This window comes from Rhodococcus sp. NPDC077669 (genome assembly GCF_040686915.1).
Classification (GTDB): Bacteria; Actinomycetota; Actinomycetes; order Mycobacteriales; family Mycobacteriaceae; genus Rhodococcoides; species Rhodococcoides fascians.
The window spans coordinates 1-57,671 of sequence record NZ_JBFBMD010000011.1 but is presented as its reverse complement, the minus strand read 5'-3'; the positions used below and the strand labels follow the sequence as shown (position 1 = coordinate 57,671).

At 65.5% G+C, this 57,671-nt stretch carries 55 protein-coding genes (1 of these 55 running past the window's edge); 17 read left to right on the top strand and 38 right to left on the bottom strand.

Annotated elements, in window-relative coordinates; genetic code table 11:
• Nucleotides 1-131 carry the start of a ferritin-like fold-containing protein gene (locus tag AB0P23_RS14890; RefSeq protein WP_241257832.1) on the bottom strand. 604 nt of this gene lie to the left of the window's left edge, so only the first 131 of its 735 coding nucleotides appear in the window; the start codon lies at nt 129-131; its stop codon lies off the left edge, out of view.
• Between the two features lie 413 nt (nt 132-544).
• Here AB0P23_RS14890 and AB0P23_RS14885 point away from each other — a divergent pair, with 413 nt between their 5' ends.
• Nucleotides 545-2,101, top strand: a complete 1,557-nt coding sequence (locus AB0P23_RS14885) for a DEAD/DEAH box helicase (RefSeq protein WP_363798006.1) — start codon at nt 545-547, stop codon at nt 2,099-2,101.
• Nucleotides 2,102-2,110: 9 nt separating this feature from the next.
• The gene (locus AB0P23_RS14880; RefSeq protein ID WP_094622384.1) at nt 2,111-3,364 is read left to right on the top strand and encodes a hypothetical protein; all 1,254 of its coding nucleotides are present in this window, start codon (nt 2,111-2,113) and stop codon (nt 3,362-3,364) included.
• A 23-nt stretch (nt 3,365-3,387) separates the two neighbouring features.
• Here AB0P23_RS14880 and AB0P23_RS14875 read toward each other — a convergent pair whose 3' ends face one another.
• Nucleotides 3,388-4,182 carry a ParA family protein gene (locus AB0P23_RS14875; protein WP_363798004.1) on the bottom strand — a complete coding sequence of 265 codons (795 nt, stop codon included), beginning with the start codon at nt 4,180-4,182 and terminating at the stop codon, nt 3,388-3,390.
• Nucleotides 4,183-4,238: 56 nt separating this feature from the next.
• Nucleotides 4,239-5,705 carry a DHA2 family efflux MFS transporter permease subunit gene (locus tag AB0P23_RS14870; RefSeq protein WP_027496528.1) on the bottom strand — a complete coding sequence of 489 codons (1,467 nt, stop codon included), beginning with the start codon at nt 5,703-5,705 and terminating at the stop codon, nt 4,239-4,241.
• Nucleotides 5,706-5,900: 195 nt separating this feature from the next.
• Between AB0P23_RS14870 and AB0P23_RS14865 the strand changes: the two genes are divergently transcribed.
• On the top strand, nt 5,901-6,560 hold the full coding sequence (locus tag AB0P23_RS14865; protein WP_283541555.1) for an acid phosphatase: 660 nt from the start codon (nt 5,901-5,903) through the stop codon (nt 6,558-6,560).
• Nucleotides 6,557-7,033, top strand: a complete 477-nt coding sequence (locus AB0P23_RS14860; protein WP_032387174.1) for a GNAT family N-acetyltransferase — start codon at nt 6,557-6,559, stop codon at nt 7,031-7,033. Before AB0P23_RS14865 ends, AB0P23_RS14860 begins: the two co-directional genes overlap by 4 nt.
• Here the strand turns inward: AB0P23_RS14860 and AB0P23_RS14855 are convergent.
• On the bottom strand, nt 7,030-7,461 hold the full coding sequence (locus AB0P23_RS14855; RefSeq protein ID WP_027496526.1) for a hypothetical protein: 432 nt from the start codon (nt 7,459-7,461) through the stop codon (nt 7,030-7,032). The genes AB0P23_RS14860 and AB0P23_RS14855 overlap by 4 nt on opposite strands.
• A gap of 156 nt (nt 7,462-7,617) precedes the next feature.
• On the opposite strand from AB0P23_RS14855, the gene AB0P23_RS14850 reads away from it, so the two are divergent.
• Nucleotides 7,618-8,571, top strand: a complete 954-nt coding sequence (locus AB0P23_RS14850) for a diacylglycerol kinase family protein (RefSeq protein WP_363798002.1) — start codon at nt 7,618-7,620, stop codon at nt 8,569-8,571.
• A gap of 266 nt (nt 8,572-8,837) precedes the next feature.
• The gene (locus AB0P23_RS14845) at nt 8,838-9,092 is read left to right on the top strand and encodes a WhiB family transcriptional regulator (RefSeq protein ID WP_032366305.1); all 255 of its coding nucleotides are present in this window, start codon (nt 8,838-8,840) and stop codon (nt 9,090-9,092) included.
• 151 nt (nt 9,093-9,243) lie between these two features.
• Here AB0P23_RS14845 and AB0P23_RS14840 read toward each other — a convergent pair whose 3' ends face one another.
• The 4 genes from AB0P23_RS14840 to AB0P23_RS14825 form a co-directional block, all read right to left on the bottom strand.
• Entirely contained in the window at nt 9,244-10,722 is a 1,479-nt protein-coding gene (locus AB0P23_RS14840) for a PAS domain-containing sensor histidine kinase (protein WP_027496524.1), read from the bottom strand.
• Nucleotides 10,723-10,743: 21 nt separating this feature from the next.
• Complete coding sequence (locus tag AB0P23_RS14835; protein WP_027496523.1) at nt 10,744-10,959, bottom strand: biotin/lipoyl-binding carrier protein; 216 nt, start codon at nt 10,957-10,959, stop codon at nt 10,744-10,746.
• A gap of 263 nt (nt 10,960-11,222) precedes the next feature.
• On the bottom strand, nt 11,223-11,510 hold the full coding sequence (rsrA, locus tag AB0P23_RS14830) for a mycothiol system anti-sigma-R factor (RefSeq protein ID WP_363798044.1): 288 nt from the start codon (nt 11,508-11,510) through the stop codon (nt 11,223-11,225).
• Between the two features lie 44 nt (nt 11,511-11,554).
• Nucleotides 11,555-12,331, bottom strand: a complete 777-nt coding sequence (locus AB0P23_RS14825) for a sigma-70 family RNA polymerase sigma factor (RefSeq protein ID WP_027496521.1) — start codon at nt 12,329-12,331, stop codon at nt 11,555-11,557.
• Between the two features lie 91 nt (nt 12,332-12,422).
• On the opposite strand from AB0P23_RS14825, the gene ybaK reads away from it, so the two are divergent.
• The 3 genes from ybaK to rsgA are packed head-to-tail and all read left to right on the top strand — an operon-like array spanning nt 12,423 to nt 15,223.
• Complete coding sequence (ybaK, locus tag AB0P23_RS14820) at nt 12,423-12,914, top strand: Cys-tRNA(Pro) deacylase (protein WP_363798000.1); 492 nt, start codon at nt 12,423-12,425, stop codon at nt 12,912-12,914.
• 6 nt (nt 12,915-12,920) lie between these two features.
• The gene (aroA, locus tag AB0P23_RS14815) at nt 12,921-14,237 is read left to right on the top strand and encodes a 3-phosphoshikimate 1-carboxyvinyltransferase (protein WP_032366303.1); all 1,317 of its coding nucleotides are present in this window, start codon (nt 12,921-12,923) and stop codon (nt 14,235-14,237) included.
• On the top strand, nt 14,189-15,223 hold the full coding sequence (gene rsgA, locus AB0P23_RS14810) for a ribosome small subunit-dependent GTPase A (protein WP_176457065.1): 1,035 nt from the start codon (nt 14,189-14,191) through the stop codon (nt 15,221-15,223). The genes aroA and rsgA overlap by 49 nt, the downstream gene beginning before the upstream one ends.
• Before the next feature lie 48 nt (nt 15,224-15,271).
• Here the strand turns inward: rsgA and AB0P23_RS14805 are convergent, their stop codons facing one another.
• The 5 genes from AB0P23_RS14805 to AB0P23_RS14785 all read right to left on the bottom strand — a co-directional run bounded on the left by AB0P23_RS14805 (nt 15,272) and on the right by AB0P23_RS14785 (nt 21,291).
• Nucleotides 15,272-16,522: a fatty acid desaturase gene (locus AB0P23_RS14805; RefSeq protein ID WP_032370715.1), complete on the bottom strand. Its 1,251-nt coding sequence runs from the start codon at nt 16,520-16,522 to the stop codon at nt 15,272-15,274.
• 129 nt (nt 16,523-16,651) lie between these two features.
• The gene (locus tag AB0P23_RS14800; RefSeq protein WP_032370714.1) at nt 16,652-17,947 is read right to left on the bottom strand and encodes a fatty acid desaturase; all 1,296 of its coding nucleotides are present in this window, start codon (nt 17,945-17,947) and stop codon (nt 16,652-16,654) included.
• Between the two features lie 108 nt (nt 17,948-18,055).
• Nucleotides 18,056-19,171 (bottom strand): ferredoxin reductase, encoded by a 1,116-nt coding sequence (locus tag AB0P23_RS14795; protein WP_027496515.1) that lies wholly within the window; start codon nt 19,169-19,171, stop codon nt 18,056-18,058.
• 138 nt (nt 19,172-19,309) lie between these two features.
• Nucleotides 19,310-19,834, bottom strand: a complete 525-nt coding sequence (locus AB0P23_RS14790; RefSeq protein WP_032366300.1) for a hypothetical protein — start codon at nt 19,832-19,834, stop codon at nt 19,310-19,312.
• An 11-nt stretch (nt 19,835-19,845) separates the two neighbouring features.
• Nucleotides 19,846-21,291, bottom strand: coding sequence for a wax ester/triacylglycerol synthase family O-acyltransferase (locus AB0P23_RS14785; protein WP_032401426.1), 1,446 nt, complete (start codon nt 21,289-21,291; stop codon nt 19,846-19,848).
• Nucleotides 21,292-21,465: 174 nt separating this feature from the next.
• Here AB0P23_RS14785 and AB0P23_RS14780 point away from each other — a divergent pair, with 174 nt between their 5' ends.
• Entirely contained in the window at nt 21,466-22,062 is a 597-nt protein-coding gene (locus AB0P23_RS14780) for an Rv3235 family protein (protein ID WP_363797997.1), read from the top strand.
• 45 nt (nt 22,063-22,107) lie between these two features.
• Here AB0P23_RS14780 and secA read toward each other — a convergent pair whose 3' ends face one another.
• From secA to AB0P23_RS14710, 14 genes are all read right to left on the bottom strand, one after another.
• Nucleotides 22,108-25,011, bottom strand: a complete 2,904-nt coding sequence (gene secA / locus AB0P23_RS14775; protein ID WP_032372695.1) for a preprotein translocase subunit SecA — start codon at nt 25,009-25,011, stop codon at nt 22,108-22,110.
• Between the two features lie 320 nt (nt 25,012-25,331).
• Nucleotides 25,332-26,000 carry a ribosome-associated translation inhibitor RaiA gene (gene raiA / locus AB0P23_RS14770; protein WP_027496511.1) on the bottom strand — a complete coding sequence of 223 codons (669 nt, stop codon included), beginning with the start codon at nt 25,998-26,000 and terminating at the stop codon, nt 25,332-25,334.
• 233 nt (nt 26,001-26,233) lie between these two features.
• Nucleotides 26,234-26,917, bottom strand: coding sequence for a ComF family protein (locus tag AB0P23_RS14765; protein WP_027496510.1), 684 nt, complete (start codon nt 26,915-26,917; stop codon nt 26,234-26,236).
• Between the two features lie 41 nt (nt 26,918-26,958).
• Nucleotides 26,959-28,719, bottom strand: a complete 1,761-nt coding sequence (gene lpqB / locus AB0P23_RS14760) for an MtrAB system accessory lipoprotein LpqB (protein ID WP_155289465.1) — start codon at nt 28,717-28,719, stop codon at nt 26,959-26,961.
• Nucleotides 28,720-28,736: 17 nt separating this feature from the next.
• Nucleotides 28,737-30,419, bottom strand: coding sequence for an MtrAB system histidine kinase MtrB (gene mtrB / locus AB0P23_RS14755; protein WP_032366296.1), 1,683 nt, complete (start codon nt 30,417-30,419; stop codon nt 28,737-28,739).
• Nucleotides 30,416-31,093 carry an MtrAB system response regulator MtrA gene (mtrA, locus tag AB0P23_RS14750; RefSeq protein ID WP_027496508.1) on the bottom strand — a complete coding sequence of 226 codons (678 nt, stop codon included), beginning with the start codon at nt 31,091-31,093 and terminating at the stop codon, nt 30,416-30,418. Before mtrA ends, mtrB begins: the two co-directional genes overlap by 4 nt.
• A gap of 4 nt (nt 31,094-31,097) precedes the next feature.
• Nucleotides 31,098-31,763 (bottom strand): dTMP kinase, encoded by a 666-nt coding sequence (locus AB0P23_RS14745; RefSeq protein WP_283541562.1) that lies wholly within the window; start codon nt 31,761-31,763, stop codon nt 31,098-31,100.
• Nucleotides 31,764-31,780: 17 nt separating this feature from the next.
• Entirely contained in the window at nt 31,781-33,265 is a 1,485-nt protein-coding gene (gene ahcY / locus AB0P23_RS14740; RefSeq protein WP_363797994.1) for an adenosylhomocysteinase, read from the bottom strand.
• Nucleotides 33,266-33,385: 120 nt separating this feature from the next.
• Nucleotides 33,386-34,489, bottom strand: coding sequence for an alkane 1-monooxygenase (locus tag AB0P23_RS14735; protein ID WP_283541586.1), 1,104 nt, complete (start codon nt 34,487-34,489; stop codon nt 33,386-33,388).
• Nucleotides 34,490-34,788: 299 nt separating this feature from the next.
• Nucleotides 34,789-36,300, bottom strand: coding sequence for an amino acid permease (locus AB0P23_RS14730; protein ID WP_032401410.1), 1,512 nt, complete (start codon nt 36,298-36,300; stop codon nt 34,789-34,791).
• A 137-nt stretch (nt 36,301-36,437) separates the two neighbouring features.
• Nucleotides 36,438-37,673 (bottom strand): mannose-6-phosphate isomerase, class I, encoded by a 1,236-nt coding sequence (manA, locus tag AB0P23_RS14725; RefSeq protein WP_080736612.1) that lies wholly within the window; start codon nt 37,671-37,673, stop codon nt 36,438-36,440.
• A complete protein-coding gene (locus AB0P23_RS14720) occupies nt 37,673-38,815 on the bottom strand; it encodes a hypothetical protein (RefSeq protein ID WP_032401411.1) in 1,143 nt (380 codons plus the stop codon). Before AB0P23_RS14720 ends, manA begins: the two co-directional genes overlap by 1 nt.
• 71 nt (nt 38,816-38,886) lie before the next feature.
• A complete protein-coding gene (locus AB0P23_RS14715) occupies nt 38,887-40,269 on the bottom strand; it encodes a phosphomannomutase/phosphoglucomutase (protein WP_052053378.1) in 1,383 nt (460 codons plus the stop codon).
• A gap of 205 nt (nt 40,270-40,474) precedes the next feature.
• Complete coding sequence (locus AB0P23_RS14710) at nt 40,475-40,885, bottom strand: DUF3499 domain-containing protein (protein WP_027496500.1); 411 nt, start codon at nt 40,883-40,885, stop codon at nt 40,475-40,477.
• 72 nt (nt 40,886-40,957) lie between these two features.
• Here AB0P23_RS14710 and AB0P23_RS14705 point away from each other — a divergent pair, with 72 nt between their 5' ends.
• On the top strand, nt 40,958-41,443 hold the full coding sequence (locus AB0P23_RS14705) for a metallopeptidase family protein (protein ID WP_027496499.1): 486 nt from the start codon (nt 40,958-40,960) through the stop codon (nt 41,441-41,443).
• A 43-nt stretch (nt 41,444-41,486) separates the two neighbouring features.
• On the opposite strand, the gene AB0P23_RS14700 is transcribed toward AB0P23_RS14705, so the two are convergent.
• A complete protein-coding gene (locus AB0P23_RS14700) occupies nt 41,487-41,720 on the bottom strand; it encodes a WhiB family transcriptional regulator (RefSeq protein WP_027496498.1) in 234 nt (77 codons plus the stop codon).
• Between the two features lie 777 nt (nt 41,721-42,497).
• On the opposite strand from AB0P23_RS14700, the gene cofD reads away from it, so the two are divergent.
• The 3 genes from cofD to AB0P23_RS14685 are packed head-to-tail and all read left to right on the top strand — an operon-like array spanning nt 42,498 to nt 45,418.
• Complete coding sequence (gene cofD / locus AB0P23_RS14695; RefSeq protein WP_032366289.1) at nt 42,498-43,487, top strand: 2-phospho-L-lactate transferase; 990 nt, start codon at nt 42,498-42,500, stop codon at nt 43,485-43,487.
• A gap of 23 nt (nt 43,488-43,510) precedes the next feature.
• Nucleotides 43,511-44,863: a coenzyme F420-0:L-glutamate ligase gene (locus AB0P23_RS14690; protein ID WP_283541587.1), complete on the top strand. Its 1,353-nt coding sequence runs from the start codon at nt 43,511-43,513 to the stop codon at nt 44,861-44,863.
• 6 nt (nt 44,864-44,869) lie between these two features.
• Nucleotides 44,870-45,418, top strand: coding sequence for an NUDIX domain-containing protein (locus AB0P23_RS14685; protein WP_283541564.1), 549 nt, complete (start codon nt 44,870-44,872; stop codon nt 45,416-45,418).
• A 39-nt stretch (nt 45,419-45,457) separates the two neighbouring features.
• Here the strand turns inward: AB0P23_RS14685 and AB0P23_RS14680 are convergent, their stop codons facing one another.
• From AB0P23_RS14680 to rfbD, 3 genes are read right to left on the bottom strand one after another with little or no spacing between them, the layout of a single operon-like run.
• A complete protein-coding gene (locus tag AB0P23_RS14680; RefSeq protein WP_027496494.1) occupies nt 45,458-46,552 on the bottom strand; it encodes an NDP-sugar synthase in 1,095 nt (364 codons plus the stop codon).
• Nucleotides 46,542-47,453 (bottom strand): glycosyltransferase family 2 protein, encoded by a 912-nt coding sequence (locus tag AB0P23_RS14675; RefSeq protein ID WP_283541565.1) that lies wholly within the window; start codon nt 47,451-47,453, stop codon nt 46,542-46,544. The genes AB0P23_RS14680 and AB0P23_RS14675 overlap by 11 nt, the downstream gene beginning before the upstream one ends.
• Nucleotides 47,454-47,491: 38 nt before the next feature.
• Nucleotides 47,492-48,343 carry a dTDP-4-dehydrorhamnose reductase gene (rfbD, locus tag AB0P23_RS14670; protein ID WP_283541566.1) on the bottom strand — a complete coding sequence of 284 codons (852 nt, stop codon included), beginning with the start codon at nt 48,341-48,343 and terminating at the stop codon, nt 47,492-47,494.
• 479 nt (nt 48,344-48,822) lie between these two features.
• On the opposite strand from rfbD, the gene AB0P23_RS14665 reads away from it, so the two are divergent.
• Both AB0P23_RS14665 and AB0P23_RS14660 read left to right on the top strand, forming a co-directional pair.
• Nucleotides 48,823-50,253 carry an LCP family protein gene (locus AB0P23_RS14665; RefSeq protein WP_283541588.1) on the top strand — a complete coding sequence of 477 codons (1,431 nt, stop codon included), beginning with the start codon at nt 48,823-48,825 and terminating at the stop codon, nt 50,251-50,253.
• Between the two features lie 55 nt (nt 50,254-50,308).
• Nucleotides 50,309-51,019, top strand: coding sequence for a TIGR03089 family protein (locus AB0P23_RS14660; protein ID WP_283541567.1), 711 nt, complete (start codon nt 50,309-50,311; stop codon nt 51,017-51,019).
• Nucleotides 51,020-51,028: 9 nt separating this feature from the next.
• Here AB0P23_RS14660 and AB0P23_RS14655 read toward each other — a convergent pair whose 3' ends face one another.
• From AB0P23_RS14655 to AB0P23_RS14645, 3 genes are read right to left on the bottom strand one after another with little or no spacing between them, the layout of a single operon-like run.
• On the bottom strand, nt 51,029-51,418 hold the full coding sequence (locus AB0P23_RS14655; protein ID WP_032372702.1) for a hypothetical protein: 390 nt from the start codon (nt 51,416-51,418) through the stop codon (nt 51,029-51,031).
• Complete coding sequence (gene purE, locus AB0P23_RS14650) at nt 51,415-51,927, bottom strand: 5-(carboxyamino)imidazole ribonucleotide mutase (RefSeq protein WP_094717664.1); 513 nt, start codon at nt 51,925-51,927, stop codon at nt 51,415-51,417. Before purE ends, AB0P23_RS14655 begins: the two co-directional genes overlap by 4 nt.
• A complete protein-coding gene (locus tag AB0P23_RS14645) occupies nt 51,920-53,173 on the bottom strand; it encodes a 5-(carboxyamino)imidazole ribonucleotide synthase (protein ID WP_027496486.1) in 1,254 nt (417 codons plus the stop codon). Before AB0P23_RS14645 ends, purE begins: the two co-directional genes overlap by 8 nt.
• Nucleotides 53,174-53,340: 167 nt before the next feature.
• Between AB0P23_RS14645 and AB0P23_RS14640 the strand changes: the two genes are divergently transcribed.
• Complete coding sequence (locus tag AB0P23_RS14640) at nt 53,341-53,895, top strand: GtrA family protein (RefSeq protein WP_032366285.1); 555 nt, start codon at nt 53,341-53,343, stop codon at nt 53,893-53,895.
• A gap of 12 nt (nt 53,896-53,907) precedes the next feature.
• On the opposite strand, the gene AB0P23_RS14635 is transcribed toward AB0P23_RS14640, so the two are convergent.
• From AB0P23_RS14635 to AB0P23_RS14620, 4 genes are read right to left on the bottom strand one after another with little or no spacing between them, the layout of a single operon-like run.
• The gene (locus AB0P23_RS14635; RefSeq protein WP_027496485.1) at nt 53,908-55,227 is read right to left on the bottom strand and encodes a HAMP domain-containing sensor histidine kinase; all 1,320 of its coding nucleotides are present in this window, start codon (nt 55,225-55,227) and stop codon (nt 53,908-53,910) included.
• 6 nt (nt 55,228-55,233) lie between these two features.
• The gene (locus AB0P23_RS14630; protein ID WP_027496484.1) at nt 55,234-55,914 is read right to left on the bottom strand and encodes a response regulator transcription factor; all 681 of its coding nucleotides are present in this window, start codon (nt 55,912-55,914) and stop codon (nt 55,234-55,236) included.
• 39 nt (nt 55,915-55,953) lie between these two features.
• Nucleotides 55,954-56,553 (bottom strand): PH domain-containing protein, encoded by a 600-nt coding sequence (locus tag AB0P23_RS14625; RefSeq protein ID WP_287451605.1) that lies wholly within the window; start codon nt 56,551-56,553, stop codon nt 55,954-55,956.
• A gap of 47 nt (nt 56,554-56,600) precedes the next feature.
• Nucleotides 56,601-57,437: a biotin--[acetyl-CoA-carboxylase] ligase gene (locus tag AB0P23_RS14620; RefSeq protein WP_032372888.1), complete on the bottom strand. Its 837-nt coding sequence runs from the start codon at nt 57,435-57,437 to the stop codon at nt 56,601-56,603.
• Between the last annotated feature and the right edge of the window lie 234 nt (nt 57,438-57,671).

Below are 57,671 nucleotides of genomic sequence, written 5' to 3'. Positions count from 1 at the left end.
ACGGCGAACAAGTCGGGAACGCCCGGGTGATCGTGTGCGATCGCGGGCTCCCCTCTGTTCGGATCGCTCGACCCGACGAGGGCGGTGGATGCAACTGCGGGCGACGACGACTCCGACGAATGGGCTCCCATTCCACGAATCGTAGACCCGTGTCCGACGCCCCGTCGCGGGGCGCGTCACACCTGCCGCGACCCGTCGACCGTGGAGAATCGGGCCGGGCAAGCTACCATGGTGTCGATCGTTGCTCGCGGACCTGTCACACGGACCGAAAGCCGATGCGGCGATCATCGATAATGTGTGCGCACCTGATCCGGGTCGCCTCGAGAGCTTCGCCGCAGCGAACGTCACAGTTCGCGGCCGCGCTGAGGCTGACGGCGACATCACATCGGATTGAGGGCATCGACTTCGGCCGGCAATAGGCCTGTGCCCTTCCTTGTGCGTACGTTCGACCACGAGGAAGGCCAGTCCCCTGAGCAAGATAGTCGTAGACCAAGAATCCGAGACCGGCGACACGACCCTGTCGGCCCAACTGGACGACACGCATGTGCCGCCGACGTTCGCCGAGTTGAACGTCGACGCCGACATCGTTCGTGCACTCGCCGACATGGGTATCGAGCGCACCTTCGCCATCCAGGAGCTCACTCTTCCGCTGGCGATCGCGGGAGACGACCTCATCGGGCAGGCCAGGACCGGAATGGGCAAGACCTTCGGTTTCGGTGTGCCTCTGCTGCATCGTCTCGCCACGGAGAATTCCGGAACGACCCCGCTCGACGGCACGCCACGCGCGCTGATCATCGTGCCGACCCGTGAGCTGTGTGTTCAGGTCAGCTCCGACCTCGAGAATGCATCGAAGTACCTCAGCGGCGCGAACGGCCCGGTGAAGGTTCTTTCCATCTACGGCGGCCGCCCGTACGAATCTCAGATCAGCGCGCTCCAGAACGGCGTCGACGTCGTCGTCGGCACTCCCGGCCGTCTACTCGACCTCGCCAAGCAGAACCACCTGATCCTCGGCAAGGTCGGCGTCCTGGTTCTCGACGAGGCCGACGAGATGCTCGACCTCGGGTTCCTTCCCGACATCGAACGCATCCTGGGCATGGTCCCCGACAAGCGTCAGACGATGCTGTTCTCCGCGACGATGCCCGGCCCGATCATCACGCTGGCGCGCACGTTCCTGACGCAGCCGACGCACATCCGGGCCGAAGAGGCGGAGTCCTCCGCCGTGCACGATCGCACCGCCCAGCACGTCTACCGGGCGCACGCACTCGACAAGGTCGAGATGGTCGCCAAGGTGCTCAAGGCGGAAGGCCGCGGCGCGACGATGGTGTTCACCCGCACCAAGCGCACCGCGCAGAAGGTCTCCGACGAGCTCGCCGAGCGTGGCTACTCGGTCGGCGCGGTCCACGGAGATCTCGGGCAGGTCCAACGCGAGAAGGCTCTCAAGGCGTTCCGCACCGGCAAGATCGACGTGCTGATCGCCACCGACGTCGCGGCCCGAGGTATCGACATCGACGACGTCACCCACGTCATCAACTACCAGTGCCCCGAGGACGAGAAGACCTACGTCCACCGCATCGGCCGTACCGGCCGTGCAGGGCGCACCGGTATCGCCGTCACCCTCGTCGACTGGGACGATATCCCGCGCTGGCAGCTGATCGACAAGGCCCTGAATCTGGGTATGCCGGATCCGGTCGAGACCTACTCGAGCTCGCCGCATCTGTTCGCCGAGCTCGATATCCCCACCGATGCGACCGGCACCGTACGCAAGGCGGCACCCGCGCGAGCCGCAGAGCAGGCCGCTGACAAGGCCCCCGACACCGAGTCCGCAGCACCGTCGGCAGAGGCGTCCGCACCGAGCAAGCCGCGCCGCTCACGCAGCCGCCGTCGCACCCGCGCGGGACAGGACGGGGACCAGGCCTCGACCTCGACCGACTCGGCCAACGCCTCTGCATCGACCGCGAACCCTGTTGCGGCACAGTCGGATTCGACCGATTCGTCGACACCGGAAGCGTCGACCAAGACCGCTCCTCGTCGCCGACGCCGTCGCCGCACGAGCGGATCGTCCGCCGAGACCGGACCGTCGACGGCGAGCGCGTCGGAGTAGTCTCCAGCCGTGCTGGCTCCAGAACGTAGGTCGAGAACCGATCTCGTCGTCGCGGCAGTCATCGCGGTGACGGTGGTCGTGGCCGCGAGCGTCGCTTGGCTCACGGGTGACGCTCGGGGCACCACCTCTGTCACGGCCGACAATCCACTCGCGCCGTCCGAGGCGGCCGCCTCCGTGCCCGCCGCCCTGTCCGAGTTGTGGCGGGCACCGAGTTCGGCGACGGATTCGGCGCATACGCCGGTTCCGGTCGTGACCGGTTCGGCAGTCGTGACCGCCGATGGCGGTTCGGTCGTCGGCCACGACCCCCGTTCCGGCGACCCGGCGTGGTCGTACTCGCGAGACCTACCCCTGTGCTCGGTGATCGCCTCCTGGAACACTGCCGTCTCGGTCTACCGCGACGACCGCGGTTGCTCGCAGGTGACCACGCTCGACGGATCGACCGGCGTCCGCACAGCACAGCGCACGTCCGACGCAGACGACTCGGTGTACCTCTCGTCCGACGGCACCTACGTGACCTCGCGAGGTGACACTCGGATGGAACTGTGGCGCTCGGACATGGTGCGCACACTCGAATACGGGCGCGTCGATGCTCCGGTCAACCCGGGTACTCAGCCGAGAACCGGATGCACGCTCCTGTCCACCACGTCGTCCAATTCGCGGACGGCGGTACTCGAACAGTGCCCGGGTGAGCCGGCCGCACGACTGTCTCTGCTCAACCCTGCCCCCAAGGATGCGAGCGAACCCGAGGAGTACGGATCCTCGGTGGTCCCGGATCTCGTCACCTCGGAGCAGGAGCCGACATCCGGACGCGTCCTGGCTCTGACGGGAAGCCTTGTCGCGCTGTATGTTCCGTCCGCAAACGGTGCCCCTGCGCGCATCGCGCTCTACGACGACACCGCCACGGCCGTCTCCGAGTTCGCTCTCCCCGCGGGCCTCGGCCCAACATCCGCACCGCCCGCCTCGCCGGCAGCGAAACAGGGTTCGGTGTTCACCTGGTTCACCGGCTCCGGAGTGCAGGCACTGAACTCCACCGACCTGACTCCGGCGTGGTCCATGCCCGGGGCCCTCGGCAGCGGTGCCGTCATGGCCGGCAGGCTGCTGGTTCCCGTGCCCGACGCGATCGCGGTGGTCGAGCTCGCCACCGGCACGGTGATTGCCGAGATTCCGATCGATCGCGGCGACTACGACGGACCGGTGCAGACCTCCGTGATCGGCGATGTCGTCGTCGAGCAGCGCGGTTCCGACCTGGTCGCGCTGGGTTGATCGAGGACGGCCGATCGGAGGAGCTACTCCGCAGGGTCGTACGTCTTCAGTTCTGCTGTGCCCTCCCAGTGGGCCAACAAGTTCTCGGCCAGCTCGCGATACGCCTGCGCGCCCTTGTTCTTTCGCCCCGACAGCACCGTTGCGCCGGATGCACTCGCCTCCGCGAAACGCACCGTCCTGGGGATCGGCGGAGCGAGGACCGGCAGCGAGTACCGATCGGAAACATCGCCGAGCACGTCTCGGCTATGGGTGGTACGGGCATCGAACAGGGTGGGCAGTGCACCCAGCAGTGCGAGGTCGGGGTTGGTGATCTGCTGCACCTCGGACACCGTCCGCAGTAGTTGTCCGACGCCGCGGTGAGCGAGCGTCTCGCACTGGAGCGGGACCAGAACCGATTGCGCGGCCGTGAGACCGTTGAGCGTGAGAACACCGAGCGAGGGTGGGCAATCGATGACGACCACGTCGAAATCCTGCAGAATCGGTGCCAGACCACGCTTGAGCGCGAACTCGCGACCGGCGCGCATGAGCAGCAGCGCCTCCGCACCCGCGAGGTCGATCGTGGCGGGCAACAGCACGATCCCCTCTGCCGTCTCGATCAGTACGTCCTCGACCTGTGCGTCCCCGGTCAATACCTCGTGCACCGACGAGTCGAGCTTGTCCGGGTTGTGACCGAGCGAGAACGTCAGGCATCCCTGCGGGTCGAGATCGACCACCAGAACGCGTCGGTCGAGTGCGTGCAGCGCGGCTGCCAGCGAGGCGACCGTAGTGGTCTTGGCCACGCCGCCCTTCTGATTCGCTACCGCAAGAATTGTCGTCACGCCCTGATCCTTGCCTAGATTCGCCGCTCGAGCGAGGTTTGTCGGTTCCGGGCGCGTCAGTGCATCACGATCGGCGGCGCGGATTCCTGAGAAACGTGCTTGGTTCGGGGCAGGAAGAACGCGGGCACGAACGTGATGACGATGAGCACCAACGCGACCATGAAGGTGGTCCCGAACGCGCGCGCCGAGATGTCGAATGCTTCGAGCTGGCTCGAGGCCGTCAGCGCCGGCTTCTGCTGCGCGGTCAACACCACCGACATCAACGCGGTGCCGATCGATCCGGCGGCCTGCTGGACGATGTTCATCAATGTCGAACCGCGAGCGACTGTTTCGTTCGTCAACGTCTGCAGCGCAGCAGTCATGATGGGCATCATCGTCGAGCCGAGCCCCAGCCCCATGACGAACAAGGCTCCGATCAACAACGTGTACGACGTGCTGGTGCCGACCTGGGTGAACACCGCCATGCCTGCGGTGATCAGGACCATGCCCATCAGCACGATTCGTCCTGGACCGGTCTTGTCCGCAATCACTCCGGCGATCGGCATGGCTATCATCGCGCCGATACCCTGCGGTGCGAGAAGCAGCCCGGCCGTCAGTGTGGACTCGCCGCGGAGCAGAAAGTAGCTGGGAAACAGCAACCCTGCGCCCATGAACGCGACCATGAAGAAGGTGGTCGTGATGACTGCGACGGTGAGTGAACGGTTCCGGAAGAGCCTCAGGTCGATCAACGGATGCTCGACGCGCAGAGCGTGGAAGACGAACAACACGATCAGCACCAGGCCCACGATGACCGGAACCAGCACCTTGACGGCCAGTACGGTCTCGGTTTCGACGACCGACGACGCACCGTAGAGAAACAGGGCCAGACCGGGCGAGAGCATCAGCATGCCGCGGAAGTCGAACGATTCCGACGGGGTCGGATTGTCTCGCGGAAAGATCACGATTGCGGCGATCAGCGCGAGAATGCCGATCGGCAAGTTGATGAGGAAGATCCAGTGCCAGCTCGCGGCCTCGATCAGCCACCCGCCGAGGATGGGGCCCGCGATGGGCCCGATCAGCATCGGCACACCGAGCACGGCCATCACGCGGCCGATCCGTTCGGGGCCGGCGGCACGCGTCATGATCGTCATGCCCAGGGGCATCAACATGCCTCCGCCGAGGCCCTGCAGTACACGGAACACGATCAACGACGTGATGTCCCAGGCGAAACTGCACAGCACCGAACCGAGAACGAACAGCACCAGTGCCGTGATGTAGAGACGCTTGGTGCCGAAACGGTCCGCAGCCCAGCCCGTCAACGGGATGACGGTGGCCAAGGCGAGGGTGTAACCGGTCATCGTCCAGGCCGCGTTGGCATACGTGGTCTCGAACACGTCGGTGAACGTCCTCAAGGCCACGCTGACGACGGTGACGTCGAGAATCGACATGATCGCGCCGAGAACGACGACACCGGCGATCTTCAGCAACGCTCCGTCGAGCTTCTCCGGGGCACCGGAGGGCGCGGGCTTCTGCAAGTCGGTCATTGTTCTCCAGATCGATGAGAAGAGCTACGAGGTCAATGCAGTGAGCACACTGACGGGCAGGACTGCGTTGCCTGCGACGGTGAAGATCCAGAAGAGAATAACCGTCCGGTAGGTCTGGACTCAATCGCGTTTTCGGACACATCCACCGGTTCGGTATGACGAAGGCCACACCCGACGGCAGGCATGATCGTGTGCATGACCAACCACGGAGCCGTCGAGGCCGGCCGAGTCGTTCTACTCCGTCACGGGGAAACCGAATGGGCCCTCGCGGGTAAGCACACCGGAAACACCGATGTTCCACTCACCGCGCACGGTGAGCAGCAGGCAGTCGAGGCCGGCTCACTGCTGACTCTGCTGAATTTGCGCGACCCGGTGGTCATCAGCAGCCCGCGCGAACGGGCCCGTCGAACAGCCGATCTCGCGGGGCTCCAGGTCGATCGAACATGGGATGCGCTGTCGGAGTGGGACTACGGCGACTACGAGGGCATCACGTCGTCGGAGATCCACGAGACAGTGCCGCACTGGACCGTCTGGACGCACCCGTGCCCGGGCGGAGAGTCGATCGGTGACATCGCTGTTCGCGTCGAACTGGTGTTGTCCGTTGTTCTTCCACTGCTCGAAGGCCGGGACGTGGTGCTGGTGGGACACGGCCATTTCTCGCGAGCACTGATCGCCGGTTGGACGGAAGCGTCCATCACCGAAGGGAAGCGCTTCGCATTGTCCCCGGCCGCCTACTCACTGCTCGGTTTCGAGCACTCCTTTCGACAGCTCATCGCCCACAATGTTCACCCCTCGATTCTCTCTGCAGCCACCGATCGCTCGATCGGCACCGACCCGACCGGAGGTCCACGATGATCCGCCGCGCCACCGAAGACGATGTATCCGCCATCTGCGGGTTGGTCCACGAACTGGCGGAGTACGAGAAGGCGTCCTCGTTGTGCACGGTCCGAGACGACCAACTTCGGTCGGCTTTGTTCGGTGAGAATCCGTCGGTATTCGCGCACGTCGCCGAGCGCGACGGCGTGGTGGTGGGGTGCGCTCTGTGGTTCTTGAACTTCTCCACCTGGGACGGGGTCAACGGAATCTATCTGGAGGACCTCTACGTGCAGCCGGACGCACGCGGCCATGGGTTCGGAACCGCACTGCTGGCAGCGTTGGCGGCCGAGTGCGAAGCCAACGGCTACACGCGGCTGACCTGGTCGGTGTTGGACTGGAACACCCCGTCGATCGGGTTCTACCGAGCGTTGGGCGCGCAGGCTCAGGACGAGTGGACCACATTCCGATTGACCGACGGTGCCCTGAGGGACCTGGCAGCGACAGCGTCCTAGAGACGCGGTTCGTCGTCGACGTCGCTGTACTCGGCCGCCATCCACTGCGACGAGGGTGGACTGAACAGCAGCACCAGCACGGCAACCACAACGATTCCCAGAACGATGCCGTAGACGGTCTGATGTGAACCGGTGAGCAGCGACCACACGACGGGAAGCAGCAGTAGCTGGACGACGGTTGCCAGTGCTCTCCCCCACCGTTTGCCGAGAATCAGGGCGACGCCTGCAGCCCCGACGCCGAGGCCCAGCACGCCGAACCACCCGGCCGTGCCGTACCCGTTGGCGACAGCGTTGTCGCCCTCTCCGGAGACCGCGCGTACGACGAGAACGAAGGCCGCGACCAGCGAGACGGCACCTTGTGCTGCGACGAGGACCCCGGCGGATCGAAAAGTGGCCGGTGGGGTGAGGTTCTCGGGTTGGGTGGACACGCGACCAGCCTAGGCAACCGGGAGTGGAGCCTGCGGAACGACCCGGGGGCGGGAGTGGAGCCTGCGGAACGACCCGGGTGGTGCCGGTGGAGCCTGCGGAACGACCCGGGTGGTGCCGGTGGAGTCCGCCGAGCCACCCGGTTAGTGTTTGTTCCTGTGCGTGCGCTGCTGATCGTCAATCCCAATGCGACTTCTACGACGGCTGCAGCTCGGGATCTGTTGGCTCATGCATTGTCGAGTCGGTTGCGCGTGACGGTGGCGCAGACGACGCATCGTGATCATGCGTCGGAGTTGGCTCGGGGTGCCCGTGAGGACGGGGTCGGCCTGGTGATCGTTCACGGGGGTGACGGCACGGTGAACGAGGTCATCAACGGTCTGCTCGGGGTTCCGTTGCCGACGTCGATGCAGGCGGTGACGATCGGCGCGATTCCGCCTATTGCGGTCGTTCCCGGTGGTAGTGCGAATGTGTTCGCGCGCTCTCTCGGAATCGAGGCGGACCCGGTAGCGGCCACGAATCAGTTGATCGGTCTGCTGGACGCGCGGGCGCGGAGGACGGTCGGTCTGGGGCATTGCGACAACCGGTGGTTCACGTTCAATGCCGGGATGGGTTTGGACGCGGAAGTGTGTCGGGCCATCGATGCGAGCCGGAAGGACGGTACGCCCGTGTCGGCGACGCGTTATCTCCGGTTCTCGGTGCAGGAGTTCTTCAAGCACAAGCGTCGTCCGGCGCAGTTGACGATGGAGGTTCCCGGGCGGGATCCGTTCGAGAACGTGCACTATGCGTTCGTGTCGAACTCGAGTCCGTGGACCTTCTTGAACGATCGTCCGGTCCATACCAATCCCGGGACCGCTTTCGATTCGGGTCTCGGTGTGTTCGCGATGCGCTCGACGGCACTGTTCCCCACGCTTCGGGTGTCGCGTCAGCTGCTGGCCAAAGGTGCAGAACCGAAGTCTCGCAAGTTGATTCGAGTCGACGACGTCCCGAGTGTTCGAATTACGTCTACAGAACCGATGGGGCTGCAGATGGACGGGGACTACCTGGGTGAACGCACCGAGGCGGAGTTCTTCTCGACTCCCGACGCATTGGATGTTGTCGCGCCCGTCACGTGAGACCCACTGTGACCTGCGCGCGAAGATGCTCGATGGGCAATTTCCTGCGAAATCACGAGCAATATCTGCCGAGTCGGGGTACAAAGGAGCGCAGAAGGCTAAAGCGAGCCTAACAGAGTGAGCTTGACCACGGTCACGCGCGTATCCCTTGACTTCACCTGAGTTCGTGAAAGCATTCACAAGCAACAGTGCGGAAACATTGGTTACCCACTCGTGAAACAGAAGAGAAACGAAACGGCGCTTCGGCGCCCGGTAAGGAGCAGAGGATGGACTGGCGCCACAAGGCAATTTGTCGCGATGAAGATCCGGAACTATTTTTCCCGGTGGGAAACAGTGGTCCGGCGCTCGCGCAGATCGCCGATGCCAAAGTCGTCTGTACTCGGTGCCCCGTCACCGCAGAATGCCTGTCCTGGGCACTCGAATCCGGCCAGGACGCAGGAGTATGGGGCGCAATGAGCGAAGACGAGCGCCGTGCACTCAAGCGACGCAACGCACGTACGCGCGCACGTAGCTCCGTCTAGGACGCAGACACACAACACTCGGTAGGCCCGGTATCCGCTCAGCGGATACCGGGCCTTCTGCATGTCGAACTGCATAGCGGCGCTACCACAGATCGGGCGTTCTCACGTCACAGTGCGGCCGGTTCGTAACGCACTGTTCACGAGCGGCCCGTCAGGCTCGCGGCACCCGACGGCCCAGTGGCACTCGCAGCATGGCGTCGGTGCCACCTCCAGGAGCCGGATGCAGGCCCAGAGAACCGTTCAGTTCGACCGACACCAGAGTGCGCACGATCTGGAGCCCCAGTCCGTCCGAACGCTCCAACGAGAACCCTGCGGGCAATCCGCGGCCGTCGTCGTGGATGACGACGTCGAGCCATTTCGACGAACGGTCGGCACCGATGCGCACCACGCCGACCGATCCGGCGTCGAACCCGTGCTCCATCGCGTTCTGCACCAGCTCGGCCAACACCATCACCAGCGGCGTCGCCCGCTCGGCGGAGAAGACACCGAGTTGGCCGTCTCGGACCACCCGCACCCGAGGGTTGACGGTGGCGATGTCGAGCATGATCGGCACCAACCGGTCGACTATCTCGTCGAGATCCACTTCTTCGTCGACCGACATCGACAGCATCTCGTGCACCAGCGCGATGGACGTCACGCGGCGAACGGATTCGGACAACGCGGTGCGAGCTTCCTCGTTCTCGAGCCGACGCGACTGCAGTCTCAGCAGAGCCGCCACGGTCTGCAGGTTGTTCTTCACTCGATGGTGGATTTCGCGGATCGTCGCGTCCTTGCTGAGCAGCGCACGGTCGCGGCGCTTCACCTCGGTGACGTCTCGGACGAGTACGGCTGCGCCCGCGGATCGACCGTGCGGCTGCAGTGCCAACGTGCGCACCAGAACCGTCGCGCCGCGGGCGTCCACTTCCATTCGGTGCCCGACGTTGCCGGACAGTGACGACCGGATATGGTCGGCCACTTCTTGCGAATCGAACGGGTCGGTCACCAGAGACCGCGTCACCGACGCGAGGTCACGGCCCGACAGTTCCGTCGTCAAACCCATCCGGTGGTACGCCGACAGCGCATTGGGGCTCGCGTAATCCACCCGTCCCTCGGTATCGATGCGAATGAAGCCGTCGCCGGCCCGCGGCGACGAGTTGACGTCGGTTCGCTCCTCCGGCGTCGGAAACGTTCCCTCACTGATCATCAGGCACAGATCGTCCGCGCATTCCCGATACGCGACCTCGAGCGCACTCGGCGGACGAAGCTGGGCCGGATTGGTGTCGCGGGTCAGCACGGCGATGACGTGCTCTCCACACCGCACAGGAATGCTCTCGCTGCGGGTCAGAACACCACCCTGCACGATCTTTCGCTGTTGCAACGCGACGAGCACTTCGGGGTGCTCGGACTCGGAGATGGTCGTCCCCACGATGTCGTGGGTGAACACCGTCGGCGCGGTGGTGGGTCTGCACTGGGCGACACACAGCACGTCCGCCGACCCGTCCGAGACATCGTCGGTACCGACCCAGAGCAACACGTCCGCGAACGACAGGTCGGCCAGGAGCTGCCACTCCCCTACGACGCGCTGCAGATGGTCCACCGCGGCACCGGGCAGATCGGTGTGTTCGGCCAGCAGGTCACTGAGGGTCGACACGGGTTCTCACGCAGCCGTCGGTCAGGACACCACAGCGATGAGATCGCCCTGTTGAATGACATCCCCCACTGCGACGTCCACGGACGTGACGGTGCCTGCGGTCTCGGCGAGCACGGGAATCTCCATCTTCATCGACTCCAGCACGACCAACGTGTCACCGACCTCGACGGCATCACCGCGGGCCACGACCACCTGAAACACCGTCGACACCATCTCCGCACGAACATCCTCGGACACCGGCGAACCCCTCTCTCACGACACCTCGAACCGCGGCGGGCACACACCGGAGACCATGCCCGTCACAGTAAGCCAATCACACGTGGGAGACTGTAGTGAACAAACGAGAGGAGCCCATCATGGGAAAGCGTGGACGTAAGAAGCGTGCTCGTAAGGGCAACAAGGCCAACCACGGCAAACGTCCCAACAGCTGACGTTCTGCCACCAGCCACGAAGGGCCGAGAAGCACTGCTTCTCGGCCCTTCGTCGTCGGTACGATCAGGTTATTCGGAGTCGACGCTACGGGTCAGCACCGTACGTCGGATTTTCACGCTGAGTCGCTCGCGAAGCCCGGCGGGCGCTTGATCTCCGCCACATTTACGGGAGATCAGCCGCTTGACCTTCTCCTCGATGCCGTACGCCTCGAAGCACGATCCGCACTCGTCGATGTGCTTCTGCAACCGTCGCCTGCTGGCCTCGTCGCACTCGTTGTCCAACATGATCCATACGTCCGCGATCACGGCCGAGCAATCCAGTCGCTCGAATTCGGCGTCGGCTCCGCCGTCGCCCACAGAACCGCCGCCGATGATGTCATCGCCGGAATCACCGGTGCGCGTCACTGGACTACCTCCTGCTCGTGCCGGTCGACTGCGCCGTCCCGGTTGAATCCACGGTCGCGGGCCACACCCGCCAGCAAACCTCGAAGTTGCTTACGCCCACGATGCAAGCGCGACATCACCGTTCCGATGGGCGTTCCCATGATCTCCGCGATTTCCTTGTACGGGAAACCCTCGACGTCGGCGTAGTACACCGCCATCCGGAATTCCTCGGGCAACGACTGCAGAGCGGCCTTGATGTCGTCGTCCGGCAGTGCGTCCAGCGCCTCGACCTCGGCCGAGCGCAGTCCGGTGGACGTGTGTTCAGCGGTCGCGGCGAGCTGCCAGTCACTGATCTCGTCGGTCGGGTACTGCGCAGGCTGACGCTGCTTCTTGCGATAGGAGTTGATGTAGGTGTTGGTCAGGATTCGGTAGAGCCACGCCTTCAGGTTCGTGCCCTCACGGAACGACCGGAACGCCGAGTAGGCCTTCACGAACGTCTCCTGCACCAGGTCCTCGGCATCTGCGGGGTTGCGCGTCATCCGCAGCGCGGCACCGTACAGCTGGTCGAGCATCGGCAACGCGTCACGCTCGAAGCGTTCGGTCAGCTGGGCCTCGGTTTCGGCTGCCCGCTGCTCGGCGATCGCCTTCTCGTCCGCTTCGGTGGGAGTCCTGGCTTCTGTCACGCTGATCCCTTCGGTAGCTTCCACCACCCAGGCTACCGCGCCCGAAGTCGGCTTCTGCGACGAGATCACCCCCTTGATCGCCAAGGGACGTCCCGCGGTCAGCACTGCCATTCGTCATTCCTTCCGCCTGCATCCGTATCTGCCCTGTCACAACACTGCCGCGCGCCGCGGTGTTCCCGCCGCAGTCGATAGAGTCCGACGAATGGCTGCGTCGACTCCCGCTCTTGCGCTGCTCACCGCACGGAAGGTGGCGCATACCGTGCACACCTACGAGCACGATTCGCGCACGCAGTCGTTCGGCAGCGAGGCCGCCGAGATTCTGGGCGAGCGCCTCGGCGTGCGCCCGGAGCAGGTGTTCAAGACCCTGGTCGTCGAACGCGCAGATCGTTCGCTGGCCGTCGCGGTGGTCCCCGTCACCGGAATGCTCTCGTTGAAAGCGGCAGCAGCCGCTCTGGACACACGGAAGGTCGCGATGGCCGACAGAGCTGACGCCGAACGGTCGTCCGGCTACGTGTTCGGCGGAATTTCGCCGCTCGGCCAACGTAGATCCCTGCCCACCGTCATCGACGACTCGGCACTCGAGTTCGACCGTGTGCTGTGCAGCGGGGGTCGCCGTGGCCTGGAGATCGAACTCGCTCCGGCCGATCTCATTCGCCTCACGCGCGCCGTCACCGCGCCCATCGCCGCACACTGACCACCGATGAGCGAAGATGGACCAGTGAGCACTTGGACAGCCCCCGCCGCCGATGGACCCATCGACGCGACAGTCACTCTGCCCGGATCGAAGTCGATCACCAATCGCGCGCTGATCATCGCCTCGCTCGCATCCGGCCCGTCGACCGTCACCGGCGCGCTTCGCAGCCGCGACACCGACTTGATGATCCATGCTCTGGAGACACTGGGCGTGCAGGTGGCCGCCGACCGCAACGATCCGACGTCTCTCCGTGTGACGCCGGGAACGCTGCACGGTGGATCCGTCGAGTGCGGCCTGGCCGGAACGGTCATGCGTTTCGTCCCGCCCCTGGCCGCGCTCGCCGACGGCGTGGTGTCCTTCGACGGAGACGAGCAGGCTCGCATCCGGCCGCTCGACACCATCCTCGACGCACTGCGCGCTGTGGGCGCCGACGTCGACGGCAGCGCGCTGCCGTTCACGATGCGCGGTACCGGTTCGCTGCGTGGTGGATCCGTCGAGATCGACGCCTCGGGGTCGTCGCAGTTCGTCTCGGGTCTGATGCTCTCGGCCGCGGCGTTCGACGAGGGAATCGAGATCCATCACATCGGTAAGCCCGTCCCGTCCATGCCGCACATCGACATGACCGTGGAGATGCTGCGCCGTGCGGGTGTCCGAGTCGACACCCCGGAATCGAGCGGAGACGCGAACACCTGGCGCGTGCATCCCGGTTCGGTGACCCCCGTCGATTGGAGCATCGAGCCGGACCTCTCGAACGCCACCCCGTTCCTCGCTGCCGCCGCTGTCACCGAAGGTGTTGTGCGAGTGCCGAATTGGCCTGAGTCGACGACTCAACCCGGCGATGTGTTCCGCGAGATCCTCACGCAGATGGGCGCGGTGGTCGAACTACGCGCAGGGGTGCTGACCGTCGAAGGTCCGAACACGTTGCGTGGCATCGACTTCGATCTGCACGACGTCGGCGAGCTGACCCCCACCGTCGCAGCGCTCGCCACCCTGGCCGAGGGGCCGTCCATCCTGCGCGGCATCGCCCACCTACGCGGTCACGAGACCGACCGACTGGCCGCACTGACGACCGAGATAGTGCGCCTCGGCGGGCGAGCAGTCGAAACCGACGACGGCATTCGCATCGATCCCGCACCGCTGCACGGCGGCACCTGGCACTCCTACGCCGACCACCGCATGGCCACTGCCGGCGCGATCGTCGGGCTCCGCGTCCCGGGCGTCGAGGTCGACGACATCGGCACCACTGCCAAGACTCTCCCCGGCTTCGAGAACCTGTGGGACACGATGTTGTCCGCTTCCACACCCAGCGGGGTCGGATCCTGACCGCGCGCCGCTACGACGAGTCCGACGTCCGCATCCGGCCGGGCAAGAGTTCTCGTCCGCGCACCAAGACTCGACCCGAACACAACGACGCCGAAGCCGGCATGGTGGTGTCCGTGGACCGCGGCCGCTGGGGCTGCGTACTCGATGGTGACCCGTCTCGGCCGGTCGTGACGATGCGGGCCCGCGAGCTGGGTCGAACCCCGATCGTGGTGGGCGACGAGGTCGGCATCGTCGGAGATCTGTCGGGCAAGGTCGACACTCTGGCCCGAATCGTGCGCGTGGCCGAGCGGCGAACGGTGCTGCGCCGCACCGCGGACGACACCGACCCGTTCGAACGCGTCGTGGTGGCCAACGCCGACCGACTGCTCATCGTCGCAGCGCTCGCCGATCCACCTCCCCGCACCGGCTTCGTCGAGCGCGCTCTCGTCGCAGCGTATGTCGGCGGGCTCGAACCGGTGCTGTGCCTGACCAAGAGCGATCTCGCTGCACCCGACGAGTTCACCGCGTCGTTCGCCGATCTGGACGTCCCGGTGGTACTGGCGGGCCAGTCCGAGGACCTGACCGAACTGACCGCCATGCTGACGAACAAGGTCACCGCGCTCATCGGACACTCCGGTGTCGGCAAGTCGACGCTCGTCAACAGACTGGTGCCCGACGCCTATCGCGCGACCGGGGTGGTCTCGGGCGTCGGCAAGGGCCGCCATACGTCGACGCAGTCGGTGGCGCTGCCGCTACCGGGCGGCGGATGGGTGGTCGACACTCCCGGCATCCGATCGTTCGGATTGGCGCACATCTCGCCGGAGAACGTCGTGGCCGCATTCTCCGACCTCGCCGAGACCATCGAGGACTGCCCCCGCGGCTGCACTCACCTGGGTCCGCCGGCAGATCCCGAGTGCGCTCTCGACACGCTCACCGGGGATGCAGCACGACGGGTGGCTGCCGTACGGCTCCTGCTGGAAGCGGTCCGAACGAACGAAACCTGGTAGAGACCCACGGGGTCTGTACCAGGCTTCGCTGCTCGAAATCGGAGTCGGTCAGGCTGCTTTGCCGACCAGTCTGCGAATCCCCTTGCGCTTCTTGGTTTCTGCGATCGCGGTCCGAAGGCCACGCCGCTTTCCGGTGTCGGGGTCGACGGCGAACAGACCTGCAGGTGCCTGTTCCCATTTACGCTCGGACGCGGTTTCCGGCGCGTCGTCGCTGGTCGCCTTCAAGTACTTGTTCGGAAGCGACAGCTTGGCGATGGTTCGCCACGACAGGAAGTACTGGTGCACGATCGAACCGGTCGTGTACGGCAGGTCGTACTTCTCCGCGAGCTCGAGAACCCGAACCTTGATCTCTCGCAGACGATTGCTGGGTAGATCGGGGAACAGGTGATGCTCGATCTGGTAGCAGAGATTGCCGCTCATGAACTCCATGACCGGACCGGCGTTGAAGTTCGCGCTGCCCAGCATCTGACGCAGGTACCACTGCCCCTGCGTTTCGCCTTCCATGTCCGACTTGGTGAACTTCTCGGCACCGTCGGGGAAGTGCCCGCAGAAGATGACGGTGTTGGTCCACACGTTGCGCATCATGTTGGCGACGATGTTCGCCGTCAGCGTGCTCTTCCAGGCAGGTCCGGTGAGCAGTGGATGCAGGACGTAGTCCTTGCCCATCTGCTTGCCGACCTTTTCGAGGACCTCGCGACGCTTCTGCTCGAATTCCTCACGTGGGACGCGGCCCTTGGCCACCTTGCCCAGTTCCAGGTGCTGCAGCGCCACGCCGTACTCGAAGAACAGCTGCAGCAACAGGTTGTAGACCGGGTTGCCGATGTTGAACGGCTTCCAACGCTGGTCGCGGGTGACGCGCAGCAGGCCGTAACCCACGTCGTCGTCCATGCCCAACACGTTGGTGTACTTGTGGTGGATGTAGTTGTGCGTCTGCTTCCAGTGCGCCGAGGGCCCGGTGTTGTCCCACTCCCACGAGGTGGAGTGGATCTCCGGATCGTTCATCCAGTCCCACTGGCCGTGCATGACGTTGTGGCCGAGCTCCATGTTCTCGATGATCTTCGCGACCCCGAGCATGGCGGTGCCGACCAGCCATGCCGGGCGGCGGCGACTGGCGAACAGGACTGCACGTCCGCCGATGTCGAGCGAGCGTTGCAGCCGAATCGTGTTCTTCACGTACCGGGCGTCGCGTTCACCACGGGACGCCTCGATGTCTCGCCGAATCGCATCGAGCTCGTGGCCCAGTGCTTCGATGTCGGCGTCGGTCAGATGCGCGTATTCCTTGATGTCCGAAATCGCCATGGGAAACAGCCTCCTGGCAGTTGTGAACACACAGCGTGCGGTAGTGAGCCGTGTGCATTTCCGTCACCTACCGTATCGTAACTTACGGTCGCGTAGGTTACGGGCGCGAATCTGTGTGACGATTCACAATCAGGCGGTGACGTCCGATCGCCGGAGCGCCTTCGCCTGTCGTTTGGCTTCTTTCTTCGCGTTGCGCAGAGCTCCTCGCGCCTCCTGCATCGCCGAGCGCAGTCCACGGCGCTGGCCGGTGAGCGGGTCGATCCGAAGTGCGTGCACGGTCGGAGAATCGCCGACGCGCCAACGCCGCTCCGACGATGTCTCGGGCGCGTTGTCCGAGGTTGCGCGCAACCACTTGTCGGGCAGCGACAGCTTGTGGATGGTCCGCAGTGCCAACAGGTACTGCTTACCGAGCGACCCTGTCGTGTACGGCAGGTCGTACTTGTCGCACAGCGCGTGCACCTTCTCTGCGATCTCCGAGTACCGATTGCTCGGCAGGTCCGGGAACATGTGGTGCTCGATCTGGTAGCAGAGGTTTCCGCTCATGAACGCCATGACGGGGCCGGCCTCGAAGTTGGCACTACCGAGCATCTGCCGCAGGTACCACTCGGGACGGGTCTCGTTCTCGAACTGACCGATCGTGAACTTCTCGGCACCGTCGGGGAAGTGACCGCAGAAGATCACGGCGTAGGCCCAGAGGTTTCGAACCAGGTTGGCCGTGGCATTGGCGGTCAACGTGGACTTCCACGCCGGGCCGGACAGGGCGGGGAACAGGACGAAGTCCTTCCCGACCTGCTTGGCGATCTTGCGCGCGAAAGCGCGGGCCGCCGGTGACTTGAAGAGGCCCTTTTCGTGGTCCCCGTCGAGCTGCTTCTGAGCGTCGTAGTCGTGCAGCGCGATGCCCCACTCGAACGTCGTCGCCAGCACGATGTTGGCGAGCGGCTGAACGAGGTTGATCGGCTTCCACGGCTCGTCGCGGGTCATCCGTAGGATGCCGAACCCGATGTCGTCGTCCATTCCGACGATGTTGGTGTACGTGTGGTGCGAGTAGTTGTGCGCCCGCTTCCACTGCTCCGACGGTCCGGTCTGGTCCCACTCCCACGAGGTGGAGTGAATTTCCGGATCGTTCATCCAGTCCCACTGGCCGTGCATCACGTTGTGGCCGAGTTCCATGTTCTCGATGATCTTGGCGACGCTGAGCATCGCGGTCCCCACGAGCCATGCCGGCCGGTACTTGCTGCCGAGCAGCACGGCGCGTCCGCCGAGCTCGAGCATGCGCTGAGCTCGGATGGTCCGGCGGATGTATGCGGCATCGCGTTCACCGCGACTGTCCTCGACGTCGCGGCGAATGGCGTCCAGTTCGCGCCCGAACGCTTCCATGTCTTCTTCGGTCAGGTGAGCGAACTCTTTGATGTCGGTGATGGCCACCGGGTCCTCCAACAGTTGTGTGCGGCGCCCGAAATACCGGGGTTCAGCGTGGGCAACCTACGTGAGCGTAACCCAGCAGCCTGAGAATGCAGTGTGCGAAAAACAGACCTACAGTTCCAATGTGCAGTCGCCCGCGGCCGCGGAAATGCACGTCTGGACGCGGTCACCCTCGCTGTGTTCCTTACCGGAACGCAGGTCGATCACATGCCCTGCGGTCAACGGCACCACACACGTCTGGCAGATACCCATACGGCAGCCGAACGGCATCCGAACACCCACATTTTCGCCCGCTTCGAGCAGCGTGGTCGCCCCGTCCGCCGCCGCTTTCTTGTCGGACTTGGAGAACGTGACGGTTCCGCCGGAACCGGACGTATCGGCGCGCGAGATCTCGAACCGCTCGAGGTGCAGCTTGTGCTCGATGCCCTCGCGCTTCCACGTCTTCTCGATTTCCTCGAGCAGTGCCGCGGGACCGCAGGCCCAGGTGTCGCGGGTACGCCAGTCGGGGTAGAGCTCGTCGAGCGAGGACAGAGCGAACTTGCCGTCGGAACGCGTCAGCTGCACGTGAGAGGTGAACTCGGGATGCGACTTCTCGAGGGCTGCAAGTTCGGCCGCGAACATCACCTCGTCCTCGGTGGGGGCCGAGTGGATATGCACGGTATCGGGCATGTCGCCGTGGCGATCGAGTGCTCTGAGCATCGAGATGACCGGGGTGATGCCGCTACCTGCGGTGACGAAGAGAATCTTGGCGGGCGGCGGAACGGGCAGTGCGAAATTGCCCTTCGGTGCCGCCAGTCGCACGATGGTCCCCTGCGGCACGCCGCCCACCAGATGTGACGACAGGAACCCTTCGGGCATCGCCTTGACGGTGATGGAGATCAGCTTGTCTTCCCAGTTCGGCGGCGAGGTCAGTGAATACGAGCGCCAGTGCCACCGACCGCCGAGATGCAGTCCGATTCCGATGTACTGACCCGGCTGATAATCGAAATTGAAGCCCCACCCGGGCTGGATCACCAGTGTCACCGCGGTAGCGGTTTCCTTCTCGACGCGTACGACGCGGCCGCGCAGTTCACGGGCCGACCACAACGGGTTGGCGAGGTGCAAGTAGTCGTCTGGCAGCAAGGGAGTGGTGATGCGGGTGAAAGCACCACGCAGCATGTTCAGCCTCGGCCGCTTGGGTGCCGAGACACCGGCCACCGGGGCCTCCAACCACTTCTTCAGATCCATCGGGTGTTCCCCATCCCCTCGATCGTCGTACCGAACCGCGTGCGGGCATCGAGGTTACGCTACCGTAGGTTGAGTCCCCTGGTCACCTCTGCAGGCAGCCCAACCGTGGATATCGCCAGGTCGTGGCCGAGAGCAGGATCACAGCAGATCGAGCAGAAACGGTAGTTCCTGGGGGGCGTACCACGCCAGCGTGTGGTCTTCGGCATCACCGAGAACGAATTCTGCATCGGCGTCGCCCATGTCCGCTGCGTCCACGGCGGAGACAGCCTTGGCAACTGCTTCCTCGGCCCCTTCCAGATCGACGTGCACCGACGCGACCTGATCCATTCGCAGCGGTTCCTTCAGCCGAACCACAGCGTCGTCGAGATCGGGACGCAGGGTGGGATCGTCGACGTCTGCGGCAATCACCGCCCGTCGGTAGACCACGCCGTCGGCCACCGTCCCCGTGTCCGCCTCGTCGTCGACGGCCGCGGCGATCAGGCGCAGCGAGGCACGCGCGGCCTCCCCCATCGCGACCTCGGACAACTCCTCGTCGTCGCCCGACGAGTACGCCTCACGCAAGGTGGGCGTCACCGCGAATGCGGTGCGCGAGACCGGACTGAACTCGCCCTCGGCTGCGAGCACTTTCAAGAATTCCAGTGTCGCCGGAACGTAGACACGCATTGCAGAAGACCTCACACTCTCGATTCGTTGCTGGCGTCGACCAACTCTTCCAGCGCCTCGTGCAGTAGCGCTGTCACCACATCCACATCGGGCATCGCTCCGCGGTCGGCGTTGAGCCCGAAGAACACGAAACCGTCGTACGACGTCAGCCCGATACTCAACGCCTGATTCTCGAACAGCGGCGACACCGGGTACATCTCGAGCATCCGGGCACCACCGACGTACAGCGGAAACTGCGGGCCCGGCGCGTTCGTGACGATCAGGTTGAACACTCGTTGCGAGAGTCGGCTACCCGCCCGCGCACCCATGGCATGCAGGCTCGCCGGAGCGAACCCACTGATCCGCATCAGCGTTTGAGCCGTCACACCGCGGCTCTGATGAGAATGGGCCTCGGTCGCGTGCGCGATGTGAGACAGCCGAACGACGGCGTTCGACTCCCCCACCGGGAGGTCGACGAGGAACGAGGACACCTCGCTGCGATCGTCCTCGGCCGGCCCACCGGACATGTCACTGCCCTCACCGAAGCCGACGCGATCGGACGAGACGTACACCGACATCGGCACCATGGCCCGCACCGTGGACGATGCCGTGACGGGTTCGCCGCGCGAGAGCAACCAATTTCGCAGCGCGCCGGTGACGACTGCGAGCACGACGTCGTTGATCGAGCAGTCGAATCTGTCGTGGATCCTGCGGTAATCGGCCAGCTCGGTCTTGGCCACGGCGAACCGACGATTTCGTGAGATCGGCGCGTTCAGTGGGCTGGACGGGGCGCTCTGTGTCGCGGTACGCAGCACGGCCGCGACCTTGCCCGCGGCGCGCAATGCGTCGCCCGCGAGACCGGCAACCCCGTTGACCGCGCCGCGCAACGTCTCGATGCTCTCGCCCGGACGCACCACCAGTTCGGTGAGCGCGTCGAGCACCAACACCGAGTCCTTGGGCTCACGGGCAGGCATCCACAGCTCCTCGGCCATCGGCGCGGGGTTCTTGCTCGCGTCCAGAATGACCTGACCGATGTCGAGCGCATTTTCGCCGTCGACGAGGGCCGAATGAGACTTGGTGAAGATGGCGAAACGATTCTTCGCGAGGCCCTCGACCAGGTACATCTCCCACAACGGTCGGGTGCGATCGAGCGGCCGTGAGGTCAGTCGCGCGATCAGGTCGTGCAACTGATCGTCCGTCCCCGGCTTGGGTAGTGCCGAACGACGGATGTGATAGGTGATGTCGAAATCCGCGTCGTCCACCCAGACCGGCCGCGCCAAACCGAACGCGACTTCGCGGACCTTCTGCCGGTAGCGCGGAACCAGCATCAGTCGCTGTTCGACCAACGACAGCAGTCGGTCGTAACTGAAACCGCTCCGCGGGGTCCGAAAGACGGCGAGCGAGCCGAGGTGCATGGGACTGCTGCCGGCCTCGAGAAAGTAGAACGACGCATCCTGCGCCGTCAGTCTGGTCGCCATCGCGTGTCTCGGTCCCCGTCCTCGCACGTGGTGCGCCCCGATCGATACCGCCTGTTGCACGGTGTGCTCGAACTCAGAGTACGTGGGTTCGCGACGTGAGTCCCAGTGCCGGGTGGGCACCGACGTGTCGCCGATCTCGGGAACCGAAATTCGATCGCGACCGTCAATGTCGGTGTGAGCGTCATCGAATCCAACGATCCGCCGGACACCGGGGACGACAGCCCGATACCGTCGCCGGCGGACTCTCGGCTGCGCGCCGAGCACCATTGCTTTCTGTCGCGGCCGACCCAGTTCGAGCCGCTACTCTCGGCAGGCGCGGTGCACACCTGGGGACGGGGTGAGAGCCCGCAAAGGCCACCGGAACGCCATCCGGCATCGGTACGCAGCACTCGCCCCCGCCGCCGGGCCGAGGCACCCCATCGACCGATCGTGCAAGTGGTGCCCGCCGATGCGCGGGCGAGCGCCGAACGCGCCATGCGGTTGCTCATCGAGGTGATCGACCGCAGGCGCAGTGCCGAGCAACTGTCCTCGTTGTTCACTGCGCCCGTGATCGACCTGATTCGCACCATCGTCCGCACGCCCCCACCGGGACGGCGACTCGGATTCGCCGCGGTGCGTCGCGTGCACGTCGCCTATAGATCGGACACGTCGGCCGAGATATTCGGCTCGTACACCCGCGGCCCACGCACCTTCGCCTTCGCGGGCCGAATCGAGCAGGCGGTCGACCCACGGCGGCCAGGATGGACGGTCACCTCGTTGCGAGTGGGTTGAGGACACGGGTCGCCCGGCTAGGTCGCGCCGGATCGACCCGGCCGACTACTTCTTGCGCTTGGAGCGCGCCGACTTCTTCGGTGCTTTGCTCTGCGCTCGCGCTGCTTCGCGACGCTCGCGTCGGGTTCCCTCGGCCGCCGACTCCGCGCTCGCTGCAGCATCCGACCGCTGCACAGCCGTACCGCCCCCCTCGGCCGGGCCGGAGAACGTCAATCTCTGTTCGTCCCGCTCGTCGAGTCCTTTGGCACGCAGAGCTGTGGGAGCTGCCTGAGCTGGAGCGGCAGGGGCCGGGGCCGCCTTGGCCGCAGGCCGATCGCCCGTGGTTGCAGGTGCCGACGTTGCCGCAGCTGCCGGGCGACCGGATCCGACGGGTGAGGCCAACCCGGGGGCAACCGCGAGACCGGCGGACGCGGCCGGACCTGCCGGGGCAGGGGTCGCCTCGACCTGGAGGTTGAACAGAAAGCCCACCGACTCCTCTTTGAGGCCGTCGAGCATGCCCTGGAACATGTCGTAGCCCTCCCGCTGGTACTCGACCAGTGGATCTCGCTGGGCCATCGCACGCAGTCCGATGCCCTCCTTGAGGTAGTCCATCTCGTAGAGATGCTCGCGCCACTTGCGATCGAGGACGGACAGCAGAACCCGACGTTCGAGCTCCCGCATTCCGTTCTCGCCTGCGATGCCGTCGATCTCGGCCTCGCGAGCGGCGTAGGCCGAGCGGGCGTCCTCGAGCAGCGCCTCGCGCAGCTCGTCGCGGCTCAGGTCACCCTTCTCGCCGTCCTCGTTCTCGCCCGAGAGAACCTTGTGGTCGATACCGACCGGATACAGAGTCTTCAGAGCCGTCCACAACTGCTCCAGATCCCAGTCCTCGACGTAGCCCTCGCTCGTCGCACCATCGACGTAGGCGGTGATCACGTCGGTGATCATGCCCTCGACCTGGCCCTCCATGTCGGCACCTTCGAGGATGCGCCTGCGCTCCTCGTAGATTACGGTGCGCTGCTGGTTCATCACCTCGTCGTACTTGAGGACGTTCTTGCGGATCTCGAAGTTCTGCTGCTCGACCTGGGTCTGTGCGCTCTTGATGGCCTTGGACACCATCTTGGCCTCGATCGGGACGTCGTCGGGCAAGTTGAGCCGAGTCATGATCGATTCGAGTGCGCCGCCGTTGAATCGACGCATCAACTCGTCGCCGAGCGAAAGGTAGAACCGCGATTCGCCCGGATCACCCTGACGACCGGAGCGCCCTCTGAGCTGGTTGTCGATACGACGTGAGTCGTGGCGCTCGGTTCCGAGAACGTACAGGCCACCGGCCTCGCGCACGGTGTCCGCGTCGGCCTTGACCTGTGCCTTGACCTCTTCCAGAGCAGGCTCCCAGGCGGCCTCGTACTCCTCGGGAGTCTCCACCGGGTCCAAGCCCTGCTTACGCAGCTTCAGGTCGGCGAGGATGTCCGGGTTGCCGCCGAGCACGACGTCGGTGCCACGGCCGGCCATGTTGGTCGCCACCGTCACCGCGCCCTGTCGCCCGGCCTCGGCGATGATCGTCGCTTCCTGCTCGTGGAACTTCGCATTGAGCACGTTGTGCGCGACGCCGCGCTTGGTGAACTGCTTCGACAGATACTCCGACCGTTCCACGCTCGTGGTGCCGATGAGAACCGGCTGGCCCTTCTCGTGCCGCTCGACGACATCGTCGACCACCGCGTCGAACTTGGCTTCTTCCGTCTTGTAGATCAGGTCGCCGTTGTCGACGCGGACCATCGGGCGGTTCGTCGGGATCGGAATGACGCCCAATCCGTAGATCTGATGCAGCTCCGCGGCCTCGGTCTCGGCCGTACCGGTCATGCCGGAGAGCTTGTCGTACAGGCGGAAGTAGTTCTGCAGAGTGATCGTGGCGAGGGTCTGGTTCTCGGCCTTGATCTCCACCTTCTCCTTGGCCTCGATCGCCTGGTGCATGCCCTCGTTGTAGCGGCGTCCCACCAGGATGCGACCGGTGAACTCGTCGACGATGATGACCTCGCCGTCGCGGACGATGTAGTCCTTGTCCTTGGTGTAGAGCTCTTTGGCCTTGATAGCGTTGTTCAGGTAGTTCACCAGAGGCGAGTTGGCCGCCTCGTACAGGTTGTCGATACCGAGCTGATCCTCGACCAGCTCGACGCCGGCCTCGTGCACACCGATGGTGCGCTTGCGGATATCGACCTCGTAGTGGGTGTCGACCTTCAGCATGGGGGCGATCCGGGCGAACTCGCCGTACCACTTGCTCGACGCGTCGGCGGGGCCCGAGATGATCAGTGGGGTTCGCGCCTCGTCGATGAGGATCGAGTCGACCTCGTCGACCACGGCGAAGTTGTGTCCGCGCTGCACCAGATCGTCGAGCGAGTGCGTCATGTTGTCGCGTAGGTAGTCGAACCCGAACTCGTTGTTGGTGCCGTAGGTGATGTCGGCGGCATACGCTGCACGGCGCTCGACCGGCGTCATCCCGGACAGGATGACGTCCACCGACAGACCCAGGAAGCGGTGCACACGGCCCATCCACTCCGAGTCACGCTTGGCGAGGTAATCGTTGACCGTCACCACGTGCACACCGTCGCCGGAGATGGCGTTGAGATAAGCAGGCAGAACACACGTCAGGGTCTTGCCCTCGCCGGTCTTCATCTCGGCGATGTTGCCGAAGTGCAGGGCGGCTCCGCCCATCACCTGCACGTCGAAGTGCCTCTGGGACAGCACCCGCCACGATGCCTCACGGGCGACCGCGAATGCCTCGGGCAGCAACTGATCCAAGGTCTCCCCGGACGAATACCTCTCCTTGAACTCGGCGGTCTTACCCCGCAGTTCGTCGTCGGAGAGACTCTCGACGTCCGAAGACAGGGTCGAGACGTGGTCAGCGATGTTCTTGAGCCGCTTGACCATGCGACCTTCACCAACACGGAGCAGCTTGGAAAACGACAGCGACGGCACGGGTTTTCTCGTCCTCGATCCTCGGTTCACGGGTACTGACACGAACAAATCTGTTAGTCGACGCGTTACTGCTACCTGCACGAGCGCACGGGTTCGTCACCGTGACGTCCGCGCGGCAGTAACCCGAACGCGTCCATGGTAGGCGGTCTCGCTGTGGGTACGGCAGTCCCACTGTCGGTCCCGAGCGACACCACGCCACCATTCGGACAACCCCGACACAGCACTGCAGGCTCGACGTGGGGATCGTGTCTTCCGGCGTCGAGCCTGCAGTGGTCGGATATTTCACGGACGGCGAACGACCCGTTCGCCGTCACGCTCGGTCAGGTGAGCCTGATCAGGCCATAGTCAAAGGCGTGCCGTCGATACACCACGGAAGGCCGGTCGGTGGCGCTGTCGTGAAACAGGAAGAAGTCGTGGCCGACCAGTTCCATCTCGTACAGCGCATCGTCGACGCTCATCGGTGCCGCCGAGTGAACCTTCGTGCGAACAATGTGCCCGGGGCCGGTCTGATCGTCCTCGAACGAATCCAGCTTGGTCTCGGGATCGAGCGCAAGTGTGTCGTCTTCGGCAAGTTCTGCGGTGGCCTCGGCGACGGATACGGGTCTCTTCTCGCCGTAGTGGACCTTGCGCCGATCCTTGGTACGCCTGAGTCTGCTTTCGAGTTTCGAGGTCACTGCTTCGAGTGCGGCATAGAAACTGTCTGCGCACGCTTCGGCACGAACGACCGGGCCTTTGCCCTTCGCGGTGATCTCCACGCGTTGACATGCTTTGGCCTGACGGCGATTTCGTTCGTGCTGCAGTTCGACATCGAACAGGTAGATGGAGGGGTCGAAGCGCTCGAGGCGAGCCAGTTTCTCGGACACGTATATCCGAAAATGGTCCGGTATCTCGACGTTGCGGCCCTTGACCACAACGTCGGCATTGCTCTTGGCGGGTTCTTCCGAAGGCTTCTCGTCGAAGAAAACCGAGGCTTGTGAAGGGGTCGTCACGTGTACCTCCCGATATCGGCCACGCCCACTGTTGGACGTGGCAGGTGTGCATGCCGAATGGGGAACCTTCCGGCATCTCGAGTCCGGGGCATCACCTCACGTCCGTGTTTCTACGGGTCGTTCTACCGGTCCGCTCCGTCGTGATGGAGCGTGTCCGCGACGTTAGTCGGTCATCGACGCGTGTGCCACCGTTCACCCCGAATTGGTTGTCGGCGTGTCTCGTCGACTCGCGTTCACGCGCTGGCCACCACGATCGCACCGGCCAACGAGATCCCGAAATCGGTAAGCACTCTTGCACATTCGGCCAGGGTCGCCCCGGTGGTCACCACGTCGTCGACGAGAAGAACGGTCAGTTCGTCGGTTCGCGGCCGCGGCCGGCCGATACCCTGGCGCGACTGTCCGATCAGTTCGATCCGGCCCGCCACGTTGTGTTGACGCTGACCTGCCGAGAGCCCGACCGAATCCCGCACTCCCCCGGCCATCTTCAGCAGCTGGGGAACCGATACTCGCTCCGGTGCCAACTCGGTCGCTGCGTTCCTCGCACACCGCAGCACCGGATCACCCCCTCGGACTCGCGCTGCGCGCGCCCGGGACGGAGCGCACACCAGAACGAGGTGACTCAGCTCGGGTGGATCGATCTCGCCCGCAGCACGCAGTTGGTGCACCGCACCGGCCAGCGCCCGCCCGAACGGCACGGACACGGCCCGTCGGCCCCGTTCCTTCAGTGCGATCACCCCGTTGCGCCGAGGACCGGTGTACGTGCCCAGCGCCCAGCAGGGCACCCCCGGATCGACCCGCGGACGCACCCGGACAGGCGGCACCGACAGCGCCTGTTCACAACGGCGACACCACTGCTCCCCCGGCACCCCACACCCGGCACATTCGAGGGGCAGGACGAGGTCGAGAAGCGTTCTCATGATCGTGAAGTGTGCCGGTAGCCACCGACACCCGCCGGACGTCAGCCGGGCAGGATCGGGACGGCCTTCACCCCGGCCAGGCCGGTGACCTCGCGCCAGTACCTGTCGCCGACCGGATCGGCGTTGTTGAGTGCGAACACGGCGCGAGCGTCGGCAACGTACTCGGTCTCCGGCGACGCATCGACCGCCAGAACAGGATTGGTGAGATTGCGCGACGGCAGGGCGTCCATCCTCGAGCCGTCGACCGTCACCTGGACCACCGGTGTATCGGTGGCAACCCGTGCGATCACGATGGCCTCGCCGGTGCTCCAGTCCAGGCTGGTGGCGTCACTGCCGAGTCCGATCGCAACCGCGCGCGGGGCCGTCAGCGAATAGACGCCCGACGGATCGCGTACCACGGTGGCCACGTACACCACGCCGTCGACGATGAGTGCGGCCCGAACGCCGTCGCGGGCCAGCCGGAGTTCGGTGATGCGAGTTCCCAGGGTGGTGACCGCGCGGGCATCGACCGGTATGACCGATACCTGACCGGTCGAGGGGTCACGGGCAGCGCGAATGACGTTGGTGCCGTCGATGACCGCCCAGGCGGCGTTGTCATCGGCTCCCCATGTCGGACGCGTGATCGACTGCCCCTCGGCCACCGGGAACGCGCCACCGTCGTAGCTACCGACCATCAATGTGCTCGACGGTGCCGGAGCGGGTCTACCGGTGTCCGCAACGCCGGCCACGAGTGTTCCGTCGTTCGACAAGGCCACCGAGCGCAGATTCCGTGCCTGCCCGAAGTACCCGGGGGCGGGTGTGGTCGCGGATTCCTCGACGTGGAGCAGTCGACCGGAGGCCAGTGCGTGCAGGCCGACCGATTCGTTGGTGGAGCTCTGTGGATCGAAGGAGTCGACCCCGGCCGTCGTCCACCCGTCCGGCTTGGTCGTGTCGATGGGTTGTCCGTCGGCGAGCAGCACGTACGGCCCGGCCACCTCCGCCGAGGCCAGAGTCCAGATCACCTGTGCGGCAAGCAATTCTCGGTCGCGGTCGCCCTTGTTCTGCAAACCACCGAAGTCGATTCTGATGCCGCCGAGACCGACTCCGACCTGTGTGGTCTGTCCGTCGGCCTTGGTGATGGGCCCCCGGATACTGACGTCGTCGGACAATTCGTTGCTCACCGCTGCGGACAGCGCGGACTTGGGTCCATCGATCAACAGCTGCACGAGCTGGTTTGCGAGCTGATCCTGCGACCCGCTCGTCCACCGAACATCCGGCACCAACACCCCACCGAGCGGATCGACGAAGTAGATGGATCGCTGCTGATAGGTGTCCATGAACGCCGAGCGATCGATGACCACACCCGGTGGCAGCTTCGAGATGCGCCATTGGCCGTCGACGCGCGTCATGTCGATCGCGATGTCGAAGGTGTCCGATCCGGCCTGATATTCCCCGCCGGGAGCCAGGATTCCCGCTGTCGTCGACCGAATCGTGAATTGCGCAGAGTCTGCAGTTCGGGGCCCCGACAGGGTGTCGATCCGATCTGCGACGACGGTACGAGCGCCGTCGTCCCACGTGTTCGACGCGTCCTCGGTCAGGAACTGTCGGGCGGCCTGGTGGCGGTTGGCCGACACTGCGCTGGCCTCGAAGAAGTCGTCGAGCAGCCGGTCGGGCTCACGTCCGGGTTCGGGGGCCGGGGCGCTGGTCGGCGCGGCACCGTCGGTCAACGTGCCGATGGCCTGGGGGCTCGAGGACTCGGGCAGGCTGGCACAACCGGAGACGAGGGCGGCGATCAGGGCGCAGACTGCAACCGAGCGAGACAGCCGACGAGACGAGCGAATCACGTCGACGACTCCGACGCGGCCCGCTGCGCACCGATAGCCGGGATCGGTTGTCCCTGAGCGTATTTCTTGGTGCTCGGCTTCAACGGCAGAGGTGAGCCGATCACCTTGTGACCACGGACCAGTGGCACCGTGAGCCGGAAACATGCGCCTTCGCCGACTGCACCCCACGCCTCGAGCTTACCGTCGTGCAGCCGGGCGTCCTCGACACTGATCGCCAACCCGAGGCCGGTACCGCCGGAGCGCCGGACGCGGGAGGGGTCCGAGCGCCAGAACCGATTGAACACCAGCTTCTCCTCGCCGGGGCGCAGACCGATTCCTTGGTCGCGCACCACGAAGGCTGCCGCGTCGGCATCCGATCTCAGGCGCAGCAGCACCGGCTTGCCTTCCCCGTGATCGAGGGCGTTGGCCAGAAGGTTGCGCAGGATACGTTCGACGCGCCGCGGGTCCACCTCGGCGATGACCGCCGTCTCGGGCATGTCGACGATCACCTCGGTGCCGGTTTCGCGGGCGAGGTGACGCACCGTGGAGACCGCCGCGCGTGCACACATCCTAAGGTCGAGCTGCTCGGCAGCCAGTTCGGCGACACCGGCGTCGTGGCGGCTGATTTCGAGCAGATCACCGAGCAACGTCTCGAAGCGGTCCAGCTCGTTGACCAACAGCTCGGAGGAACGCTTGAGGGCAGGTTCGAGATCGTCACTGGCGTCGTGAATGAGATCCGCGGCCATCCGCACGGTGGTGAGCGGAGTTCGTAGTTCGTGGCTGACGTCGGAGGTGAACCGGCGCTGCAGGTTTCCGAATTCCTCGAGCTGGGTGATCTGTTTGGACAGACTTTCGGCCATCTCGTTGAACGACATCGCCAGCCTCGCCATGTCGTCCTCACCGCGAACCGGCATTCGCTCCTTGAGCCTGCCGTCGGCGAAACGTACTGCGATGCGGGACGCGGATCGAATGGGTAGCACCACCTGCCGCGCGACGAGCATCGCGATCGCCGCGAGGAGTACCAGCAGCACCACGGCCCCGATGAACAGCGTGCCGCGGACCAGGGAGAGCGTCCGGTCTTCGCTGGCGAGCGGGAAGATGAGATACAGCTGCAGCGCCGATATGTCGGACCCGGTGGGCGACCCCATGATGAGCGCCGATCCGGAATATCCGCCGTCACTGTCGGTCACGGTGGCGTACTGCGAGCTGATCAGGCCCTTCTTGACGAAGTCGCGCAAGCTGGCCGGTATCTGGTCGACCGGACCGACCGACGCTTCCGCGCGGGTCGCGTCGCCCTCGACGATCAGAACAGGGTCGAAGGACCCTGCCGACCCGGTGGTCGACGCGGCGTCGAGGTCCTGGTTCGTCAACGCTGCTCTCGCCCGTTCGAGACGGGTGGACAGGCCGCTCGAATCATCGGCACCGGCGAGGTTGCCCTCCACCGTGGTGCGCGAGCGGTCGAGTTCCTCGGTGGCTGCGGACAGCTTCGCTTCGAGCAACCGATCGGTGATCTGGCTGGTCAGAACGACGCCGAGAATCAGGATCACCACGAGCGACAACGTCAGGGTCGAGACGACCACGCGCAGTTGCAGTGACCTTCGCCAGGCGTGGCCCAGCGATGTGCTCAGCGACCTGAACCAACGCAGGAGCGGGGAGAACTTGCCGTTGATTCGTCGCCGAGAGTGGGAAAAACCGATCACGGCGGTCCGGCCTTGTACCCGACCCCCCTCACGGTCAACACCACCTCCGGGTTCTCCGGATCCTTCTCGACCTTGGCGCGCAGACGCTGAACGTGGACGTTGACCAGGCGGGTGTCGGCGGCGTGCCGGTAGCCCCATACCTGTTCGAGCAGAACCTCACGGGTGAACACCTGACGCGGCTTGCGAGCCAAGGCGACCAGCAGATCGAATTCGAGCGGAGTGAGCGAGACCAGCTCGTCGCCGCGGCTGACCTTGTGGGCGGGGACGTCGATGACGATGTCGGCGATCGACAACAGCTCGGCCGGCTCGTCCTCGGTTCGACGCAGTCGTGCCCGGACGCGTGCCACCAGCTCCTTCGGCTTGAAGGGCTTCATGATGTAGTCGTCGGCCCCGGATTCGAGACCGAGCACCACATCGACGGTGTCGGTCTTGGCCGTCAGCATGACGATCGGGACGCCCGAGTCGGCTCGCAGCACGCGACAGACGTCGATGCCGTTCATTCCGGGAAGCATCAGGTCGAGCAACACCAGATCGGGTCGATTCTCGCGGACGGCCGCCAGCGCTTGGGTGCCGTCTCCGACGACGAACGGCTCGAATCCCTCACCGCGCAACACGATGGTGAGCATCTCCGCCAGAGCCGAATCGTCGTCCACAACCAGAATCCGAGGCTTCATGGCTCTATCGTGTCACTTTCGGCTCGGCGGATGGCTGATTGAACATGTCGGCGGCGAGTCGATCGGGGTCGACGTCGGCGCGCACGACTCGCCAGGGCGACGCCCAGTTCGTTTCTGCGAGACGGCCGTAGATGGCCGAGGTCCGGGTCTGCAGCGAGCCGTCGCGTTCGTAGGCATCCCGGGTGCGCGCGGCGTCCGCACTCTCACGCGCGGCGGCGCGCTCCGCAGCGAGAGCCACCGGTACGTCCAGCAGCACCTGCACGTCCGGAACGGGCGCACCGAACCGCTCGAATTCGAGTGACCGGATCCACTCGACGGCCGCTCCGTCGACGGACTGCTCCAACCGCGCCGCGGTGTAGGCGGCGTTGGACGCCACGTACCGGTCCAGCAACACGATATCGTTGCGGGACAACAAGTTTCGGATCTCGTCGGCCGCATCCTTGCGGTCGAGTGCGAACAGCAGCGCCATGGCGTGCACGCTGCCCGCGGTGTCTCCGTGTTCCCCCTGCAGCGCCTCGGCCGCCAGATCGGCATGAACCGACCTGCCGTACCGGGGAAACCCGACCCTGACGACGGCCAGGCCGTCGCGTTCCCACGCCGAGACGAGCCGACGGGCGAGCGTGTTCTTGCCCGCTCCGTCGACTCCCTCGATGACGAAGAGCTTTCCCAACGACCGAACTCTCTCGGTCAGTAGCGGTAGTGCTCGGGCTTGTACGGGCCCTCGACGTCGACGCCGATGTACTCGGCCTGCTCCTTGGTGAGCTTGGTGATCGAGCCGCCCAGCGCTTCGACGTGGATGCGAGCAACCTTCTCGTCGAGGTGCTTGGGCAACCGGTAGACCTCGTTGTCGTACTCACTCGGCTTGGTCCACAGTTCGATCTGCGCGATGACCTGGTTGGAGAAGCTGTTGCTCATGACGAACGACGGGTGACCGGTGGCGTTGCCGAGGTTCAGCAAACGGCCCTCGGACAGCACGATGATCGAGTGCCCGTCCTTGAACTGGAACTCGTCGACCTGCGGCTTGATGTTGATCCGCGTGACGTCGGCAGCCTTCTCGAGGCCGGCCATGTCGATCTCGTTGTCGAAGTGGCCGATGTTGCCCAGGATCGTCTGGTGCTTCATCTTGCGCATGTGCTCGAACGTGATGATCTTGAGGTTGCCCGTCGAGGTGATCACGATGTCGGCCTGCTCGATGAACTCGTCGACCGTGCGCACGTCGAAGCCGTCCATCAGTGCCTGCAGGGCGTTGATGGGATCTGCTTCGGTGACCGTCACGCGAGCGCCCTGGCCCTTGAGTGCCTCGGCGCAGCCCTTGCCCACATCTCCGTAGCCACAGACCAGCACGGCCTTGCCGCCGATGAGAACGTCGGTGCCACGGTTGATGCCGTCGATCAGCGAATGGCGAGTGCCGTACTTGTTGTCGAACTTGCTCTTGGTGACCGAGTCGTTGACGTTGATGGCCGGGAACGACAGCTCACCGGCAGCAGCGAACTGGTACAACCGCAGCACACCGGTCGTGGTCTCCTCGGTGACACCCTGCACGGATGCGGCAATCTCGGTCCACTTGGTCGTCGACGCCTCGAGGGAGCGACGCAGCAGGCCGAGGAACACCTTGTACTCGTCGGAATCCTGGTCGTCGTCGGTCGGCGGAACGACGCCTGCCTTCTCGAACTGAGCGCCGCGCAGCACCAGCATCGTGGCGTCACCGCCGTCGTCGAGGATCATGTTGGCAGGCTGCTCGGGCCAGGTGAGCATCTGCTCGGCGGCCCACCAGTACTCCTCGAGGGTCTCACCCTTCCAGGCGAACACCGGAACGCCCTTGGGCTCTTCGACGGTGCCGTACGGGCCGACGACGACGGCCGCGGCTGCGTGATCCTGGGTGGAGAAGATGTTGCACGAGGCCCAACGCACCTCGGCACCGAGTGCCACCAGCGTCTCGATCAACACGGCGGTCTGCACGGTCATGTGCAGCGATCCGGATACTCGTGCGCCCTTGAGCGGCTGAACGTCGGCGTACTCGCGACGAAGCGCGATCAGGCCGGGCATCTCGTGCTCTGCCAGCCGTATTTCCTTGCGGCCGAATTCTGCGAGTGACAGGTCTGCGACCTTGAAGTCGATTCCACCGCGGTGTTCCACGGTGAGTGCCGATCCTGACGTAACTGAGGTCGTCATCTTGCCTCTCCTGTTGACTTGAATGTCTTCGTCCAGGCTATCGGGTCGCGGCGCGCGGCGACCGCCTGCCCGGCGAATCGGTCCGATGCCCGGGAGACGATTCGTCGAGTGGTCCCGCGGTCACCCGTGTTGCTGGGCTCGCGCCAGAATCCGATCGCGCTTTCGGGGCAGAATGTTGGCCCGGACGAGATCACCGTCGTAGTGGTCGAGCACCCGCGGGTCCATCACCCGACGCCACAGCGGCGGTACCGCTGCCAGTAGAACCATCGTCGCGTACCCGGCAGGCAACTGCGGGGCCTCGTCGCACGAGAGCAGGGTCTGGTACCGCTTCCCCGGATTGGCGTGATGATCGCTGTGTCGCTGCAGGTGGTAGAGAAAGATGTTGGTGCACAGCCGGTCGCTGTTCCAACTGTGCCGCGGTGCGCACCGCACGTATCTGCCTCGCTCGTTCGTCTCGCGCAGCAGTGCGTAGTGCTCCACGTAGTTCACCATCTCCAGGAGCACGAATCCCACGACGGCTTGTATCAGCAGATACGGCGCGATCGCCCAGCCGAAGACGACCATCAGCGTGACGAAGAGAACGGCGCTGAGCAGCCACGTGTGTAGCAGGGCGTTCGACGGGTGAAACACGGAGTGGCCTTTGCGACGCAGCCGGCCTGCCTCGAGCTTCCAGGCCGAGGCCAGCCCGAGAACAGCGCTGCGCGGCACGAACGTCCACACGCTCTCTCCCAGCCGGGCACTGGCCGGATCCTCCGGAGTGGCCACCCGCACGTGGTGACCGCGGTTGTGCTCGACGAAGAAGTGTCCGTACAGGGTTTGCGACAAGGCCACCTTCGCCAACCAGCGTTCGTGCTGCTCGACGCGGTGGCCCAGCTCGTGGGCGGCGTTGATTCCGGTTCCCGCGACCAGGCCCACCGTCACCGCGAGCCCGATCTTGTCCACCACGCTCAGACCTCCGTACGCCCACATCCAGCAGGCGACGATCAGACCGATGAATTGGATGGGCAGGAACAGGTAGGTGCACCAGCGGTAATAGCGGTCGTTCTGCAGCTCGTCGGCCGCAGACGCGTCCGGGTTGTGACCGTCCTCGCCCGCGAGCAGATCGATGATCGGAATGATCACGAAGAACACCAGGACGCCGCTCCACCAGAACACCGGCATGCCGGTCCAGTACACCAACTGGGACGGCAACAGTGCCGATGCCGGTGCCAGCAGACCCAGCATCCACAGGTAGCGCTTGTTGTCCCACCGCCGAACCGCAGGTGCAGCCCCGGCCGAATTCCGCTCCCCGAAAGCGACACCCGAATCGTCCGATGAGGTGATTCGGCCGTCCACGCTCACAGTTGCCACACCCTCTCACCGAATGTTTGCGGTCCTGTCAGTTTGTTTTCAAGGGTATAACATGCCGGGCGTTCGGACCGAGGGGTGTGACGGATACCCCGGACACGTCGGATCCGAGAAAACCGGCCCCGCCCGCACGATCGACGGTCGGGGCCGGCCTCGCAAGACGACTCGGCCGCGTCTCACTCGGGTCGCGACTCGACTTTCTTCGCCTCGCGCAGACCCATCACCGAATGGCGGCGACCGTACAGCACGTAGATGACGACACCCGCTGCCATCCACACCAGGAACCGCAACCAGGTCTCGACCGACAGGTTGAGCATCAGCCACAGGCACGCGGCCACTGCCAGGATCGGAACCAGCGGAACCCAGGGCACGCGGAACCCGCGCTCGAGATCGGGACGCGTCCTGCGGAGGACGAGCACACCGGCCGACACCAGAACGAAGGCGAACAGCGTGCCGATGTTGACCATCTCCTCGAGCGTGCCGAGAGGGACGAACGCGGCAAGCAGTCCGACCACCACACCGACCAGGATCGTCGTCCGAACCGGCGTACCCTTCTTTCCGGTGTGGGCCAGACCGCGCGGCACCAGGCCGTCTCGCGACATGGCGAACAGGACGCGAGTCTGCCCCAGCATGAGAACCATGACCACCGTCGTCAGACCGGCCAGTGCGCCGAACGAAATGATGTTCTTGGCCCACGTCAGCCCGTTCAGCTCGAAAGCCGTTGCCAGCGTGGCACTGTCGCCGGCCAGATCCGTGTACTTGACCATCCCGGTCAGCACCAAGGTCACCGCCACGTAGAGCACGGTCACGATGGCCAAGGATCCGAGGATGCCGCGCGGCAATGCCTTCTGCGGCTCCTTCGTCTCCTCGGCCGTGGTCGCGACCACGTCGAAGCCGATGAACGCGAAGAACACCAGCGACGCCGCCGCCAGCAGTCCGTACCAACCGAAGGTGCTACCGCCCGCACCGGTGACGAAGGAGAACAGGGACTGATGAAGCCCCTCACCCGTGGACGCGGGCTCGGACGGCGGAATGTACGGGTCGTAGTTGGCGACCTTGATGTAGAACGCACCGAGCACGACGACGAACAGCACCACGATCACCTTGATGGCTGTGATCACCAACGACACGCGCGAGGACAACTTGGTTCCCGAGGCGATGAGAACCGTCAACACCACCACGATGAGCAGTGCGCCCCAGTCGAAATTCAGCGAACCGATCTGCAGTACCGGGGCCGACGTGCCGAGCAGGTCTCCCAGATAGAGCGACCAGGCCTTCGCCACCACCGCCGCGGCGAGTCCGAATTCCAGGATCAGATCCCAGCCGATGATCCAGGCGATGAACTCACCGAATGCGGCGTAGGAGAACGTGTAGGCACTACCGGCGACCGGAACCGTGGAGGCGAACTCGGCGTAACAGAGGGCAGCGAGCCCGCAGGCGATGGCCGCCAACACGAACGCCACCGAAACAGCCGGTCCGGCAACGTTTCCGGCAGTCCTCGCCGTCAGCGTGAAAATGCCGGCTCCGACCGCCACCGCGACACCGAACACGGTCAGATCCCACGAACCGAGCTCCTTGCGCAACTTGGTGTCCGGTTCGTCGGTGTCCTCGATCGATTGTTCGATCGACTTGGTCCGGAACCACCCCGTCGTACGCGGGGGCTTCCTGGGCCGGTCTGCCTTGGTCATCGGACCTCCGTATCGCCACGTCGCTTCTGCAGACGGCCGATCCGATCGGACCCACCCGTCCCAGAATTCACTGTGACATCACCTTATTGGTAGCGGGCACCCGTGTCGGACACTTCGGCCACTCGACTTGCCGCGCCTTACGACTGCAATGATCCGACCGCCGCCACGAACACTTCGGCACCGTCGGAGTCCGCGGTGACGGTGACCGATCGGTCGGCAGCGGGAATCCACGCCGAACTACCTTGGGGCACGGTGAGCCCCGCGTGTGTGTCACCGGTCGTCGCCAGCACCGAACCGCTGGTGCACAACAGAATTCGCGGACCGGTTCCAGGAATCTCGACGGTCTCCCCCGGACCGACCGCCGTCCGGCTGAGGACGAATTCAGGGGCCGGCGTCGGGTATCGGTAGGTGGGCCGATCGTTCTCACCCGGCGTGATCGGAGAGATGTCGGCGGGCTCGAAGTCCAGCACGCGCAACAACTCCGGCACGTCGACGTGCTTGGGCGTCAACCCTCCACGCAGAACGTTGTCGGAGTTGGCCATGATCTCCACACCGGTTCCGCGCAGGTACGCATGGAGATTGCCCGCATCCAGGTACAAGCCCTGGCCGGGAGTCAGGGTGACCCGATTGAGCAGTAAGGCCGCCAGTACTCCAGCATCACCGGGATACGACTCCCCCAGCTCGAGCAACGTCCGTGCCTCGGCGGCGAATCGACCGCCGTCGGCGCGGGCAGGCCCCGACAGATAATCGATGCAGCCCTGGGCGACCGCAGGCAACAGGTCGTCGAGGGACTGCCCGGGCAACGTGATCCACGAGGTGAACACCGTCCGGAGGCCCGACGCGTCGGGCTGAGCGGCGAGCAACGTGCGATACCCCGCGAGGGACGGCACGGCCAACGCATCGAGAAACTCGACTGTCTCGGCCGGTTGCCGAAACCCTGCCAGTGCTTCGAATTCGGTGAGTGCCACGATCAGCTCGGGCTTGTGATTGGCGTCCCGGTAATTGCGCACCGGGGAATCGATCGCAACACCTGCGGCGTTCTCCCGCGCGAAACCCTCACGCGCCTGCGCGCTGCTCGGATGTGCCTGCAACGACAGAGGTTCTTCTGCGGCAAGCAATTTCAGCAAATACGGCAGCCGCGACGAGAAGTCCTGAGCAGAGCCGCCCAACTGTGTTTCCGGATCCCCGTCGATGAGGGTGAGCAACGGCGTGCTGCCACCCTCGTGAACCACGTGCGCAGAATCGGCCGGATGTGCACCCAGCCAGATCTCCGCCTCGGGATGATCGGACGGTACCGGCCTACCCTGGATACGAGCCAGAGCAGTGCGCGAACCCCAAGCGTAGGACCGGACTGCGCCTCGCAGGAGTTGCACTAGCTACCGCCCATCAACGACAAGTACGCGGCAGTGGTGTCCAACCGCGTTGCCAACACCGACATCGTGTCGAGCATCGAGAGTGTAACCGGATCGGGCGACGCCGCGCGGGCCTCGAAACCCGAACTCGCGAACTCCCCGCCCGACGCCGCCTCACCGGACTCGGTCAGTACCAGTTCGGAATTCGGAACACCGGCAATGCGTCGTTCGGTCAGCGCGCGATCGGATTCGGACGCCAGGACGAATACCCGCATCGGCTGTTCGGGAGCCGGTCCGTCGAGCTCCTCGTCGTGGAAGATCGAGTCGAAGGTGCTGACCGGCCCCGATGACTCGACCATGGACGCACGGATGGACGCAGCAATGACATCGCCGAGCTCACCCGCAGCCACGATCAGACCGGCCGCCCGCAGCAACACCTCGCTACCGTGCCGCGCCACCTCGACGGCAGCCGGCCCGGCACCGCTCAGCACCACACGTTTGCCGCTGAACCCACTGGCAAGCGCTTTGGCAGGGTTGTGGAACACCTCGTTGGACGGGCTGTTGCGCACAGCCTCGGCATCGAGCAGATCTGCGAGCCGAGAAAGGTTGGGCAACAGCGCCTTCCACGAACCACCGGCAACCGCGCCGAGGACGGCCACGAACGCCGCAAGGTAGCGCATCAGCGCATTGTGGTCACGCACCGCTATGCGCGGCGGCAACCACATGACCCTGGCACCGCGCACGGCACGCAGGGGACCCTCTTCCGGTGCCACGACGACGACCTCCGCGCCGCGCCGTGCTGCCGCGTCGACCGATTCGGCCAGACGAGGATCGCCTGCATCGTCGCCGGCCACCACGACGACATCCAGTGGCCCGATCCACGGCGGAGTTCCGGTACTACGAACCAGGGGAACGCCCAAATGGTTTCCGAGAGCAGCGACAAGCAGAGACGCCGCACGACTGCTGCGGCCGTCGCCGGTCACGATCACCACGCTGCGAGGTCGCAGGTCGGCCAGGCGCGCCAGCACCGACTCTTCGACCGCAGTGGCTACGGCGCGTACTTGAGCACCCGCGAGCGCGGCGCTGCGGAGCGCGCCCTCCCGATCGGCGGCCACGATCGCGCCGGCGTCGTCGAGATCGACCAGAGACGTCACTGCCCTCATGACCTCGGCACCTTCCCTTACGTCACCGACTCGAAATGCCTGCATACCCACTTGTGAACTCTAGGTAACCACTATTCCAGTCCGGAGCGAACGATGCTCAATATCTCGGTCGACAACGCGTCGACCTCGGTGCGGGTGCGCGCCTCGACATTGAGTCTCAACAGGGGCTCGGTGTTGGACGCACGCAAGTTGAACCATGCACCACCCTCGAGGTCGACGGTCACGCCGTCGAGACGGTCGATTCCGGTGGTCCGATCGGCGAACGCGTCGAGCACGGCCTGGGTGCGTTCGGCTGCGTCGTCGACCGTCGAGTTGATCTCACCCGACGCGCTGTACGTCTCGTACGAGGCCATCATCTCCGAGAGCGGTCGATCCTGTGCGCCGAGGGCAGCGAGAACGTGCAGCGCGGCGAGCATGCCGGAATCGGCACCCCAGAAATCGCGAAAGTAGTAGTGCGCGGAATGTTCTCCGCCGAAGATCGCACCGGTATCGGCCATCTGCTGCTTGATGAACGAGTGCCCCACTCGGGTGCGGACAGGCTTGCCGCCGAGCTCGGTGACCAGCTCCGGCACCGCACGCGAGGTGATGAGATTGTGAATGATCGACGCACCGGGCTCCTTGGCCAGCTCACGTTCTGCCACCAAGCAGGTCACGGCCGACGGCGAGACCGGATCGCCCTTCTCGTCGACGACGAAGCACCGGTCGGCGTCTCCGTCGAACGCGAGCCCGATGTCGGCACCGGTCTCGACGACGAAGCGCTGCAGATCCACCAGGTTCGCCGGATCCAGTGGGTTGGCCTCGTGATTGGGGAAGCTGCCGTCGAGTTCGAAGAACAACGGTTCGATCGTCACCGGGAGCGGAGCGAACACCGCGGGGACCGTGTGCCCGCCCATGCCGTTACCCGCGTCGACGGCGATCTTCATGGATCCGATGCCGGATAGATCGACCAGATCGCGGACGAACCCGGCGTAGTCGGTCAACACGTCTCGCGACGTTGCCGTACCGGCCGGGCCGTCGAAGTCCGGCACCCCGTCGATCAGTTCCGACTTGATCGTGGCCAACCCGGTGTCCTGTCCCACCGGCTTGGCACCGGCGCGGCACAGCTTGATTCCGTTGTACTTCGCCGGATTGTGGCTTGCGGTGAACATGGCACCCGGGCATTCGAGCAGGCCCGACGCGAAGTAGAGCTGATCGGTCGAGGCGAGACCGATGTGCACGACGTCGAGTCCCTGCGCGGTGACGCCGTCCGCGAAAGCGCGGGACAGGCCCGGCGAGGAGTCGCGCATGTCGTGTCCGACGACGACGGTCCGCGCTGCGCCCTCCTCGTCGCGTACCAACCGGGCGAACGATGCACCGACGTCTCGGACGAACGCCTCGTCGATCTGCTCACCTACGACGCCACGGACGTCGTAGGCCTTGATGACGGCGTTGACGGACTCTGCGGTTCGGGCCACGAAGATTCTCCTGATTGTCGGTCGTCCGGCGTCGGACATCCAGCGTTGGGTACGGGGCGATCAACACCGAAGCTCGGCAGACCGGCTTGTCCGTTTCGGTACTGGTGCAAACCTTGCCAGACGCCCGGTGGGCGGGCCAGTCGACCCGTCGTTCATTCGGGCGGACGCAGCGCAGCGCCCCGCCGCGGCGTTCTGCGCAGGGGGTCTAGGACGTGGGATCGGGTAGAACTCTGAGGTGTCCGCGCCGGCCGGTTCGGACGGCAGGCGTGGCCCGTCGCTCGGTGTCCTGGTGGCGGGCGGGCGACCGGTCACCGCTGTCTCGCTCCTCGGAGCGCGTCCGGTCTCCCCGACCGGCTTCGCGTACGGCCTCGGCCAGCGCGGTCAGATCGTCCTCGTCGGGGGTCGATGTCGAGTAACCACCCTCGTACCGCACGAGCTCCCAGCCCTTGGGTGCCGTGGTCGTCGAGGCATGGACCTCGCACAGGTCCCAGGAGTGCGGTTCGTCCACGGTGGCCAGCGGACCGACGACCGCAGTGGAGTCGGAGTAGACATATGTGAGCGTCGCAACGGCAGAACGGTTGCAACCAGGCCTGCAGCAGCCACGCAGTGATCTCACGAGTGCAGAGTATCCGGTACGTGCAACCGACCGAACGACCGACACACCGGACAGCCGCGATAACCTGCCCCCATGCCTCAGTTCTCTTCCGCGCGCAGGATCACGTCGCGGTCCGTTGCGCGGCACGGCCGCGGCATCCGCGGACCGGTGCTGCCCGAGGACCTACCTGCCCGGCGATCACGTGCAGAGAAGTTCGACCGGCTGGTACTCGACGCGTTCGCGCGCATCGACCACCGGTGGCACGACAAGCTCTCGAAGCTCGACATCGCCGTCGACGACGTGCCCAAGATCAGGGCGTTGGACCCGGAATCGGTCACGTGGCCGCCCGAGGTGGTCGCAGAAGGACCGGTACCCCTGTCGCGACTGGTCCCCGCAGGGATCGACAAGCGCGGAGAGACGACACGCGCCCGTGTGGTGCTGTTCCGGCGTCCGCTCGAGCGGCGCGCCAAGCATCCGGAAGATTTGGAGGACCTACTGTTCGAGGTCCTGGTCGAGCAGGTAGCGACATATTTGGGGATCGATCCAGACGAGGTGGACCCCGCCAGCGCCGAGCCGTGATGCAGCGTCGGCTCGTGGGTGGATCCTCCTGAGCGCGTTCGGCTCAGCCGATCCCGCGCTTCAGCCGACGACGCTCACGCTCGGACAGTCCGCCCCAGATTCCGAATCGCTCGTCGTTGGCGAGAGCGTATTCGAGGCATTCGTCCTTGACCTCGCAGCCGAGACAGATTCGCTTCGCTTCGCGGGTGGAGCCGCCCTTTTCGGGAAAGAAGGCTTCGGGATCGGTCTGAGCGCACAGGGCGCGCTCCTGCCACTGATCCTCGATCTCCTCGAACATCTCGTCGAAACCCGCCACGAGACTCAGGAACGGCTTGGCGGGTGGAACCGATTCGGCCACGAACGGCATCGAATCGGCGTCGTTGTCCGAGTCGTCGTTATCGACGTCGTCGACATCCGGGCTGTCGACATCAGGGCTGTCGATGTCCTGATCGATTTGCACGGCGTCACTCGAGAGTTCGCCGTCGACTGCATCGTTCGACGGGGTCACGTACGCAGAACCGGCGTCGACGGAGACGCTCGAATCCACGCCGGAATCGGACTCGGTTTGCGGCGCGTCGTCGACAGCGCTGAGGTGTGCAGTGGGTCCGCCCCGCTGATCACGTGTCACGTGCTGGTCATACATCGCTTCCGCCTCCTCACCTGTGGTAGCGCAGATATTTCGGTCCTCGTAATCTCGAATACCTTGCCCCGCGCCGGTATTCGATCGAGCTGGTACGTCCGAGCCGGCTCTCCACCCGTCCAACTCTCGACCTCTACTCCACGTCCACTCAGGGACGAACAGGAAGGGAACGAGTGTTCGAAACCAGGTTCGCTGCAGTCGAACTCGTGCCGCGAACGCTGAATGACATACCTGTGATTAGACACGTACAGGTGTGTCGCGGTCAAGCCGATCGCACAAATCCAATACCATCCCATGCCCGAAATCGGCTGTCTCCCCGAATCGGAGCGCGTCCCGTGCGTGTCGCGGCGGTTCTCGGGCTCGGATCCCGGCCCCGCGGACGGTCCGGGTGGGCGCTCACCCGGGCGGGCGGCAACCGCACTAGGCTCGCATGTTGTGAAAGTTACTGTTCTGGTCGGTGGCGTCGGTGGCGCACGGTTCCTCCAGGGGCTCAAATCCCTGTTCGGCGACTCCCTTCTCGGCGACGAACCCGAGAACGAGATCACGGCGGTGGTCAACGTCGGCGACGACGTCTGGATGCACGGCCTTCGCATCTGCCCGGATCTCGACACGTGCATGTACACCCTCGGAAACGGAATCGACACCGAGCGCGGCTGGGGCCGGGTCGCGGAGACCTGGAACGCCCGCGACGAGTTGGCCGCCTACGGAGCAGATCCCGACTGGTTCGGCCTCGGCGACAGGGACATCGCCACGCACTTGATCCGCAGTCGCATGCTGCGCACCGGATTTCCGCTGTCGGCCGTCACCGAGGCACTGTGCAACCGATGGCAGCCCGGGGTCCGATTGCTGCCGGTCACCGACGACCGCTCGGAAACACACGTCGTGGTCACCGACCCCGACGACCCCAGCGGCGAGCAGCAACGCGCAATCCACTTCCAGGAGTGGTGGGTTCGCTACCGCGCGCAGATTCCCACGCACAGTTTCGCTCATATCGGTGCCGAACAGGCCACTGCCGCACCGGGAGTCGCCGAAGCGATCGCCGAGGCCGACGCGGTGATCCTGGCCCCGTCCAACCCGGTGGTCAGTGTCGGCGCAATTCTTGCCGTACCCGGCATCCGCGGCGCACTCCGCACCACCGCCGCCAAGGTCGTCGGCCTGTCCCCGGTGGTGGACGGTAAACCGTTGCGCGGCATGGCAGACGAGTGCCTCTCGGTCATCGGCGTCGAGACGACGGCCGAGGCCGTCGGCCGCCTCTACGGAAGCCGAAGCGGCACCGGCATTCTCGACGCCTGGCTGGTGCACAGCACCGACTCGGCGGTGGTCGACGGAGTCGACGTGCAGTCGATTCCGTTGCTGATGACCGACCCGGAGACCACAGCGGTGATGGCCCGCACCGCCCTGCGCGCAGCCGGACTCGAACTGTGACCGCCCCACGCGACGTGGCGTCGATGCCGGAGGCTCCCGGTGACCACGCACCGGGCGGATCGATCGAAATCCTGCCGGTCACGGGACTTCCCGAGTTTCGTCCGGGCGACGATCTCGCCGCAGCGATCGTCGACCGAGCGCCCTGGCTGCGCGACGGAGACGTCCTCGTGGTCACCAGCAAGATCGTCTCCAAGGTCGAGGGACGTCTGGTGCCCGCACCGCAGGACCCCAAGGAGCGGGACGCGGCCCGCCGGGTCCTCGTCGATCAGGAGGCCGTTCGCGTCGTCGCCCGAAAAGGCCGGACACTCATCACCGAGAACCGCCTCGGCATCGTGCAAGCCGCGTCGGGTATCGACGGGTCCAACGTCGACGGCAGCGAACTGGCGCTGCTCCCGGAGAATCCCGACGCCAGCGCGGCGGCTCTTCGGCGAGCACTGCACGCGTCGGCCGGAGTCACCGTGGCTGTCGTGATCACCGACACGATGGGCCGGGCCTGGCGGATCGGTCAGACCGATGCCGCGATCGGGTCTGCCGGCCTGGCGGTCGTCCATCGATACGCCGGGGCAGAAGACGGCCAGGGCAACGAACTGATCGTCACCGAAGTCGCCATCGCCGACGAGCTCGCTGCGGCAGGCGATCTCGTGAAGGGCAAGCTGGGTGGCGTTCCGATAGCCGTCGTCCGCGGCCTGTCACCGGTCGACGACGGCTCCACCGCCGCCACGCTGCTGCGCGGCGGCGAAGACGATTTGTTCTGGCTGGGAACCGCCGAGGCACTCGAACGTGGTCGACGTGAGGCCCTGCTCCGCCGGCGGTCGGTTCGATCGTTCTCCCCCGACGCAGTCGACCCGGACTCGATTCGTGACGCCGTCGCGGACGCCCTCACCGCCCCCGCCCCGCATCACACCCACCCCGTCAGATTCGTCTGGATCAGAACGCCCGCGGTGCGTCGACGACTGCTCGAGACCATGCGCGAGCAGTGGCGAGCCGATCTGGCCGGAGACGGGCTGACCGAGGACCGCATCGCCGCGAGGCTGAGCCGCGGTGACATTCTGTTCGATGCGCCGGAAATCGTGATTCCGTTCTGTGTGCCGGACGGGGCGCACACCTATCCCGACGAGAGGCGTCGCGCAGCGGAGGACACCATGTTCACCGTGGCGGTCGGTGCCGCCGTTCAGGGTTTGCTCGTCGCCCTGGCCGTTCGCGATCTCGGTAGCTGCTGGATCGGTTCGACGATCTTCGCCGCCGATACCGTCCGCGCCGAGCTCGGCTTGCGTGCGGACTGGAAAGCATTGGGGGCCATCGCAATCGGACACCCCAGCGAGCCGCTGGCGGTACGAGATCCGGCCGCGCCCGGGTCTTCGCTGGTGGAGCTCTGACCGACGATGTCCGCTTCCTCACTGTGGCAGTCCGCGGCCGAGACACTCGATCGATGGGCACCGACCGACTCCAGGGACGAATCCCTTCGACACACCGTGATCGCCTTTCTGCACAGCAATCCCGACGCGTGTCTTCGCGCGAACGAGGCCGGCCACATCACGGCATCGTCGCTGGTACTCGACGCGTCGGGACGACACGTTCTGCTGACCCTGCATCCCCGGGTGGGCCGGTGGATTCAGCTGGGCGGTCACTGCGAACCCGAGGACGAGACGGTCGTCGCCGCAGCGCTGCGCGAGGCGACCGAAGAATCCGGAATTACCGATCTGTCGATCGATCCCGAGTTGCTCTCGGCGCACACTCACCCGATCACGTGCTCACTGGGTAAGCCGACCCGGCACCTGGACCTGCGGTTCCTGGTGCGCGCCCCGGACGGCGCGCGCGCCGTGCGCAGCGACGAATCGACGGACCTGCGCTGGTGGCCGGTGGACGAACTACCCGACTCGGCCGAGCGCGAGACCATCGACCATCTCGTCGCGCTCGCCGCGCATCGCTGATCCGCCCGGGCGGCCCCGCTCAGCCCCTCGGGACGACGATCAGACGTCGGTGGAGAAGCGCACTCCCCCGTCGGGCAGCTTCACTCCTGGCCATACCCGTGCGCCGCGCAGCAACTCGCACCGAGCTCCGATATCGGCACCGTCACCGATGACGGCGTCACGCACGAGTGCGCGCGGTCCGATGCGGGCTCCGAAACCCAGGATGGATCGTTCGACCACGGCCCCCGCTTCGACGATCGCACCGTCGAACACCACCGCGCCGTCGAGACGAGCGCCTGCGCCGATCTCGGCACCACGTCCGACGACGGTTCCACCGATCAGCAGTGCGCCCGGCGCGACACCCGCTCCGGGGTGAACCAGGGACTCACCGCGATCTCCGTGCAGTGCGGGCGACGGCGCGATCCCGCGAACCAGGTCGGCCGATCCCTTGACGAAATCCTCCGGCGTACCCATGTCGCGCCAGTACGCACTGTCGACGTGCCCGTAGACCTTCTTGTTCTCGGCGAGCAGGGCAGGGAACACCTCTCGCTCCACCGACACCGGCCGGTCGGCTGCGATGGACTCGATGATCTCACGCTTGAACACGTAGCAACCGGCATTGATCTGGTCGGTCGGCGGATCCTGGGTCTTCTCCAGAAACGCGGTGACTCGGCCGTTCTCGTCGGTCGGGACACAACCGAACGCTCGGGGATCGCCGACCCGAACGAGATGCAACGTCACGTCCGCGTCGGTCGTGCGGTGCGTATCGAGCACTGCCGTCAGATCGGTACCACCCAACACGTCACCGTTGAACACCATGACGTTGTCTGCCCGCAGTCGCGGCAGCACGTTTCTGATTCCGCCGCCGGTGCCCATGGGCTCGGTCTCGAACACGTACTCGAGTTCGATGCCCAACGCCGACCCGTCGCCGAAATGTTGCTCGAACACTTCGGCTTTGAACGACGTTCCGAGAACCACGTGTTCGATGCCCGCAGCCTTGATCCTGGCCAGCAGGTGGGTGAGAAACGGGAGTCCTGCAGTCGGGAGCATCGGCTTCGGTGCCGACAGAGTCAACGGGCGCAGTCGAGTTCCCTTGCCGCCGACCAAGATCACTGCATCCGTCCGTGCGGCGACCGATGGGGAACTATCCGACATGTCCAGCCTCTGTTCTCTCGTCCGACGGTCGTTCTTCACGAGCTCGGGCCCGAAGCGCCGAAGTCACAACGACCTTCGAGCGAAGACCGAGACCCGCGCGCAGCGCCCATCGTAGTGGAGCCTGCCACACCCGGTCGTGTCTGTCGGCCTGGAATCGGTAGGCGCTGGTGTGGTGTGCGGGCAGCATCACTTCCGGATGCCGTCCTGCCGCATGGCCTTTCGAGTGCGTGACCTCGACCTCGGGTACGTAGACGTTCTGCCAACCCGCCCTACCGAGCCGGTCGCCGAGGTCCACGTCCTCCATGTACATGAAGTAGCGCGAATCGAACCCGTCGATGGAGTCGAACGCCGCGCGGCGAAGCAACAGGCATGATCCCGACAGCCATCCCACCGGCCGCTCGGACACCGTCTCGTTCTCCTGGCGGTATCGCCGAGTCCACGGATTGGTCGGCCAGAGCTTGCCCAGAATTGCGTGGCCGGCCCCGGACGTCAGATCGGGCACCGATCGCGCGGACGGGTATCGCGACCCGTCCGGCTCACGAATGAGTGGGCCCAGCGAACCTGCGCGCGGCCATCGCGCCGCGGCGTCGAGCAATCCGTCAAGGGACCCGGGGTGCCACCTGACATCCGGATTGGCGACCACGACGAATTCGACCTCGGGGTCGACCGCGGCGATCGCCCGATTGACGGCAGCGCCGTAGCCGATGTTGGCGCCGGTACGCAGCAATTCTGCTTCCGCGAACGCCGCCTCGGCAGCTTCCGGAGTGCCGTCGACCGACCCGTTGTCGGCCATGATGACTCGCACGGGCCGAGTCGTGGACTCGCGTAGAGACGTCAGAAATTGCTCGAGGTATTCGCCGGGGGAATAGGTCACCGTCACCACGGCCAGGTCGGAACTCACGCGGGCAAGACTAGCCCGAGGCGAGCATCGATCCCGCATCACGACCGAGCAAGAGCCGCCGTCAGAGCCTCGGACCAGGTGCGGGGCGCACCGAGCCCGGCTGCGGACCACGCATTCGGTGACAGCACCGAGTATGCGGGCCGAGGTGCCGGGACGACGTACTCTGCGCTCGAACACGGTCGCACCCGGTCGGGGTCGGCACCGATTCCCGAGAACACTGCCCGGGCGAGGTCGTACCAGCTCGCCTGCCCGGCGTTGGTGAAGTGAAGGGTCCGGCCGGTCACCGTCGCGTCGGCTTCGATCTCGAGCAGACCGGCGGCCAGGTCGAGGGCGAAGGTGGGCGATCCGATCTGGTCGTCGACCACCGAGACGGTCTCCCGCTCGCCTTCGAGTCTTCGCATCGTGGTGACGAAGTTCTTGCCGGTGTTGTCGTAGACCCATGCGGTGCGCACGATGACGGCCTCGGGAAGTTCCTCACGTACCGCCGTTTCCCCGGCCAACTTGGTGCGTCCGTACACGGACTTCGGCGCGGTCGCCGCGTCGACGTCGTACGGCTCGGTCGCTGTGCCGTCGAACACATAGTCGGTGGAAATGTGAATCAGTCGTGCACCGACACGCCCGCACGCCCGCGCGAGATTTCGAGGACCGTCGGCATTGACGGCCATGGCCCTGGACTCGTCGGTTTGGGCGGCATCGACGGCGGTGTATGCGGCGCAGTTGACGACGGTCGCACCCGCAGTCACCACGGCGTCGACGGCATCGGGGTCGGTGATGTCCAGGTCGGCGGACGAATAGCCGTGCACCTCGACGTCGGAATCACGCTCGGCGGCGAGCGAGACCACCCGTCGGCCCAACTGGCCGTGTGCACCGGTCACCACGATCGCATTCACGGTTGCCAAGTGTGGCACGCCGCGGTCGGTTCGGCGAGAGCGCGGCCGATCGCCAGTAACCTTCGAGTCGGGGGGAGTGAACGTCTGTCGGTGGGTGTCCATGCCTGCCGGAAACGAGGAAAGGGTCGAAGGTGCCACGAGATTCAGGCACGCACGGAGGTGAGCGCACGCCCCCACCACACCGGCGCACCTCGCGGCGAGCCGACGGCGACGGCCTGCGCGGCGACCGACGCGACCGTGACATCGACCCTCGCGCGCCCCGCGGGCGCGACTCTCAGGATCGCCCTGTTCGTCCCCCTGCAGACGGCGAACCGGGCGTGCATCGCCGAGGCGGCGTACGCGGCGACGAACGACGAACCACGGCCGGCCGTGCACGACGACCGCAGCGCGAGCCCCGAGGCGACGACCGACGACCGGACGCAGGCGAGGCACCCCGCCGACCGGGCGCAGGCGGTCGCTGGCCGGCGACGCACGTTGCCGTGGCCGTGTTGTCGGTACTCGTCCTGTTGGTGACCGGCTTCGCGTGGCGCAGCGTGGACAGTCTGCGGTCGAACATCGCCACTGCGGGCGGCCTCGGTCTGGGCGGCGCAGCGGACGGCGCGGTCGACATCCTGATGGTCGGCACCGACAGCCGCACCGACGCCCACGGCAACGCGCTCTCACCGGAAGAACTGGCCTCGCTGAACGCAGGCGAGGAAGTTGCGTCGAACACGGACACGATCGTGTTGATCCGCGTCCCGAACGACGGCTCGTCGGCCACTGCCATCTCCATCCCGCGCGACTCGTACGTCGAGGTGCCCGGGATCGGAATGTCCAAGATCAACGCCGCGTACGGAGCGACCAAGGAGAACAAACGGCTCGAGCTGGTCGAGCAGGGAGTCTCCGATGCCGACGCCGAACCGCAGGCCACCGAGGCCGGACGCGAAGCGCTGATCGATTCCGTCGCCAACCTGACCGGCATCACGGTCGATCACTACGCAGAGGTCGGCCTGCTCGGTTTCGTTCTGCTGACCGACGCCGTCGGCGGAGTAGCGGTATGCCTGAACAATCCGGTCCAGGAGCCGCTGTCGGGTGCGAACTTCGCCGCCGGTGAGCAGAACCTGTCCGGTTCGCAGGCGCTGAGTTTCGTCCGGCAACGACACGATCTGCCCCGCGGTGACCTGGACCGGATCGTGCGCCAGCAAGTCTTCATGGCCTCCCTCGTACGCAGTGTGCTCAGCGCCAAGACGTTGAGCAATCCGAGCAAGCTCGGTCAGCTCAGTACCGCGGTGCAGCGGTCGGTCACCCTCGATTCGGACTGGGACATCCTGCAGTTCGCCACTCGCCTGCAGGATCTCGCCGGTGGCAAGGTCAAGTTCGAGACCATCCCCGCGGTCGACATCAATGCGACGACCGACTACGGCGAATCCATCGTGCAGGTCGACCCGGCAGCAGTGAAGAAATACGTCGCCGGACTACTCGAGGACGGGAACTCCGCCGAGACCAACGCCGAGAATTCGGATGCGCCGGCCGTCGATCCGTCGACGGTGACGGTGGACGTCGCGAACGACAGCGGTATCGAAGGTCTGGCCAACGGTGTGGCCGGATCATTGACGGCGCTCGGGTACGTCGGTGGCACCATCGGCAACTACGAGGGCTCGTCCATCTCCACGAGCCGCATCCAGACCGCCGACGTGGACAGCGACGCCGCTCGCGCCGTGTCGGCAGCACTCGGTGGCCTGCAGATCACCGCCGACGACACCATGGCGGCCGATGCCGTCCGGGTCGTGCTCGCCGACGACTATGCCGGCCCCGGCTCGGGTCAGGCCGCGACGGCCGAAACCGTGGCACCCGAAGCAGGTACAGCAGTCCCCGAGGAACCTGCGGCACCGATCGACGCGGGTTCCACCGGCCCCATGTGCGTGAACTGACGGTACGAACGCAGTGCGGAGGTCGGGGCGGGTAGGCGTCGACTAGGGTCGTGGTGTGGCTTCGAACCTGACTCAAACCCTGCTCGAGCCGATCCTGGCGGCAGACCCGGCCGGTCCCCGCATCACGTACTACGACGATGCCACCGGCGAGCGGGTCGAGGTGTCCGCCGTGACACTGGCGAACTGGGCGGCCAAGACTGCCAACCTGCTCCGTGACGAGTTCGCACTCGATCAGGGCGCGCGCGTGTGCGTGCTGTTGCCGGCGCACTGGCAGACCGCTGCCGTACTTCTGGGAATCTGGTGGACCGGCGGCGAGGTGGTGCTCGGTGCAGACGACTCCGCGGATCTCGCGCTGGTGCACGGCGACCGCCTCGACGACGCACCCGACGTCGACGAAGTTCTGGCGCTCTCGCTCGATGCCTTCGGCAAGGCAGTCCCCGATCTGCCCCTCGGGATGACCGACTACGCCACCTCGGTTCGCGTACACGGTGACCAATTCAGGGCAAACGGATCCGGGTCCGCGGCATTGGACGGCCGCTCGGTGGACGACGTCCTCGCCGCAGCAAGAGAACGCGCCGAGGCCCATTCTCTCTCGGCCGCGGACCGAGTGTTGTCCAGTGCATCCTGGACCAACGCCGACGAGTTGATCGACGGACTGCTCTCGGTGCTCGCGGCCGGAGCGTCGTTGGTACAGGTGGCCAACTCCGACGAGAGCAAGAAGGAACGACGCATCGACACCGAGAAGGTCACGACGACCCTCGACTGACTTGTCGCCTCATCCGGTCGGGCGGTAGCCGCCGTCCGCGAGTCCCGCTTCGATCTCGAACCGGTTGGCGCTGCCGCGGTGACGCGCTTCCTCGACGAGGTAGCGGAACGGAAAGGTCAGCCCGAACCTCGCCCACTGGTCGGCGTGAATCGCCTCGTGCCGCAGCACCCGACGGGCGGTGTTGTTCGCCGTCAGGTAGGCCCCACCGAATGTGGTTCCGCCGCGGCCGAATCCGCCGCGCAGGCCGGAACACACGAAGATCGAGAACTCGTCGTCGAAACGCGCCGTTCCGCCCCACAGCTGCGCGTAGCGCAGTGCCAGCCGGGTCACCGACACCGACTGCCACTTGCCGCGGCCGGCTCGTCGAATCTGCTCGCGCCGCGACGCCGCGGCACTCATCCCAGCAGCGTGGTTCGCAGTGCCGCGTCCTTGTCCAGAACCATGGCCTCGAGAGAGGACTGGAAGGCCGACATCCGTTGCTGCAGAACAGGATCGGACGCTCCCAGAATCCGGACGGCGAGCAACCCCGCATTGCGAGCACCACCGATGGAGACCGTCGCAACGGGCACACCGGCCGGCATCTGCACGATCGAGAGCAGCGAGTCCATACCGTCGAGATACTTCAGCGGTACCGGAACGCCGATGACCGGCAGTGGCGTCGCCGACGCCACCATGCCCGGCAGGTGCGCCGCTCCCCCGGCACCGGCGATGATCACTTTGATTCCGCGACCGGCGGCCTCGCGGGCGTAGTCGAGCATCCGCTGAGGTGTGCGATGCGCCGAGACCACGCCGACCTCGAAACGAATACCGAACTCCGCCAGCGCTTCTGCTGCGGCCTCCATGGTCGGCCAGTCGGAATCGCTGCCCATGATCAGGCCTACGACGGCGGTACCGGATTCGTCAGTCATGGTGCGGGTCCCATCCGTCGGTCCATTCGGCGTGCGACATCCAATGCGCTGCACGTTCGGCTCGTTCACGTACGGCCGCCACGTAGGCCGGGTCGCCGAGCGATCCGGACCTCGCGCCCAGAATGTTCACGTGGCCGATCTTTCGGTCTTTCCGCTCGGTCTTGCCGTACAGGTGCACCTTGGCGTCGGGCATGCGCGCGAACAGGTGATGCAGGCGTTCGTCCATCGTCATCTCCGGCGCTTCGGGCGCACCCAGGATGTTCGCCATCACCGTCAACGGTGCCAGTGGATCGGTGTCACCCAGCGGGTAGTCCAGCACCGCACGCAGATGCTGCTCGAACTGCGAGGTGCGGCAGCCGTCCATGGTCCAGTGACCGGAGTTGTGCGGCCGCATGGCCAGCTCGTTCACCAGAAGCTTGCCCGAGGTGGTCTCGAACAGCTCGACCGCGAGGTCTCCGACGACGCCGAGGGCACCCGCGATATCGAGCGCCAGCCGACCGGCGTACGTGGCGACGTCCTCGTCCAGGTCGGGAGCCGGGGCCAGAACCACCGCGCATTGTCCGTGTCGTTGCACGGTCTGTACGACGGGCCACGCAGCACCCTGACCGAACGGCGATCGCGCGACCATCGCCGACAACTCGCGGCGCATGGCGACCTTCTCCTCGACCATGAGCGGCACACCGAGGTCGAGCTGGGCAGTGACGATCTCTTCGGCTTCCTCGGCGTCGGCGGGCATCCAGACACCGCGGCCGTCGTAGCCGCCGCGGACCGCCTTGAGGACAACCGGCCACCCGTGTTCGTCACCGAACGCAATGGCGTCCTGCGCCCACGACACCTCCGCGTACGCCGGTCCGGGTGCCCCCAGCTCTTCGAGCTTTCGACGCATGCGCAGTTTGTCCTGCGCGAAGATCAGCGCGCTCGGTGGCGGCTGGACGTTGACGCCCTCGGCGACCAGGGTCTCGAGGTGCTCCGTCGGCACGTGCTCGTGGTCGAAGGTCAGGGCGTTGGATCCGGTCGCGGCCGTGCGCAGCGCATCGAGGTCGTCGTGCAGCCCGAACACGACGTCGGGGCTCACCTGAGCCGCCGGCTCGTCTGCGCCCGCGGCGAGCACGCGCAGCGTTTGGCCGAGTTCGATGGCCGACTGATGGGTCATGCGGGCCAGCTGACCTCCGCCGATCATCGTCACGACGGGCATTCCGGTCGACGACGGGCGCGCAGCGGTGGGGCGCGGTTCGGTACCTGTCACGGCTCACCATGGTGTCATGTCCTGCCGGTTCGGGCCGAACCGGCAGTCGCACGGCGGTCGTCGTTGTCGCGAAGAACGTGGAAACACTGTCGTCAAGACTGTGGAAACGCTGATGAACAGAGCGTCGGTTCGCCGGATCGGGCGTTCGTTTCGTAGACTTCACCGTTGTGCCGACGATCGACAGCGTGCTTCAGCGCTTACCCAAGCCCATCAGGGACCTTGCGATCCGGCACAGCGAGTTGATCAAGTTCGCCATCGTGGGCGGTACGACGATGGTGTTCGACCTCGTCATCTTCTACTCGCTGAGCCTGACGGTGCTCGAGCAGAAGCCGGTGATCGCGAAGATCATCTCGGGCGTGCTCGCCACCCTGCTCAGCTATTTCCTCAACCGTGAGTGGGCCTTCAAGCACCGCGGCGGGCGCGAACGCCACCACGAAGCGCTTCTCTTCTTCGCCATCAGCGGCATCGGAGTGCTCATCGCCGCCGGTCCGCTGTGGATCGCGAACAACATCTTCGACATCCGCGACACCAACGAGTCGCTGACGATGGTGGTCGTCATCGACTTCGTGCTGAACTACATCATCGGCAACCTGCTCCAGATGGCGTTCCGCTTCTGGGCGCTGCGTCGCTTCGCTTTTCCCGAGGACAACGCGCGCACCATCCTGGAAGTGGACGCCGAGCGCAACGGGGATCCGACCGACGCATCGAACGCGCTCGACTGACCCCCAGTTCGGTCAGCGTGGTTCGCGCCGCGAGAGCGCGGGCGACGATTCGCGCCGAGCGGGCAGGAACACCGAGAACAGTGCCGGTCGTCTGCGCTGTAGTTCCAACCGTCCGCCGTCGGCCTCGATCAGGGCCCGGGCCAGCGCGAGACCGACTCCGGTCGAACCGGCTCCGGAGAATCCGCGGTCGAAGATGTGGGGTGCCAGTTCGTTGCTCACCCCTGGACCCTCGTCGGACACCTCGACACAGACCAGTTTCTCTCGCCGCCGGTCGGTCCCCTCGGCGGCGGACACGGCGCGCACGGCAACCGTGCAGGCACCGTCGCCGTGCACCAGAGAGTTGTCGACCAGTACCGACACGGCCTCGCGCAGACGCGAGCCGGTCACCGACGCCTGGAGGTCGGCGTCGCCCTTGAGCACCAGACTCCGACCTGCATCGTCGAAATTTCGCTGCCATTCGACCACCGTGCCGGTCAGTTCCTCGATGACCGATACCTCGTGCGCATCGGCGGCGCCGTCGCTGCGGGAGGAGCGGACGAGTTCGTCGATGGCCAGGGTCAACCGATCGACCTGATCCATCGCCTCGTTCGCCTCGTCGACCACCGCGGGGTCCGGATGGGTGGAGATCTCGTCCAACCGCAGTCGAACGGCGGTCAGGCGGCTACGAAGTTGATGCGAGACGTCGGCAACCAACGTGTGTTCGCGCTGCAGCCGCCCGGCGATCTCGACGGTGGCCGAGTCGAGAACCTCCGACACCCGGTCCAGCTCGGCAATGCCGTGCCGACGCGGGTCCGGCCGAAAGTCGCCCTCGGCCAGTCGGGCCGCCCGCCGCGCGACGTCCTGCAACGGATCGGCCAGTCGCTTGGCGGTGAGCACGGCCACCACGGTTCCTGCCAGCGCGGACGCCAGGACCACCAGAGTCACCGCGCCGAGAGCCTGCCGCTGCAGTGAACGCATGTCGTCGGACGGTACTTCGAGTCGCAGTGATCCCGAGGTCCCCATCGACAACGATTCGACGAGTGGCCGGGGGACGGATGCCTGGCCGATGTCGGCACGGGACGCGGCGTCCTCCGGCGTCGGATAGATGACGACGAGGCGGCCACCCTGCGGAATCGCCAGACGCAGCGAACCGATGTCGAGTTGACCCTCGATCAGTCCGGCCGACCCCTCCTGCGAGATGATCTCCGCGGCCATTCGGTCGAGGCGTGCCTGCAGATCGTTTCGAGTGAAGTCCTCGACCCACAGCCAGGCCGTGTACATCAGCGGCAGCCCGAGCAGCAGGGCCGTCATGATGACGACAGCGAGAATGGAGACCAGGATTCGACGCCGCATCGACGACTAGTCGCTGTTGATGCGGAATCCGACACCGCGAACGGTCGCGATGCGACGCTCCGCCACCGGTCCTTCGTCGCCGATCTTGCGGCGCAACCAGGACATGTGCATGTCGAGGGTCTTGGATCCGCGCAACTCCGCGTCGCCCCACACCTCGCGCAAGATGACCTCCCGCGAGACCACCTGACCGGCGTGATCGAGCAGCACCTTGAGCAACTCGTATTCCTTGTTGGCCAGCGAGATCTCGGTACCTCCGACGAGCACCCGTCGGGCGGCCGGTTCGAGGCGAATTGCACCGACCTCGATCGGAACGTCCTCGCCGGCACCGCGTCGACGCAGGAGCGCTCGAACCCGAGCCATCAGCTCGGCGAGCCGGAACGGCTTGCCCACATAGTCGTCGGCACCGGCGTCGAGGCCGACGACGAAGTCGACCTCGTCCGTGCGCGCGGTGAGCATCAACACGGCCACCTCGGACCGGTTGGCGCGGACCTGACGGCACACTTCGAGGCCGTCCATTCCGGGCAGCCCCAGGTCCAGGATCAGCAAGTCGAATTTGCCGTCGAGAGCACGCTGTAGCGTGGCCGGCCCGGTCTGTTCGACGGTCACGGTGTAGCCCTCGCGCCCGAGGGCACGGGAGAGGGGTGCGGCGATAGCTTCGTCGTCTTCGGCAAGCAGAACATCGGTCACGTCGGCAACCCTACGGTTCGAATGTGAGAACAGCCTGTGTTACCTGCGTTTCCCCGCGCGCCAACCGGGCTTGGACTCGGCCGGTGCATCGTCGGCCATCGGCTCGAATGCTCGGTCCCGATCGTGAACGGACTCGCGACGAAAGTCCATGGAGTCGAATACTTGCTGGTAGAGCAACGAATGGACGCGTTGCACCTGCGGAATGTCGTCGAACTCGAGTGGGTCGTCCGACGCCGACGCGATGATCAGGGTGCCGGTACCGAGCATCCTGTCCAGCAGCCCGTGTCGAAATTGCACGTTGCTGATGCGGCTCATGGGGATGTCGATTCCGGAATGCGTGAGCACACCCTGCCGAACGAGGACCCGACGATCGGTGACGATGAAGTGAGTGCACTTCCAGCTCACGAGCGGAACCAGGCATCGCCACCCGACGATCGCTGCCCACACCACCAGCGCGGCGATCGTGGCCACATCGGCGGCCGTGGATTCGAGTCGGGCAGCTGCGACACCGAGGGCGACGCCGGCGAGACCCGTGGCGAGCACGAACGTGATCGACGGCAGGATCAACATCTTCCAATGCGGGTGACGGTGAAGCAGTAGCTCTTCCTCGTCGGCCAACGCATCCTGTGGGTAACCCACGTGCACTCCTGACTATTCGCGCCGGATCTGCCCGGGTGAAGATGGTCTCACGAGACAGGTCGGAGATGAGTGACGTCGCCGGCGGCCACCGCGAGAACCGAGGGCGATGCGGAGCCGGCACGTTCGACCTCGATCACAATCCGGCCGTGTTCGTCCACATCGACAGCGGTTCCCACTTCGTGCTCGCCGCCGGGGAGGTCGACACGCACTCGCTGTCCGATGGTGCCGCACCGATCTCTGTATCGGTGCGCCAGCGCCTCGGTATCCCAGTGCGCATCCCGCCACGAATCCACCTCGGCGGCCACCCCGCGCAGGATCGCACGCACCAGGGTGTCTCGATCGAGCACCGCGGCCTGTTCGAGCGCGAGTGACGTCGCCGTGGGCACCGGGAGCTCGGCCTCGGTCATCGAGACGTTCACTCCCAGGCCGATGACCACGGTCGGACTCGGTCCGTGGGCGGCTACTTCGGCCAGAATGCCCGAGACCTTCCTACCGCCGATCAGAACGTCGTTCGGCCACTTCAACCGCGCATCGACCTCGGCCACGGTACGCAGCGCATCGACCAGAGCCACGCCGGTCATCAGCGGCAGCCAACCCAGCACCGCCGGGTCGATCCCCGGGAACTTCAGCAGCATCGACAGCAATATCTGCGATCGCGGAGCACCGGAGAACGGACGCGAATGCCTGCCCCGCCCACTCCCCTGATGTTCGGCGATCAAGGCCGTCCGGTCCGCCCGATCTGCCGCCGCAGCGACGAGGTCGGCATTGGTCGAACCGGTCTCGGTCACCACGTCCACCCGAGACCACGAGGCCTGCGGTCCGTCCACCAAGGCTCGACGGAGTGCACGGACGTCGAGCGGTGGGCGATCCAGATTGGTCCACATGACCACCAGCATATGGGTTCGGCACGAACCGACGTCGGCTCGTGAACCACCCTCGGTCGGGGCGCAGATCACACTCGCAGTTAAAGTGTTGCCCCATGACCAGCGTCCAGGATTCCACTGCACCCGGGTCGGCAGATGCACCCGATATCCATACCACTGCGGGTAAATTGGCCGATCTTCGTAAACGTCTGGGGGCTGCGGAGATGCCGTCGGGTGAGGCGGCGGTGGAGCGGG

Coding starts and splice junctions, on each gene's coding strand:
- AB0P23_RS14870 (WP_027496528.1), bottom strand. CDS start 5,705: ATGACCGACTTGCAGAAGCCCGCGCCCTCCGGTGCCCCGGAGAAGCTC.
- AB0P23_RS14865 (WP_283541555.1), top strand. CDS start 5,901: ATGACCAACCACGGAGCCGTCGAGGCCGGCCGAGTCGTTCTACTCCGT.
- AB0P23_RS14860 (WP_032387174.1), top strand. CDS start 6,557: ATGATCCGCCGCGCCACCGAAGACGATGTATCCGCCATCTGCGGGTTG.
- AB0P23_RS14845 (WP_032366305.1), top strand. CDS start 8,838: ATGGACTGGCGCCACAAGGCAATTTGTCGCGATGAAGATCCGGAACTA.
- AB0P23_RS14825 (WP_027496521.1), bottom strand. CDS start 12,331: ATGGCAGTGCTGACCGCGGGACGTCCCTTGGCGATCAAGGGGGTGATC.
- ybaK (WP_363798000.1), top strand. CDS start 12,423: ATGGCTGCGTCGACTCCCGCTCTTGCGCTGCTCACCGCACGGAAGGTG.
- aroA (WP_032366303.1), top strand. CDS start 12,921: ATGAGCGAAGATGGACCAGTGAGCACTTGGACAGCCCCCGCCGCCGAT.
- AB0P23_RS14805 (WP_032370715.1), bottom strand. CDS start 16,522: ATGGCGATTTCGGACATCAAGGAATACGCGCATCTGACCGACGCCGAC.
- AB0P23_RS14795 (WP_027496515.1), bottom strand. CDS start 19,171: ATGGATCTGAAGAAGTGGTTGGAGGCCCCGGTGGCCGGTGTCTCGGCA.
- AB0P23_RS14790 (WP_032366300.1), bottom strand. CDS start 19,834: ATGCGTGTCTACGTTCCGGCGACACTGGAATTCTTGAAAGTGCTCGCA.
- AB0P23_RS14785 (WP_032401426.1), bottom strand. CDS start 21,291: ATGGCGACCAGACTGACGGCGCAGGATGCGTCGTTCTACTTTCTCGAG.
- AB0P23_RS14765 (WP_027496510.1), bottom strand. CDS start 26,917: ATGAGAACGCTTCTCGACCTCGTCCTGCCCCTCGAATGTGCCGGGTGT.
- mtrA (WP_027496508.1), bottom strand. CDS start 31,093: ATGAAGCCTCGGATTCTGGTTGTGGACGACGATTCGGCTCTGGCGGAG.
- ahcY (WP_363797994.1), bottom strand. CDS start 33,265: ATGACGACCTCAGTTACGTCAGGATCGGCACTCACCGTGGAACACCGC.
- AB0P23_RS14735 (WP_283541586.1), bottom strand. CDS start 34,489: ATGCTGGGTCTGCTGGCACCGGCATCGGCACTGTTGCCGTCCCAGTTG.
- AB0P23_RS14730 (WP_032401410.1), bottom strand. CDS start 36,300: ATGACCAAGGCAGACCGGCCCAGGAAGCCCCCGCGTACGACGGGGTGG.
- AB0P23_RS14720 (WP_032401411.1), bottom strand. CDS start 38,815: ATGAGGGCAGTGACGTCTCTGGTCGATCTCGACGACGCCGGCGCGATC.
- AB0P23_RS14705 (WP_027496499.1), top strand. CDS start 40,958: ATGCCTCAGTTCTCTTCCGCGCGCAGGATCACGTCGCGGTCCGTTGCG.
- AB0P23_RS14700 (WP_027496498.1), bottom strand. CDS start 41,720: ATGTTCGAGGAGATCGAGGATCAGTGGCAGGAGCGCGCCCTGTGCGCT.
- AB0P23_RS14690 (WP_283541587.1), top strand. CDS start 43,511: ATGCCGGAGGCTCCCGGTGACCACGCACCGGGCGGATCGATCGAAATC.
- AB0P23_RS14685 (WP_283541564.1), top strand. CDS start 44,870: ATGTCCGCTTCCTCACTGTGGCAGTCCGCGGCCGAGACACTCGATCGA.
- AB0P23_RS14680 (WP_027496494.1), bottom strand. CDS start 46,552: ATGTCGGATAGTTCCCCATCGGTCGCCGCACGGACGGATGCAGTGATC.
- AB0P23_RS14655 (WP_032372702.1), bottom strand. CDS start 51,418: ATGAGTGCCGCGGCGTCGCGGCGCGAGCAGATTCGACGAGCCGGCCGC.
- purE (WP_094717664.1), bottom strand. CDS start 51,927: ATGACTGACGAATCCGGTACCGCCGTCGTAGGCCTGATCATGGGCAGC.
- AB0P23_RS14635 (WP_027496485.1), bottom strand. CDS start 55,227: ATGCGGCGTCGAATCCTGGTCTCCATTCTCGCTGTCGTCATCATGACG.
- AB0P23_RS14620 (WP_032372888.1), bottom strand. CDS start 57,437: ATGTGGACCAATCTGGATCGCCCACCGCTCGACGTCCGTGCACTCCGT.